Origin of the sequence: Chryseobacterium sp. JV558 (genome assembly GCF_033712365.1) — a bacterium.
GTDB lineage: Bacteria > Bacteroidota > Bacteroidia > Flavobacteriales > Weeksellaceae > Chryseobacterium.
In genome coordinates this window covers 115343-161743 of sequence record NZ_WJHU01000008.1, presented here as the reverse complement: position 1 = coordinate 161743, position 46401 = coordinate 115343, and the positions used below count along the sequence as shown (strand labels likewise).

Sequence of the window (46401 nt, the reverse complement as noted above, 5' to 3'; positions counted from 1 at the left end):
CCTATACCATACCCAACTGAAACCTAACTCCAAAGCAAGCACAAACATACAATCCCAAACATCAGTAATAAGCAATAAATAATAAGTAATCATTAATGAATAACTGTTCCTATTGCTACCAGTATCAAACGCTTTACATTGATCATTCATCACTCATCAATCATCATTGATCATTTATCATATCTCCTTCCTTGTCACTCGTAGGAGTCTAAACAAATACATTATTCTATTCTATCATCAAGTATATCTAAGATTATCAAATCACTTAAGTATTAAAAAACTTCTGTAGTATTCCTTAGAATCCTTTATACTCTGATCAATGTGGCTGGATTCCTACGAAATGACATAATTGGGATAGTAGATCTTAGAATGTAAATACTTACAACTCCTAGCCCCGCAACCCGGATCCCGAATCATTTATCATTCATAACTTATCATTTATTATTCGTCTCCCTCCTAGCCCCGATAGTAATGGTTACCCCGCAACTTAAGTAGGAGAGCCGATGGGTTTGAGCGAAGGAAAGCCAGGCGTGAGGAGTATGAATGGATAGCGGGAGAAAGCTCCTGAAATACCAGCTGTTATTCACTAAACTATTTCCTTATATAAACCTGTTTTACTCGAATAAATTCAATAAGTTTGTATCAGTTTTCCAAAAATAATTATAATGTCAGGAAACATTCTGATCATCGATGATGAGATCAAACTCCTTAAGTTACTGGGAATAATCCTCTCCCAAGAAAATTTTAATGTAAAAGAAGCTTCTACGGCACGTTCAGCAATGACAATGCTGGAGCAATATGATTTTGATGTTGTTTTAAGCGATGTCCGTCTCCCTGATGCTTTTGGAGTAGAATTGATAAAGTCTATTAAAAGCAAATATCCTCAGTTGGAAATTATTCTGATGACCGCATTTGGAAATATTACGGATGCAGTACAGGCGATGAAGAATGGTGCTTATGATTATCTTGTAAAAGGCGATGACAACGAGAAAATCATCCCGTTGGTATATAAAGCGCTCGATAAGGTAAAAGATAATAAATCAAGAGTTGTTCAACAAGTTGTGATCAAAGGATTTGACCAGATTATTGGTAAATCACCTTTAATTCTGCAGGCTAAGAAGCTAGCTGAAAAAGTAGCTTTAACGGATGCTGCTGTTCTTCTTACAGGGGAAACAGGCACAGGTAAAGAAGTTTTTGCCAGTGCCATTCATGAAGGGAGTGACAGAAAGAAAAACAGCTTTGTGGCAATCAACTGTTCAGCATTTAGTAAAGAGATTCTGGAAAGTGAGCTTTTCGGCCACAAGCAAGGGGCTTTTACAGGGGCGATAAAGGATAAAAAAGGGTTGATTGAAGAAGCCAATGGAGGAACTTTGTTCTTGGATGAAATTGGTGAGATGCCCATAGAACTTCAGGCTAAGCTGCTCAGGGTTTTAGAAACCAGAGAATTTATCAAAATGGGAGAAACGAAAGTTTCAAAATCTGATTTTAGATTAATTGCAGCGACCAACAGAGATCTGGAAGTCGAAATAAAACAGGGAAACTTTAGAGAAGACCTCTATTTCAGACTGAATGTATTTGAAATTAACCTCCCTTCTTTGCGCAATAGAAAAGAAGATTTGAAGGTACTTGCGAAGAACTTTATTGATCTTTTTTCTCACAAACTTCACCTGTCATCTGTTCAGGTGAGTCCGGACTATTATAAAGCGCTGGAAGTGAATGACTGGAAAGGAAACATTCGGGAATTGAGAAATGCCGTGGAGAGGAGTTTGATTTTAATGGATAATAATATCCTTGATGCTGGCAGCCTTCCACATTATTCTGAAAAAGTGGTTCCGGAAAGTGATTCTTTAAGTATGCGTACGCTGGAAAAAATACATATACAGAAAGTTTTACAATATACAAAAGGGAATAAAGCAGAAGCAGCCCGTTTACTGGAGATCGGTATTGCTACGCTGTACAGAAAACTTGAAGAATACGGATTGAAATAAATCTTTTATCATTTTAATAAAGAGCCTATCATTTTGATAGGCTTTTCTGTTTTTATATAGTTTGGTTTTATGTTGTAAAATACTGTTATTCAGTTTGTTGAATGCTTGTTTTTCAAAATGGACTTTCTTTTGGCATATAGTCTCTGAATAAAATATTTAAAAATGACAATTTCAAGAAAAACGTTTAAAAAACGGGAGCATTCTACTTTTAGTCAGCTGATTGTATCGTACGTATTACTGACTCTTTTAACCCTAATGATTAAGATATGATGCTTATAAGTTTAATGCTGCTTTTTGCAGTATTGTTTTGGCTTTTATATAAATCAGTTGAATTTTTTGATAGAATATAAATTATGTGGAGTTTATTTTTCCTCTCAATACTTGCCTTTGTGTATATCTGTTATGTTTTAATTAAACCTGAAAAATTTTAATTGGTCATGAGTACAGAAATTTTAGGCATTATAGCAATGTTTGCTATCACATTAGTTATCGGAATTTTTTTAGGAAAATACATTGCTAATGTTTATGGATATAAAAAGACTTTTCTTGATCCGGTTTTCGAACCAATTGAAAAGCTTATTTATAAATTATCGGGAATTAATCCTGCCCGTCAGATGAATTGGAAACAGAATATGTACGCCATGCTGACGATCAACCTTGTATGGTTCATTATTGGATTTCTTCTTTTACTGAATCAGGCCTGGCTTCCTTTAAATCCTGATGGAAACCCGAATATGTCACCCGATCTGGCCTTTAATACAACCATTTCGTTCTTAGTCAACTGTAATTTACAGCACTATTCGGGAGAAACGGGAGTGAGCTATCTGAGTCAGCTTTATCTGATGTTTTTACAGTTTGTAACGGCAGCAACAGGGATGGCGGCAATGGCTGTTCTTTTCAAGGCTTTTAAAGAAAAAACGAGCACAGAATTAGGTAATTTCTATGATTTTTTCACAAAATCAATGATCAGAATCCTGGTTCCGATCAGTGTAATTGTTGCTTTAATCCTTTCTATGAACGGAAGTCCAATGACCTTCGAAGGAAAAGATCATATCATCACATTAGAAGGCCAGAAGGCGGATGTTTCCAGAGGGCCTGTATCTGCATTTGTAGCAATCAAGCACTTAGGAACCAATGGAGGTGGATTTTTTGGAGCAAATTCGGCTCATCCCCTTGAAAATCCTAATTATATTACCAATATAACTGAGATGGTTACTCAGATGATCATTCCGTTTGCATTGGTATTTGCCCTGGGCTTTTACCTGAAAAAAAGAAAACTTTCATGGGTGATTTTTACCGTAATGACAGTCGGTTTTCTAGCGCTTACCATTCCGAATGTTGTGAATGAAACAGGCGGAAACCCTCTGATTACACAAATGGGAACAGACAGCAGTCTGGGAGCAATGGAAGGTAAAGAAATACGCTTTGGAAGTGCTTCATCCGGCTATTGGAGTATCGCAACTACAGTTATTTCCACAGGATCTGTGAACTCTATGCATGACAGTACAATGCCTCTTTCGGGGATGAACGAGCTGCTTGCTATGATGATCAACTGTTTCTATGGAGGCTGCGGGGTTGGAATCCTGAACTATTTCATCTTTATCATTCTGGCTGTGTTTATCAGTGGTCTGATGGTAGGACGAACCCCAGAATTTATGGGGAAAAAGATTGAGGCCAAAGAGATGAAGATTGCTATGATTGTGGCTTTATTCCATCCTTTCTTAATTCTTGCGGGAACAGCTTTAACGGCTTACTTACCGGAGTTCGGAGCAAAAACATTGAATAATCCCGGCTTCCATGGTTTCAGTGAAATGCTGTACGAATTTACTTCTTCTGCAGCGAATAATGGATCCGGATTTGAGGGACTGGGAGATAATACACCATGGTGGAATATTTCAACGGGAATTGTACTGCTGCTATCAAGATTCATCCCGATTATAGGCCCTATCGCTATTGCAGGACTATTAGCACAGAAAAAATATATCCCGGAAAGTTCAGGAACACTGAAAACAGATACAGCAACTTTCGGTTTTATGACCCTGGCGGTGATTTTACTGATTGCAGCGCTGTCTTTCTTCCCTGCATTGACATTAGGTCCTATTGCAGAGCAGATTCAGTATTTCTCAAAATAAAAATGTGAACATTAAAAATTAAAATCAATATTCAACCATTAAGGAAGCCGAAAAGTTAGAGACAGCTAGTCTGACACTTACTGAAACGTTCACCTAATATTATCCATATCTATTCTCAGCATTTGGCAGACCTTGATGGTTACTATTGATTTATAATGATATAAACTCTTTCAAAAAAATGAAAAATCAGTCACAAACATTGTTTCAAAGAGATTTGGTAAACGAAGCTATAAAACAGTCCTTCGTAAAGCTGAATCCGAAAATTATGTTTAAAAATCCAGTCATGTTCCTGGTGGAGATCGGAACCGTTGTCATGTTTATCGTAAGCATGTTCAGCCTGACTGGTGATAAAACCCAGGGAAGCTTTTCCTATAACTTTTTAGTATTTATTATCTTATTTTTCACGGTACTTTTTGCCAATTTTGCAGAAGCTATTGCAGAAGCAAGAGGAAAAGCACAGGCTGATACCCTTAGAAAAACAAGGGAAGAAACACCAGCTAAATTGGTGATTGATAACAAACCCGGATTTCAGGTAGAAACAGTGCTGAAAATGTCTGCTGAAATGACATTAGGCGATATTTTCCTGTGTGAAGCGGGAGATCAGATTCCGATGGATGGTGAGATTATTGAAGGTCTTGCAACCATTGATGAATCAGCAATTACCGGAGAAAGTGCACCTGTAATCCGTGAATCTGGAGGAGATAAAAGTTCTGTAACAGGAGGTACAAAAGTTCTTTCAGACAGAATTAAAGTAAAAGTAACAACAAAACCGGGAGAATCCTTCCTTGATAAAATGATTGCTCTTGTAGAAGGAGCATCAAGACAGAAAACACCTAACGAAATCGCATTAACTATACTTCTGGCAGGATTTACCCTTACATTTATCATTGTTACCCTCACTTTAAAGCCATTTGCTGACTATGCGCAGACACCAATTACTATTGCGGCATTTATATCTCTTTTCGTTTGTCTTATTCCGACAACAATTGGTGGTCTGCTTTCTGCAATCGGAATTGCAGGGATGGACAGAGCGTTGAGAGCGAATGTTATTACCAAAAGTGGAAAAGCTGTAGAAACGGCAGGAGATATTGATGTCCTACTGCTAGATAAAACAGGAACAATCACAATTGGAAACCGTAAAGCAACCCATTTCCATCCTTCTAACGGAATCCAGCTTGACGAATTCATTAAAGCTTCAGCATTAAGTTCTGTAGCCGATGAAACACCGGAAGGGAAATCAATCATTGAATTAAGTGCTTTGAAATCCGAAGATTTGTTGGTTGCAAATCCTACCTATATCGATTTTACAGCTGAAACCAGAACTTCGGGGATTGATTTTGATGAGACAAGAATCCGTAAAGGAGCTTATGATACAATAAAAAAACTGACTGAAAAAGCCGGGAATATCTTCCCACAGGAAACCCAGGAAGCGGTGACCAAAATTTCTGAAAACGGAGGAACTCCTCTGGTAGTTTCTGTGAATGAAAAAGTATGGGGCGTTATTGAGCTTCAGGATATCATCAAAACCGGAATTCAGGAACGTTTCCAGAGACTGAGAAAAATGGGAGTGAAAACGGTCATGGTAACCGGAGATAACCCTTTAACCGCCAAGTTTATTGCTGAAAAGGCTGGGGTAGATGACTTTATTGCCGAAGCCAAGCCTGAAGATAAGATGAATTACATCAAAAAGGAACAACAGGAAGGTAAGCTCGTAGCCATGATGGGAGACGGTACAAACGATGCTCCGGCGCTGGCTCAGGCAGATGTAGGTGTAGCAATGAACAGCGGAACACAAGCAGCGAAAGAAGCCGGAAACATGGTAGATCTTGATAACGATCCAACAAAACTGATCGAAATTGTGGAAATCGGGAAGCAGCTGCTGATGACAAGAGGGACTTTGACAACTTTCAGTATTGCAAATGACGTGGCGAAGTATTTTGCCATTATTCCTGCACTCTTTATCACTTTTATTCCTTCCCTTCAGAAGCTAAATATTATGAATCTTCACAGCCCTGAAACAGCTATATTATCAGCGGTTATTTTCAATGCGGTTATTATTCCGTTTCTGATTCCGCTGGCGTTGAAAGGAGTGGCTTATAAGCCGATCGGTGCAAGTGCATTATTGAGAAGAAACCTTTTGATCTACGGTCTGGGCGGGGTAATCGTTCCATTCATTGGAATCAAAATCATTGATCTGGTAATCAGTTTATTCTATTAAAATTTTAAAAATGAAAAATCATATTGTTTCAGCATTCAGATTAACTCTTGTAATGCTGGTGGTTACGGGAATTTATCTGGGCGTTGTATATGGAGGTTCTAAAATACTTCCCAACAAAGGAAACGGAGAAATTGTGTACAATAAAGGACAGAAGTTCTATGCCAATATCGGACAGGAATTCAAATCTGAAAAATACTTCCACGGCCGTCCTTCTTCAGTCAATTATAATGCAGCAGGAAGTGGTGGGAGCAACAAAGGTCCAAGTAATGAAGAATATCTGGAAACAGTTCAGAAAAGAATAGATACTTTAAAAATGAAAAACCCTGAAATGGGAAATGCGAAAGTTCCCGTAGAATTGGTTACGGCAAGTGGAAGCGGGCTGGATCCGGATATCTCTCAGGAAGGAGCTTTGTATCAGGCAAAGAGAATTGCACAGGCAAGAAACCTTTCAGAAGAGCAGATCAAAAGCTTAATTAATCATCAAACTGAAAAACCGTTTTTAGGACTTTTCGGACCATCAAAACTCAATGTACTGAAGCTTAATATTGCTTTAGACCAATTAAAATAATAAATTTAATAATCAATCATGTCAAGGTTTTAAACCTTGACATGATGAATACACCTTAAAACTAACGTGAAAAAATATCTAGCTATATGTGCACTATCAGGGCTGTTTTTAGCCAAAGCACAATCATCAGACTCATTGAAAACAGGTAATAAAGTTACTTTTTCCGCTTATGCAGAACTTTTTTATACCTATGATTTTAATGAGCCGGGCAATCATATGCGTCAAAACTTTTTATACTCATATAACAGACATAATGAAATGAATCTTAATCTGGGATTGGTTAAAGCCAACTATCAGAGTGAAAATCTACGTGCCAATGTTGCTTTAATGGCGGGAACGTATGCTCAGGATAATATGGCTGCTGAACAAAATGCACTGCGCTATGTAAACGAAGCCAATATAGGAATCAAAATTTCCAAAAACAAGAATTTGTGGATTGATGCAGGGATCATGCCTTCGCATATCGGTTGGGAAAGTGCTATAGGAAAGGATAATGTCAATCTGACAAGAAGTATAGCCGCTGAAAACTCTCCCTATTTTGAAACCGGAGCAAAAATTTCCTACACCTCAGATAACGGAAAATGGTTTGTAAGCGGATTGGTCTTGAACGGATGGCAGCGTATTGCCAAGCCGGAAGGAAACCAGAGTATTTCTTTTGGACATCAGGTGACTTATAAACCTAATGATAAAATTACCCTGAACAGCAGTTCATTCATAGGAAATGATAAAGCAAAAGAAGACAAAAGGATGCGCTATTTTCATGATTTGTATGGAAACTTTCAGCTGACAGATCAGTTTTCTGCGGTATTGGGATTTGATATCGGTGCAGAGCAGAAATCAAAAGGAAGTGAGCAGTATAATATGTGGTACAGCCCGAATGTTCAGATGAAATATCAATTGGATAACAAATGGGCGCTGGCAGGAAGATTAGAATATTACAATGATAAAAACGGAGTAATTATCAATACCGGAACTTCAAATGGATTTCAGACCTTTGGATATTCTCTCAATGTAGATTATGCTATCTTTAAAAATATTGTTTTCCGTACGGAGGCAAGAGGTTTTACTGCTAAAGATGCCATTTTTGCGAAAAATGATGAATTTAAAAAAGGTAATTTCTTCATTACAACAAGTCTCGCAGCATGGTTTTAGGAATCAGCTTAACCACAGTTGAACGTGTTTAAAGTAAAATTAAAAAGAATAAAATCAATGTCATCAGCAAAAGATTTTTTAGAACTGATTCAAAAGTCCCGTAAAGGAAAATTCAAAATTTATATCGGGATGAGTGCAGGTGTAGGGAAGAGCTTCCGTATGCTTCAGGAAGCGCATTCTCTTTTGCGAAATGGCATTGATGTAAAGATTGGCTATATTGAAACTCACGGCAGAGAAGAAACGGTAGCTCTTGCTGAAGGTCTCCCTGAAATTGAAAGGAAATCGGTTTTTTATAAAGGAAAGAACCTTGAAGAAATGGATCTTCAGGCCATTATTAATGAACATCCTGAAGTAGTTTTAGTAGATGAGCTGGCTCATACCAATGTAGAAGGCTCCAAAAATAAAAAAAGATGGCAGGATGTACTGGAAATCCTTGATAACGGAATCAACGTCATCAGTGCCATGAACATTCAGCACATTGAAAGTTTAAATGAAGAAGTAAAGAAAATCACCGGAGTGGAAGTGACAGAGCGGGTTCCGGATAAAATACTGGCACTCGCAGATGAAGTGGTGAATATAGACCTTACCGCAGATGAACTGCTGACCCGCTTGAAAGAAGGAAAGATCTATAAAAAAGAAAAAATTCAGACAGCGCTGAGCAATTTTTTCCAAAGCGGACATATTCTGCAGCTTCGTGAGCTGGCTTTGAAAGAAGTAGCCACCCACGTAGAGAGAAAGGTAGAAACAGAGATTAAAACAGAAAACTTTAAACCGATAAAATTCTTAGCCTGTATCAGCAGTAATGAGAAAATTGCCAAAACAATTATCCGGAAAACGGCAAGATTAGCCAGCTATTATAACAGTCCATGGACTGTTATATACATTCAGAAACCATCCGAAAATCCTGAAAAAATAGCGCTTGATAAACAGCGGTATTTGATTAATAATTTTAATTTAGCACAGGAATTAGGCGCCAAAGTAGTCCGGGTCAAAGAAAATAGTGTTCACAACGGAATTCTGGAATATGTGATAGCCCATAATATCACAACGGTCTGCATTGGAAAGCCTCATGCCAGTTTCTGGCAGCGGCTGTTGGGATACAGCTGGATTTATACCCTTATGAACAGGCTGAATGAAAGACAGATAGATATTATTATTTTATCTTAAAAAGTAATGAAACTTAAAACGAAACTTACCTTAGGCGTTGGCCTTTTATTTCTGCTGATTGTTCTGCTTTCAGTGATAGGTTCTGTATACATCAATAAATTAAAATCTGATACTGAAAAAATTCTTACTGCCAATTACAACAGTCTTGAGTTTTCTAAAAATATGCTTCTGGCCCTGGATCATATCAGTACAGACAGTACCGTTGCAGTAGCAGATTTCCAGAAAAATAACAAGCTGCAGGAAAAAAACCTTACGGAATTTGGTGAAAAAGAAGCCACCCAGAACCTGAATCTTCATTTTAACAGTTATCTGAAAGCTCCCGATATCAATAAAGAAAAACTGATCCGTGAAGATCTTGCGAAAATCATGTCTCTGAATATGAAAGGCATAGAACGGAAAAGTGATATCGCCATCATTACAGCAGAAAATGCCACTTTCTGGATCGTAAGTTTAGGAACCGTATGTTTTCTGATAGCTTTTATATTGCTTTTCAATTTACCACAAACGATTGCCGAGCCTATCAATCAATTGACATTCAGTATCAAACAGATTGCTGATAAAAATTATAATGAAAGGGTTCATTTTAAAGGAAGTGAAGAGTTTAGCAGTCTGGCAGACTCCTTCAACAGCATGGCAGAGAAACTTCAGGAGTACGAAAGCAGCACACTCTCTAAGCAATTGATGGATAAAAAACGGATCGAAACATTGGTCAATAATATGCATGATGCGGTGATTGGTCTGGATGAAAATCATTTTATCTACATGATCAATGATGAAGCTCTGAAGATCACCAACCTCCATAAAGAAGAAATTATTGGAAAAACGGCTCATGAAGTTGCTATTAACAACGATTTGATGCGTGAACTGCTGAAAAATATAGATCATCCTGTAAAAGATCCTATCAAGATTGTTCGGGATAACAAGGAAAATTATTTCGAGCAGGATATTATTCCCATCAATATTGTAAAAACAGGAGAAAAGGAAAAGAAATATATCGGAAAGGTAATTTTATTAAGAAATATTACTCCTTTTAAAGAACTTGATTTTGCCAAAACCAACTTCATTGCAACAATTTCCCATGAACTGAAAACACCTATTTCAGCAATCAAAATGGGGGTACAGCTTCTTGGAAATCAGAAATTCGGAGAACTGAACGAACAGCAGCAGGAATTGTTGAAAAGCATTAATGAAGATGGACAGCGTTTATTGGATATCACGGGTGAATTGCTTAACCTTTCTCAGGTAGAATCTGGAAATATCAGACTGACCGTAGAGAAATGCTCTCCTAAAGAAATTGTACAGACTGCTGTGAAAAATGTTGAAAAACTTGCCGAGCAGAAAAATATCTCGATTAGTACAGAATATCATTTGGAAGAAAGCGACGCTGTAACTGCAGATTTTGATAAAACAGTTTGGGTAATGAATAACTTCCTTACCAATGCTGTGAAGCATTCTTTTCAGGATGAAAATATTCAGATTATAGTAGAAAAACAGAACTCGTTCATTCAGTTCAGTATTATTGATACCGGAAGCGGAATTGACGAAAAATACCACCGTCAGATCTTTGACCGTTATTTCCAGGTTCCCGGAGAACATCAGAATGGAACAGGGCTTGGATTAGCAATTTCAAAGAATTTTATTGAAAAACAACACGGAGAAATAGGAGTGAAAAGTTCCCTGAACAATGGAAGTACGTTTTATTTCAGACTGCCGGTTTCATAAGGATTATTGTTATATCTTTGAATAAGAAAAATAACTGATTTTCTTAATTAAAACTTGTAATTTTATTCTTTTAAATTCATGGATCCTTTTTTCTATTTGCCATTGGCAGGTATAACATTTTTTATCATTTCAAGTGTTTTCTTTTTTATACGGAACAAAAAAATTATCGAAAAGTATAAACAGCCGGATGCAGTTGGGTTAAAAAATATCCGCGGGACTATTACTACAGTAACTAAGGGCAGTCTTAAAAATAGTACGAGGTTTCAATGGTGTAGTTTTGAAATTTTTATGAATCAGAATTCTATGTTTTTGTTTCCAAAAGATTTTTATATCATTCCCAGAAATTGTGTTAATCTCAGATTTGGATCAGATCGCAGAAATACAAGAAAACCGGAAGTTCTGAGAGAATTTCATATTCACGACAATTATGTTGAACTGATTCTTTATCCTGACTGGATGCCCAATACAAAACGGACAATCTCATTAAATGGATTGAAACAAGAAGAAATTTTACTGTTCAGGAAAGCTTTGCTTAAAGAAGCATAAACCTATATTCTTATATTTACGCTAAAATAAAAAATGAGAAAAACGTTAGGGCTCTTATTATTTTCAGTTTTACTAAGCATCCAGATCTCTGCTCAGACATTCACATTAGAACAGCTTAAAGGTTTCAACAAACTTACTATGGATGGGTTTAAAAAGGAAATGAAACAGTTGAAGTTCAAATTTTATGACAGAACTGAAGGCTTAAGCTTCGTTGTCATTGAATATGATTCCCCAGACTACACCTCGAAAATAGGGAAGTTTGAGTATACTGAAGAAAAATCAGAAGACAGGATTGAATTTGAATTTAAAGATAAAAAAGAATATAATCAGTATCTGAAACTGATATTGGCAGATCAATATAAGGAAACAGAAAAAGGAAAGATTATTACCAAAGAACCATACGTGGATTACTACAGGAATAAAGAGCATATCAGACTGATTCTGCCAAAGACCGGAGAAAGTTCTCCATATACTATTATTGTTTTCAAGTAAATTTAATAAGTATGGCAGAGGTTCATTTTTATTCCAATAAGATAAAAAGTCTTATAATGTTTATTATTTCATCTCTTTTCATTTTTATTTTTTTTAATAAAGATTTGGAAAATGAGGGATTAGGAATAATAATCATTTTTTATCTGGGGTTTTTACTTTTCTCATTTGGATTTGTTTATTCAATACTGCTGTTATTTGGGACAAAGCCATTATTAACAATTACTGATAAGCAGATTATCATTTATAGCTTATTGAGAAAGCCCACAACGATCAATTTTGAAGCTATTTTGTCATTTTATATTTCAAATACAACATTTCGGGGAATAAAAACAAGTGAGTCTATTTGTATTACCATAAAAGATGATCCTTTTGATAGAAAAGGAAATATTATAAATACAGACCTGTTGAATGTGAAAACAAATGCTTTGTTGGAAGAATTGAATTGTAGAAGAGCTATTATTTGTAAGAGCTAAGAAATTGATAACAAAAAAGGCTGTGAAATTTATCACAGCCTTTTTTTATTTAATAATCAAATAATTGTCCTTTATTGCTTTTCAATCAAATCCAAAAACTGCTGCTCATCCAGAATCGTAATTGTTCCGATATCCTGAGCTTTTTTCAGCTTACTTCCTGCTTTTTCACCTACCACAAGATAGTTGAGGTTTTTTGAAACGGCAGAAATATTTTTTCCACCATGCTTTTCTACCATTTCCTCAGCAGATTCTCTGGTGAATAATGATAATTTTCCGGTGAAAAGGAAAGTTTTTCCTTCCAGAACATTGGATAAAACTTCATTGGTACTTTCTCCTTTTACAAGCTGTACTCCGTAAGATTTTAAACGTTCGATCATCAACACGTTTTCAGAATTCTGGAAGAAATCAACGATGCTTATAGCAATCTTAACTCCAATATCTTCTACCTGGCAAAGCTCCTCAACAGTAGCATTCTTTAATTCTTCAATGGTTGGGAAGTTTTTGACCAGTTTCTTGGCAACCGTCTCTCCCACATGCTTGATTCCGATTCCATACAATACTTTCTCAAAAGCAATTTCTTTGGATTTCTCAATTCCTGAGATGATATTCTGAGCAGATTTCTCAGCCATTCTTTCCAGCGGAAGAAGCTGTTCTTTTGTCAAAACATAAAAATCAGCAGGATTTTCAACCAGTTTTTCTCTGTACAGCTGCTCAATCGTTTCACTTCCCAGATTATCAATATTCAATGCTTTTCTGGAAACATAATGAATCATTCTTCCCACTACCTGTGGCGGGCAGTGAAGTTCGTTCGGACAGAAATGAATGGCCTGATCTTCAACTTTTACAAGCTCGGTGCCACATTCTGGACAGTGTTTGATATATTCAATTTCCGTGCTCTCTTCCGTTCTTTTATCTGTGTTTACGCCTACAATTTTTGGAATAATTTCACCCCCTTTTTCTACATACACAAAATCATGCTCATGAAGATCCAGTTTCTTAATGATATCTTCATTATGGAGAGATGCTCTTTTAACGATAGTTCCGGCCAGTAAAACAGGTTTAAGATTAGCAACCGGAGTAATGGCACCCGTTCTTCCCACCTGATAAGACACACTCTGAAGTTCTGTCTCTACCTTTTCTGCTTTAAATTTATAAGCCATTGCCCAACGCGGAGATTTAGCTGTATAGCCAAGCTGTCTCTGCTGCTGTAATGAATTCACTTTTAAAACGATACCATCAATTTCAAAAGGAAGATTATGACGCTCCGTATCCCAGAAAGTGATAAATTCCTGTACCTCAGCCATGGTTTTACATAATTTTGCCTGCTGAGAAGTCTTAAAGCCCCAGCTCTGCGCTTTCTGAAGCAGTTCCCAATGGGTTTCTGCAGGAATATCTTCAGAAATAAACTGGTATAACACAGAAGAAAGCCCGCGTTTTCTTACCTCAGCACTGTCCTGCATTTTCAAACTTCCGCTGGCTGTATTTCTTGGATTCATGAAGGGATCCAGCCCCTCTTCCTCACGTAGTACATTGAGCTTATCAAAGTTTTTTCTGGTCAGATAAATTTCTCCACGCATAAAAAACGGTGTTGGAAAATCACCTTTTAACGTCAGAGGAATATCTGAAATGGTACGTACATTCGGAGTGATTTCATCCCCCTGAAAACCGTCACCACGGGTAACAGCCTGTGACAGCTTTCCATTTTCATAAAGAATAGAAATGGAAGCACCGTCATACTTCAGTTCAGCAACAAATTCTACCGGATCTTCAATGGTTTTGATGATTCTCTTTTCCCAGTCTTCCAGGTCGTCAAAATCATAGGAATTATCCAGTGAGTACATTCTGAATTTATGCTGAATGGTAGGAAAAACCTTAGTAACACCACCACCTACACGTACCGTAGGCGAGTTCTCATCATAAAATTCCGGGTACTTTGCCTCCAGATCCTGAAGTTCCTGCAGAAGCATGTCGAATTCAAAATCCGTAATGGTAGGAGTATCCAGTTGGTAATAGTTGTCGTTATGCTGGTGAAGCTCTTTGCGGAGCTGTTCTATCTTTTGTTGAATGTTTTCAGACATTGGGTTTCTATCTTTTGAGCAAAAATAACTAAAGTAATTGCATTTAAAAAATAACAGAATTAAATAGTACAGGAAAATTAAAAATACGTAATATGTCTTAACAGACTGGTTTTGTATGGAATAAAGTATTTGTTTAAAGTAATTTAACATAACGTTCTGATTTAATTAAAAAAATGTTAAAACTTTCTTAAACACCCCGCTCTTAAAGTCAAAATACCTTTGCACATCTGATTGAAAGAAACCTCAACATGATCTATTAACATGAAAATCAAAGAGGTTTCCTGGCGAACATCAAAAAATTAATCATAAAGATCTTCGGAAGAAATGAAAAAAGTAAAGATTGTATTGGGATTATTGTTTTTAGGGCTTGGGACAATGGCGTATGCACAAACCACGCAGGCTTCTATTGTAGGGAAAGTTATCGGACCGGGAAATGCGGCTCAGGAAAAAGTGAAAGTAACGATCGTGAACGAGTCTACAGGATTCAAAACGGAAACGGAAACAAACTCAAAAGGGGAGTATATTTTTAAGGAAATACCTCTTGGAGGGCCTTATACAGTGATTGTAAACGAGGATAAAAAAGAAGGTTACAATGTGAACTTCGGAGATCAGGTTACTGTAAATATGGATCTGGGGAATGAAAAGACTATTGAGGAAGTAAAAATTACCGGAAACCTTAAAAACAAGATCGGAAACCTTGGAGCAGCTACAGCAATTTCTGCTAAAAACATCAGTATGCTGCCTGTGAACGGCCGAAACTTTACCAACCTCGCTGAACTTTCACCATTAAGTGGAAAAGGAGGAAACCTTTCAGGTCAGTTAGGATCTTCCACCAATTTTACGATTGACGGGATGACTGCAAAAAATCCAACTTCTGCAGGATCTACTACCAGCCGAAGCGGTGCCCCTTTCTCAATTTCTATTGAAGCAGTACGTGAATTCAAAATCACAACCAACCAATACGATGTGACTTTGGGAAGAAGTGGAGGTGGAACCGTAAGTGCTGTTACCAAATCAGGAACCAATAAATTTTCTGGAAGTGCATGGGAATATTTAAGAACAAACTGGCTTTCCAGCCCCTATGACATCAGAGGAAACAAAAGAGATAATGATTTCTCTACTTCTCAGTTCGGTTTTTCATTGGGAGGACCCATTATTAAAAACAAATTACATTTCTTCGTAGCATGGGACCACCAGCTTGATTCAAGACCTTTGGTGATTGCAGATATCAAATCTCCGGATGATGAGAAGAGATTCAATACTACGACGCAGACTCTTAATCAGTTTCTGGATATTGCAAGAGCAAAATACGGGGTAGGAAATACACCACAATTCGGAACTTTTGATAAAGTGAGAAACTCTGATGCTGCCTTCTTACGTCTTGACTGGCAGATCAATGAAAAGAACTTATTAACGCTTAGAAATAACTTTACTTACGACCTTAATAAAAACGGTCTTGGGGATAATACCAATATCAATTTCTTTGAATCTTACGGAAATGATAAAAACCTTGACAACAGTTTGTTATTAACTCTAAGATCGAATTTGCAGCCTAATTTAACCAATGAATTAAAGGCTCAGTATCTTTATACTTTCCAGGACAGTTATCAAAATAATCAATTAGGAAAACCTGTTCCGAGAGCTATTGTTGAAGGAGTAGCTTCCAGTGCAGGATCTACGAATATTCAGTTCGGAGGGCACCGTTTTGCCCAGGAAGGTTTTACAAATAATGTGTTTCAAATTGTAGATAACCTATATTACAACACAGATAAGGTAAAATATACATTTGGAGCTGACCTTATGTATACATCAGCAAAATCTGTGTACGGAAGTGAGGTGAACGGAAGATTCCATTTCCAGGGAATGAGTAATTTTGATGCAATGACTCCTTACCGATTCTACAGAGAAGTTCCTTTGATGGAAGATCCGTCTGTAAGATCAAATATCTGGAACATTGGTATCTATGGACAATTCCAGACCAAAGTGGCTAAAGGTCTTGATTTAATGGCTGGTTTAAGATTAGATTACGGAGGTTATCCGAAAGCAGAATTCAATCAGAAGCTGTTTGATGAAATGGGAATCAGAACTGATAATCAGATCAAATCATTTGTGATCCAGCCAAGATTCCAGTTTGATTGGAATATCAATGAAGGAAATAAAGACTTCCTGAAATTCGGAGCCGGAATTTTCTCTTCAGATATCAACAACTATATGATCATTAACAACCTTGTATTCGATGGAAAGCATCTGGCTACAGTGGATGTAACGGGTAAAGATGTTCCGTTCCCGGACTTCAACAGTTACCGAAATGATTATAACTCTGCTCCTTCTCTTTCCCAGTATCAGATTCCAACCATTAACTATACGGGTAAAGATGCAAAAATTCCAATCGTTTATAAAGCGAATATCTCTTATACCCATTTCTTCAATGAAAGATTCAGAGCGGGAATCGCAGGATATATGGCTTTAGGTAGAAATAATTATTATTACTATGACAGAAACATGGTGGCCAATCCGTTCTTTACATTGGCTAATGAAGGGGGAAGAGGAGTATTTATCCCTACAGGTGCTATTACCAATAATGCCAATAATAGTGTAAGCTTCGACTGGAAACAGGGAAGAATCAACAAAAACTTTGGAAGAGTACTGGAATTGGTGAGTGACGGTAAAGTAAACCAGTTCTCATTCGTTATCGATACAAGTTACCGTTACTGGAAAGATGGGGAAATCACTGCAAGTTATACATGGTCTGATATTAAAGACAATACCTCTTACAACGGAAACGTAGCAAACTCTGCAACATTATCTACCATGATTCAGAGCGATCCGAGAGATTTGAGAATGACTTATTCTGACAACCAGTTCCGTAATAAAGTGGTAATCTATGGTAACTCTCCAACCGTTGCCGGATTTACTTTAGGGATCAGATATTCAGGAATTGGAGGAACACGTTTCTCAGCAACAACAGGAGGAAATATCAATGGAGACTTCGTAGATTCCAATGACCTTGCCTTTATCTTCCCGAATCTTACCCAATCCGTTTTAGATGATCCACAGGTGGGACAGGCTCTGAAAGATTATATCAACGAATACAACGGAAAAATCGCAGAACGTAATGGTGGTAAAAACGGATTCTACGGAGTTTGGGATGTCCGTGTTGCCAAAAAAATTAAATTCGATAAAGTAGGTGCTTTCGAACTTTCTGTAGATATCTTCAATGTGGCGAACCTGCTTAATAAAGAATGGGGTGTAAACAACTCATATGGAAATACCTCTCTGTATAAAGTAACCAGATTTAATAAGGATACCATGCAGTATGAATATACCAAAAACGTAAGTGGAGGAGGTCTGGTTCCAATGACAGGAAATCCATACCAGATCCAGATTGGTGCAAAGTATTCCTTCTAATAATTATCTTTTTAATCACTGAAGACATAAAAGAAATGTAAAGAACTACGATTAATATCAGTTTAAAATCTTTTATGTCTTTGTGGTTTCCATATTTTAATAACTACCTTTATCAGAAAGTTTCAGGACTTTTTTTAATTATCTAAATTATATTATGAAAAATTTTATCTTAGGGTTAGCAGTTTTAAGTACAGTTATGATGAAAGCACAAACCCAGATTATTGCCCATAGAGGATACTTCCAGGCTCAGCCTCCTACAACGGAGAACTCGATTCAATCATTGGAAAATGCCCAGAAATTAAAAATATATGGGTCTGAATTTGATGTAAGAATGACAAAAGATGGTGTATTGGTGATCAATCACGATGAACATCATGGTAAAATGGAAATTTCTGAAGCTACATTCAAAGAATTGGAAGCATTGAAATTATCCAATGGAGAAAAATTCCCGATCTTAAAAGATTATTTAAAACAGGGAAAAAAAGATAAATCTTTAAAACTGATCGTTGAGATCAAGCCTGCCAAGACTCCGGAAATTGAAAATGAAATTACTGAGAAAACAATCAAAATGATCAAGGATATGAAGCTGGAATCTCAGAGCGAATTTATTTCTTTCAGCCTTAATATCTGTAAAGAGATCAAAAAGCAAGCTCCTTCCTTTAAAGTGCAGTATCTGAACGGAGAACTTTCTCCTGAGCAGATTAAAAAAGAGGGATTGGACGGTATGGATTACCATTACAGCGTTTTCCAGAAAAACCCTACCTGGATTGCTGAAGCTAAAGCATTAGGATTAATTACCAACTCATGGACCGTAAATGACGTTGCCGTCTACGATGAATTGAAAAAGCAGGGAATTGGGTTTGTAACAACCAATATTCCTGACCAGTTGAAGAATAAATAACAGTTGAAAATTTCTCTCAAAGAGTACAACTGAAAACGAAATACTCCCCTCCTCCAGCGGGGTGGCGAAAATTCAAAGAATTTTTGACGAGGTGGTTTACAACACTTCTCAACCAAGCCAACAATTTACACAGTCTGCCTTTTATAAAGGGGCAGACTGTTTCTTTGTAAGGGGTTAGGCCCTTATTTTAAGTGATCACAAGAAAATAGTATAATTGGAATTAGTTTATGGTGTTGTAAATCAATAATTTGTATATTTCATGTGGTATTATCTCAAGTAAAGACAATAAAGATACATAAATACAGCTGTAGACTGGTATTAAAAATACTTAATTGCTTAATTGTTTGTTGTTTAAGTATTTATGTAATGTTATTAAGGCTGGATTAATATATGGTTTAATAAATTTTTAAGAAACGTTAAAACTGTGTTAAGATCATCCTTGTAATGTCGTTCTAATTTTGCGCAAACAAAAAGTAAATGCGTAAAGAGACACAAAAACTGTTGGTTTTGTCACTGTTAGGATTCGTCAGCGTTAATCTGGCGGCCCAGCAGAAAGCTAAAAAAGACACGGTTAAAGGACTTGACGAAGTAGTAGTAACCGCTTTGGGGATCAAGAGACATGACAGGGGCTTAGGATATGTTGCAGAAAAAGTAGAAGCCAAAACATTTGAAGAAACCCAGAACAACAACTGGGCACAATCAATGGAAGGGAAAGTGGCAGGGCTTAAAGTTCAGACGGCTGGAGCAGGACCGCTTGGAACCTCCAGAATTACGTTGAGAGGAGAAAAATCCATTATGATGGATCATAACTATGCTCTTATTGTAGTGGATGGCGTTCCATTGGGAAATTCTACCACAGGTTCCGGTACGGCAGCCTATGGAGCAGGTTCTGGAGGTGATGTTCCGATCGACCTTGGAAACGGATTAAACAGCATCAATCCGGACGATATTGAATCTGTAACCGTATTGAAAGGAGCTTCTGCAGCCGCATTATACGGATCGCGTGCCGCTAACGGAGCACTAATGATCACTACAAAATCCGGAAAAACGAAAAACGGAAAACTGAGAGTAGCCTTTAATTCTTCTTCAAGCTTTGATTCTGTATTGAAATGGCCGGACTACCAGTATGAATACGGACAGGGAACATTGGCAACAAATGCTGGAAACTTCTACTACTCGTATGGCCTTTCTGCAGATGGGCCAAGTACAGGAGGTACAAGTAGTGCTTTCGGTCCTAAATTCGCCGGACAGTATTACTTCCAATATGACCCCAATGTAATGGGACAAAGCAAGGAAAGACAACTGTGGAGACCTTATGAAAATAACATCAAAAGTTTCTGGCAGACAGGTTCTACCTACTCCAACAGTATTTCCGTAGAAAGTTCCAACGAGAAAACAAGTTTCAGATCTTCACTTACGTACCTTAATAATGAGTGGATGATGCCGAATACAGGCTTTGACAGGTTCAATTTTGCCTTATCTTTTGCCCATCAGCTTACCCAAAAATTAAAAATCTCAACAAAATTTGCTTATAACACTACTACCAGTGACAACCTTCCTGCGACAGGATACAACAACCAGTCGATCTCTTATTTCATGATCTTCCAAAATCCCAATGTGGATCTGGAATGGTATAAGCCGATCTGGAAGCCGGGTCAGGAACAGGTTGACCAAATCCATCCTTTCAGCTCCTTTATTGACAATCCTTATATGATCGCTTACGAAATGGTGAATGGGGTCAGAAAAAAGACCATTACAGGAAACATTACGGCAGATTATCAGTTTAATAAAAATTTCAGTCTGATGCTGAGGTCGGGTATTGAAATTCTGAATGAAAAAAGAACCACCAAAAGACCATGGAGCTCTGCAAACTATCTGAAAGGTTTCTACAGAGAACAGTTTATCAAAAATCAGGAATATAATAATGACCTTTTATTCTCTTACAAAGCAGATTGGAATAAATTCAGTGTTTCCGCCTCTGCAGGGGGAAGTATCCGTTATAATGAATACCTGATGACTGATTATCAGGCTATCGGATTGAAAACAGCAGGGGAATACAGCCTTACCAACGCTCTCAATATTCCGGTTAAATATCCTGCACCAAGAGACAAGCATGTAGACAGTGTTTATGGATTGCTTACATTGGGATATGACAATAAAATATTTGTAGACGTTACCGGAAGAAATGATTGGAGTTCTACACTTCCGAAGCAAAACAGATCTTTCTTCTATCCTTCAGTAAGTACCAGCTTCATTCTATCAGATATTTTTAACCTGAAAAGCAATAATCTGAACTTATGGAAACTGAGAGCTTCATGGGCGAAAGTAGGGATAGACAGTGATCCTTATCTTCTGGATAATTATTATACAGGAAGTAATATTACAGGAAGCGTAATAGCGCCTACAACTTTTAATAATCCTTCTCTTAAACCTGAAAAAAATACCAATATTGAAGCTGGTATGGATTTCAGTTTTTTCAAAAATAGGTTGAATCTAAATCTTACCGCTTATCAGAACGTCAGTGAAAACCAGATTATTCCTGTTTCACTGCCTCCCGAAAGCGGATATTCCAAAAGGATAATCAATGCCGGGAAAATCAGAAACAGAGGGCTTGAACTTTCAGCCGATATTTTAGCTGTAAAAGGAAAAGACTTCTCATGGAAAGTAGGAGGGAACTGGTCTACCAACGAAAACAGGGTGATGACTTTGCCCGAAGGATTTGACGGAATCGTTTCCAATGTAGGAGATGTGGTATTCTATAAAATGGAAGTGGGAGGTTCTCTTGGAGACATGTATGGATTTAAATTATTAAGAACCCCGGACGGAAAAGTAATTTACGGGGATAACGGACTTCCGGGAAGACCGGCCGATATTGAAAAAGTAGGCAATGCATTTCCGAAATGGCGAGCAGGTCTTCAGAATGACTTCAAGATCAAAAACTTTACAATAAGCTTCTCATTTGACGGTCAGTATGGTGGTATTGCTTATTCACAGTCACATCATAAAATGTCTGAACAGGGAAAACTGAAATCTACTCTTCCCGGAAGAGATAATCCTGGCGGAATGATTGTAGGAGATGGTGTTGTACAGAACCCAGACGGATCTTTCACCCCGAATACAAAAGGCGTACTGGTATCTTCCTATTACGGAGATTATTATAGAAGAGCCAATGTGGAAACCAACAGCTTCAGCACAGATTTTATTAAGCTGAGAGATGCCAGAATTGCTTATTCTTTCCCGAAAGAAACCATAAAATCAATTGGTCTGGATGATCTTACGATTGCCATTTTCGGAAAGAACCTGTGGATGTGGACGAAATTCCCATTGTTTGATCCTGAAGTCGCTACGCTGGACAATGCAACCATTACTCCAGGAGTAGAGATGGGACAGCTTCCAACGGCAAGAACAGTTGGTTTTCAGTTAAATCTTAAATTCTAAAATCTTAAAAATGAAAAAAATAATCATAAATCTGACATTAGCCGCTTCTGTTTTCATGCTTCAGTCCTGTGACAGAACATTTGAAGAAATCAATACAGATACCAGCAAAATAAAAGACCCTTCTGTGGGAAGTCTTCTTGCTCCTATTCAATATGAAATGGGAAGTTATGGCTATAACAGAGCTGATGATTTCACTTTTGATATCATGCAGATCGCTTTAGACTTTCCGAATGAAGGAAATTCCTACAGCAGATATTATATGGACGAAAAAAGTGGCAACGGTTACTGGAATACTTCCTACCGATGGCTTAAGCAGGTAAGTGATCTTAGAAAATACGCAGTCAAAGAACAGAATAATAATTATCTGGCTATATCAATGGTTCTGAATGCCTGGATTGCTTCCAATCTTACCGATGCTTTCGGAGATGTGCCTTTATCTGAAGCAGTGAAGATTGAAGAAAATATTTTAAAGCCAAAATATGACAAGCAGAAAGACATCTACATACAGCTGTTAAATGACCTGAAGACGGCTAATTCACTATTCAATGCAAACCAGACATTAGCAGAAACAGATTTGTTTTATAATGCCAATAACAACAGCCAGACCGGTATTTTAGGATGGAAGAAATTCTGTAACTCTCTTTCATTAAGACTATTAACAAGGATTTTAAGCAGAAATGGTGAAGTAAACGTGCATGAAAGAATTCAGGAAATCATCAACAATCCTTCACAATATCCTGTTTTTCAAAATAATACAGACAGTGCAGTGCTTCCGCTTTCAGGAGTGTCTCCATACTTACCGCCGATTGCCCGTCCTCAGGATTTTACGGCATACAGATCAGCAGGCGAGTTTTTTGTAAATGCTATGAAAGATAATAATGATCCAAGGATGAGTCTGTTTTTTACGAAAGCTAAAGCAGCTTCAGGAGAAGATCTTGGATATAAAGGAGCTCCTTCCGGATATGCTTTGGGAACAGCCTTCAATTATCAGCCTTCTAACCTTAACCAAAACCTGGCAAAAGCACCACTGAAGATTTTAATCATGACCTATTCTGAGGTTCAGTTTATCCTGGCAGAATTGGTCAACAAAGGAATTATCGCAGGAAACCAGCAAAGCTACTACGAAACGGGAGTGAAATCTATTATTGAACAATGGGGAGCAACAGTTCCTGCCAATTATTTCACTAATAATAATGTGGCCTATGACGGTTCTTTGCAAAAACTGATGCTTCAGAAATACATTTCCCTGTTTTTTGTAGACCATCAACAATGGTATGAGTACAGACGTACAAAACTGCCTGTATTACCCAATAACGGAGGACTTCAGAACGGAGGGCAGATGCCTGTAAGGTTCATGTATCCTACAGCCACAAAAGTGATGAATACCGATAATTATAATGCAGCCGTACAATCGATGGGAGGAGACAATATCAATGTAAAAATGTGGTGGAATAAATAATAAACTGAATTTAAAAATTGAAAATAATTTAAAGAGTAAAATATGATGAGTATCAATATAAAATTTTTAGTGCCATGCCTGTTGGTTTCAACAATGGCATTCTCGCAAACTTCTGTTTCAGGATATGTATACGAAGACAGCAGCAAAAATCAAAAGAAAGAAAACCGCGAAAAAGGAATTGAAGGCGTAGCCGTTTCTAATGGCGTTCAGGTAGTTCTTACCGATAAAAACGGACGATACAGTCTTCCGGTTCAGGAAGATCAGACTATTTTTGTCATCAAACCTTCAGGATATCAAACTGCTTTAAACGCAAACAACCTTCCACAGTTCTATTACCATCATAAACCAAAAGGATCTCCGGCAGATTTCAAATACAAAGGAGTTGCTGCTACAGGAGATCTTCCAAAAGAGCTGAACTTCCCGCTTTATAAGCAAAACGAAAATAAAAACTTTGACATTCTTGTTTTCGGTGATCCACAGCCTTACACAGAAAAAGAACTGGATTACTTCAAAAGAGGAATCGTAAATGAAGTGAAGAATACGAAGAAAAATGCAGTATTGGGAATCAGTCTGGGAGATTTGGTAGGCGATAATCTAAGTCTTCAGAAACCTTATGCAGACGTAATGAAAGAAGTGGGGCTGCCTTGGTATAATGTGATGGGAAATCATGACATGAACTATGATGCTAAAGAAGATCATCTTTCCGATGAAACATTTGAATCAAATTTTGGTCCTGCCAATTACTCTTTCAACTATGGTAACGTACATTTCATTATTCTGGATGATATTCTTTATCCGGATCCGAGAGATGGCAAAGGATATTGGGGTGGATTCCGTGAAGATCAGCTTCAGTTTATCGAAAACGATCTGAAATTGGTTGATAAGAATAAACTGATTGTGATATCTTTCCATATTCCGTTAGAGCATAACAATGAAGACAGCTTCAGAAATGCGGACCGTCAGAAATTATTTGATTTCTTAAATCCTTTCCAGAATGTATTGCTTCTATCAGCACACACCCATATTCAACAGCAGATTTTCTATGGAAAAAAAGCAGGCTGGAACGGAATAAAAGAACTCCACGAATATAACGTTGGAACGACTTGTGGCGACTGGTACTCAGGAACACCGGATGATGCCGGACTTCCTACTTCTACCATGAGAGATGGAACAGCAAAAGGATATTCATTTATCAGCTTTGCTGACAATCAGTATAAAGTGAAATACAAAACAGCCGGAAAACCGGAGGATTATCAGATCAAATTATATATTCCGAAAGTGATTCCTTCTTCAAGAACCTCTGCAAAAGTACTGGCTAATTTCTTCATGGGAAGCAAAAAAGACAAAGTAGAATACAGAATAGATGGAGGAAAATGGGAAGAAATGGAATACGATGAAACCATAGACCCGAATTTTGCCCTTTCAGTTTTCAAATGGGATGCTACAGAGAAGATTTTCCCGGGAAGAAGACCTTCCAATCCTGAAATGTCAAAGCACATCTGGGAAGCCGATTTTCCTAAAAAATTAGCATTAGGAAAGCATAAAGTGGAGGTGAAAGCTGTTGACATGTACGGAAATGAATTTATAGCTTCAGAAGAGTTTGAAGTACAGAATTCAATTCAGATTCCTTAAGATTTTATTTTTTTTACTATACCTTTTTTAGATTTTGAAGTCGGTCTTTTGGACCGGCTTCTATTTTTGTTGAGGTTCTTGGAAGTCACAAATATTATTAATGGTTAGAATATTTTAAGGTGTAATGATTTTGCATACAAGTTTATATAAAATTAAAATCGTAGATTTTTAAAACTTAAATGTACTTCTCATACTTAAAGCTTATAGCTTAAAAGACTTAAGTGTTTAAAAACTTTTGTGACTTTTGTGGTTTAAGAAAATATAAGTTTCAATTGCTCACCCCAACCATTAAAAAACTATTAAATCCACGATTTCACCGCTTCGTAAAAATGTTCTTTTGTAACTTTGTAGTAAGAAAAGTATCATTACTATGAATATAAACGGAAAAAATGCCATCGTAACAGGTGGTGGAAGAGGATTAGGGAAAGCTGTAGCATTAGCTTTAGCCAATGAAGGAGTAAACGTTGCCATTACAGGAAGAAACGAGGAAAACCTGAAAATGACGGTTGAAGAAATCAAAAAACTGGGAGTAAATTCCGCATACGCAGTTTTTTCTGTAGACAATGAAATTCAGGTAAAAGCTGGAATAGAATCTTTAGCAGAACAATTGGGAGGTATCGATATTCTGATCAACAATGCCGGGATCGGAGACTTTGGAACAATTGAAGAAATGCCTTCTGAAACATGGGAACAAGTCATTAAAACCAATCTTTTTGGAGTGTACTATGCTTCTAAAGCTGCGCATCCATTTATGAAAGCTAAAGGAGAAGGAGATATCGTCAACGTAGCGTCTACAGCTGGTTTGAAAGGAGGTCCAAATATGTCTGCATACGCCGCTTCAAAAGCAGCGGTTGTATCTCTATCACAATCGATGATGGCAGAGTGGAGAAAACAAAATATCCGTGTAATCACTTTAACTCCAAGTACTATTGCTTCAGATATGAGCATTCAGGGCGGACTTACAGATGGAAATCCTGATAAAGTATTACAGCCGGAAGACTTTGCAGAATGGGTAAGAGACATCCTGAAAATGAACAGAAGAGCGTTGATTGCAAACGGTTCTATTTTCTCTACAAATCCATAAGAGTTTTAAAATTTAAAGTTCAGGGTTTAAGGTTGTCAGCAAAGAACTGTTAATCTGTCCTGAACAATAAGATTCAATATGAGCGGGCTTTAGCCCGCTTTATCTTTTTACACTTTCTGTATGGCTCTAGCCGAAACTTAAAATCTTCCGCACTAAAAAATCTGTGTCATCTGTGAAATCCGTGGGATAAAAAATGTTACAAATAAACTTTCCTGCCACATTCATTCAAAAAAAACACAAAAATCCCTGGTTTCAGCCAAAACTTGCTCCATCATTTTTTTAACAATAATAACATTAGTATTTTTGCAGCAAATTAATCACATGCAAAATTATTTAGAATTCAATTTCAAAATTTCTCCATTGCAGCCTTGGAATGAGATTTTAATGGCAGAGCTTATAGAAATAGGTTTTGACAGCTTTACAGAAGAAATTGACGGAATTTTAGGATATATCCAGACTGAATTGTTTCATGAAGAGCAGTTGAAAGCACTTCCGCTTTTTGAAAACGAAAATGTAAAAATCGAATACACTTTCGAAGAAATGCCGAATATCAACTGGAATGAAGAATGGGAAAAGAATTTCTCTCCAATCAATATTGATGATAAAGTATTGATCCGAGCTGAGTTCCATGAATCCGTACCTGGAATGCATGAAATTATTATTCAGCCTAAAATGTCTTTCGGAACAGGACATCACCCTACCACCCACCTGATGATTCAGCAAATGATGGACATCGACTTCAATGGTAAAAAGGTATTGGATATGGGATGCGGAACTTCCGTATTGGCAATCTATGCAAAACAGCAGGGAGCAGGAGATACAAAAGCCATCGATATTGACGAATGGTCAGTAGAAAACTCAAAAGAAAATGCAGTAAGAAACAGTGTAGAATTGGATATTGAACAGGGAACTGCTGAAAACTTAGGAAAAGAGAGTTTTGATGTTATTTTAGCCAATATCAACAGAAATATTTTGATTTCAGATATTCCGACTTATGTTTCGGTATTGAATGACGGTGGGAAATTGTTGCTTTCAGGACTGTGTTTCTTTGACGTAGATGATATTCTTGAAGTATGTAAAGAAAGCGGTCTTGAACTGAAAAAGCAGTTACAGCGTGAAGAATGGGTAAGTCTTCTGCTTGAAAAATAACACACCAAAAACAAAATACGAATATGAAAACTTTATGGACGGCTTTATTAATACTGATGCTGCAATTTTTTTCAGCACAGGAAAATGAAGTGTATGCAGATGGTATCTTTGGTTTTGAAGAAAATAAAACACAGAAGATTTTTACAGATTGGACTCGTGTAAGACTGGATCCCGGAGTGAATACTCAGATTGTAGACTCATTGCAGGCCAATCAGCAGGTGATTATTCTTAAAAAAGAAGAAACTGTCCTGAAGTTGGGCGAAAGAGCTGCCAATTGGTACAAAATCTCTTATCAGAAAGGAGAAAATACACTGGAAGGATATGTCTGGGGTGGTAATCTTTGTGTAGGATACCGTAACAAAAACGGGTATGATTTCCTTTTCGGGCTTTCTAAAACAATTGACAGGAAGAATAAAGAATACAATGAGATTGAAAAGAAGAACATTGCCGGAATAAAAGTAATGGAAGGAGCTATCCTCATTGATGAGGTATATTTTGATACAGGAAAAGGGGAAGAGCTAAATTCTGCGTCCTTCAATATAGAAAGCAACCACAAACTGCAGAATGTTGAGTTAACCCTGAAAGCAATGGTTTCCGGTGATGCCTGTGGAATAGCAAGCTATGATCAATATGTTCTTTTTAAGGATAAAAAATTGATTGTCCTTCCACAGCTGATGAACGTAGGTGACGCAGGAGCTTTTTATCACAGTGAATCATTTGTTTTTCCCAATGATAAAGGAGGGATTTCCAATACATTTATCCTTAAAGTAGAAGATATGGAAGTGGATGAAAAAGACAGAGAGAAGAAAAAGCATTCTTCTAAGACCTATCTTTGGAATGGAAGTTCTTATAAGTTAAAATAATATTCTTAAAATAAATTAAACCGTTGTAACCACAGCGGTTTTTTTATTGTATAAATGCCAAAAAATAGGATTGAAACAAACCAATCCTACCAAACATGATTAAGTGTATAATTGAGCCATAAAGGCTACAGAGAATTAAAGTGCACAAAAAGATTTTTATTGATCCTTAATCAATGTTTCCTTAATGCTAATTAAGCTAACTAAGTGCCTCTCGCTAAGTTTAGGGTGTAAAATTAGGATGTAATTGTTCCTCTCTGAGCAAAATTTAAACTGATGCTGCAAAATAAGTAAGTGAAACGGTATTTTAATGTTATGAAACGAATGCAAGAAAATCTGTTTTATATTTTCTCTGTTGATGGCAGCCAATCATTGGCTATAATAACATCAGCCTGTCTTGGGAAAACTTTATTCATGAGGAGGTTATGTACCTCTTCATCCCCGTCTTTACAGCAGTCTTCAATCACAGTGAGTCTGTAATCTTTATCCGAAGCTTCCCTTAAAGTCGATAAAACAACTCCGCTGGTAGATACTCCGGTCAGTACCAGATGCTGAATATCCAGTCCTCGTAAGACAACCTCAAGATCACTTCCGGTAAAAGCGCTGATCCTTTTTTTTGTAATTATGATATCTTTTTCATCGGGACTAAGGTCAGGATGAATAGTTGCCCATTCTTTCATATTGACATCTCCCATATGTTGCTTTAATCCTGAAAATATTTTATTGCTGGCGCTTATTTCCGGCATTCCCTGTCTGAACCCTACTGTAATATAGATAACCGGAATTTGATGCTTTCTTGCATTTTTGATAGTCTCTTTGACATTAGATACCAATTCTTGTGTGTCCGATAAATTACTTAGTATTGATGATTGCATATCCATCACCAGTAATGCTGTTTTTTTGTTTTCCATTTTTAGTTATACTTTATTTATAAATTGTTCTTCTGATTCTTCTAAAAGTTGGCTGTTGACAGCTTTGGTCTTATTCTTTTTGAACAATAAATGTCTGAAGACAACGGCAATTAAAACACCTGCAATTCCTTCTATCAACAAAGTTTTTGGGGCTCCTATTTTCTCCGAAACAAATCCGATAAGTACACTTCCCACAGGCAGCATCCCGAATATGGCAGTCAACAAAATACTGATTGCTCTTGACCGCATTTCGGGAATCACTTCAGACTGCACAATAATGTTACAGGTGGTAAACTGTGCAACACCTCCCAATCCGGTTAGCGCTGCAAAAAACATAGACCAGTAGAAATTGGTGGCGTACGAAAAACAGATCAATCCAATACTCAGGATAGCTGTACTCAAGATAAGAATGTTCCTCATAGAGGCTCCTTTCTTCATTGAAGCCAGAAATACAGTTCCAAGAACAGCTCCAATCCCAATGAAACTAGATATATAACCGAATGTTTTAGCATCACCTTTAAAAATTTCTTTTGCATATACAGGAATTAAAGTATCATAGGGCAAGATCAATAAACCTGTAATACTCAGCATAATAATGACCAGACTGATGGAAGGTTCTTTTCTCAGATACCTGAAACCTTCAGCTAATTCTGTAAAAGTTCCCTTTTTCGTTAATTTTTTAGGAATAATTTTTATTTTCATCATGGAAATTGAGCCCATTACTGCTGCAAAGCTTGCTGCATTAATCAGAAAACAGGTTCCCGCTCCGAATTTTTGCAGAATGATTCCTGAAAGGGCAGGACCTGCTAATTTGGCGATGCTTGCCATGGCTGCACTCAGTGAAAGAGCGCTTGGAAGATCTTCGTCATCTGTTACCACTTCATTAATCATGGCCTGCCTTGCCGGAATATCATAAGCATTGATAATACCAAGAAAAATACTGAGTATAATGAAACTCCAGATGTTTTGATGCCCTGTCATTACAAGGAAAGCCAGTAAAGATGCCTGTATTAAAGATAAAATCTGAGTGATCTGTATAATTTTATACCTGTTATACCGGTCTGCAGCAACCCCGCCGAATGCTGAAAATAAAAACGAAGGGAACTGCTCGGCAAAAATAGTTAGCCCCAGCATAAATGCAGACTGGGTCATACTGTATACCACCCATACCACTGCGGTACGCTGCATCCATGTCCCGAATTGAGAGACAGAGCGCCCAAAAAAATACAATGTATAATTGGTGCTTCTGAAAGCCCGGAATGTACTGATATTACTTAATTTGTTCATTTGTTTTAAATAGACTTTTTGACAAATAATGTAAAATTGTCAAAATTTGAATAAAAAATTTTTAACCGATATGCTTAATAACCATAGAGGTCAGTGTCTTTGCTGTACTGTTTAAATTTTCGAAATTATTTTTTAGACCCATCTCACGCCTTATTCCCCTGATACTACTCTGTAGAATAAAGATGATGGTTTCCTGCTCTTCAATGGCAACTTTAGAAATTGAACCATTGTTAATATTCGCCGAAAATAAATTAAGCAAAAGATTTCTTTCTGCTTCCATCATTCGGTTATGGGCATCGGTAATATGTTTAGATTTTTCTTCATTATCCATTCCGGATTCTATCGCTCTGAAAAATGAAGATCTTTCTTCCGATGTCTTTACTTTGGAAAGACAAAATTCGTGGATCTTTCCTTCGAAAGTACGTTTCTTCCTCATCTTGGAATCAATCTCAGAAATAACTTCTTTGATCAGGTTGTCTAAAACCGCCTGGAAAACCTCCTCCCGGTTTTTATAATAGTAATAGATGGAAGTTCTGCTTTTACCAACTGCTTTTGAAATATCATCCATTGTCACTTTCTTTAAACCATACTTCAGATACAACCCTGAAGCGGTTTCCAGGATTTGTTGTGAAAGCTGATCTTGTTCTGTGTGAGATGACATTGTCTGAAATATGAATGCAAAAATATAACATTTTCGACAAAAAAACAAATTTTGTCAAATTGTTTAAAAAGCAATCTCGATAGATGAGTTTTGGAGAAAAAAAACTTTTAAGGATTGGTTTTTACAGCATCATACATCATTGAATCTTTCTGCTGTTCTGTGTAATCATATTTATAATGATAAAATGAGGACTCCCAATCTCCGTATCCAACGTTTGGAATAATGATGAATTTTTTACCAAATTCATCTGCTGTGTTTTTTACTGCTGCAGATCGTTCGTTTTCTGATTTACTATCAAACAGGCTGGAAAAATCAGCAAGGTTGTCACCTAATAATAAAACAATATTATGATTTTTTGCAATATCTTTTCTTCGATTTTCCTTACTGCTTTCCTTGGATCGCAGGATAAGATTGGATTCACTTTGAAGAGGAAAATTATATTTTTTCAAATTGTTAAGTGTTCCTGCACGTTCTTGTTCCTTTCGGTTGGTTACATAAAAGACTTGAATGCCTTTGCTTGCTGCATACTGATAGAACTGCTGAGAACCGGTAAGGGGTGTTGCTGCTCCTTTTGCTGTCCATTCTTCCCAGGTTGCCTGATCATAGCCTTTTCCCATTTTTGAACGCTCAACGGCATAATAGGAGTTGTCTAAAAAAGTCTCATCAATATCTGAAACAATCGCCAATGGTTTGTCTGATTGCTTTGAAAGGGCTTCATCTAAACGAAGTTTTGCAATATTATATGCCTGAAGACATAATGCCTCATATTCTGCTGCTCGCTGCTGATAAAATGCACCGTATATCTTTCCGTGAAGTCCAAGATTTCGATAAGGAGTATCCTGAATAGCAGTTTTTGATACACGTGTTGCTGTCTGGCATGATGTAGTCAGAACAAAAAGACAGCTTGCGATAATGAAGGTGAAATTTTTCATTGAATTTAGAATAGAGTCAAGCAAAATTATGACAATTTGATTTTTATGACAAATATTTTCAGTATGAATGATTTTGAAAGTAAAATAAAAAACAAAAAAGACTTACTAGAAATAGTAAGTCTTTAAGTGAGCGCGAAAGGATTCGAACCTTTGACCGTCTGCTTAGAAGGCAGATGCTCTATCCAGCTGAGCTACGCACCCATTAAGTAGTTTTGAGAAAACTGCTAAAACAGTCGGGGCGGCAGGATTCGAACCTGCGACCTCCTGGTCCCAAACCAGGCGCGATGACCGGACTACGCTACGCCCCGATTAATGATCATCTATAACGAATTGCTTCGTTTTTGCGATTTCAAAAGCATCATACTTTTGATTTGAAATAAAAAGACCCACAGGGTATTGTGAGCCATTTTGTGAGCGCGAAAGGATTCGAACCTTTGACCGTCTGCTTAGAAGGCAGATGCTCTATCCAGCTGAGCTACGCACCCATTAAGTAGTTTTGAGAAAACTACTAAAACAGTCGGGGCGGCAGGATTCGAACCTGCGACCTCCTGGTCCCAAACCAGGCGCGATGACCGGACTACGCTACGCCCCGATTGATGGTCACCTATAAACGATTTTTCTTCGTTTTTGCGGTTGCAAAGGTACAATACTTTTTTAAATAAAAAAATAAATTATAAGGTAATTTTTGATTAATTTTTCATCAATACTTTTTGTTACCTTTACAGAACTAATAACCATAGACTTAACTTATTTCCAAAATGCTGATTTTTTTACCATTTTTTACTCGTGTTTTTCATTTTGAAATTTGAAACTTTATGTTCATCATACTGTGTTTTTAAAATAATAGAAAATGAAAAAAGAAGAATTTTATAAAATTTACATTCCCGCACTGGAAAAAGCATTTCAGAATGATTCCATTAACTTGGGGTTTTACGTTAAATCTCCAGAGGATTATATTGATGATGAAGTATTATGTCAAATTGATCAATATCTGGAAGAAAATGAAGATATATTTCTTGAAAACATTGCTTATTATTTTGATGCAAAATCTCACAACTTTTCTTCTGTTCAAGGAATTAAAATTGATTTATATAAAACTGTACTGATAGATGAAATGGTTAAGATTAAAAAGAGTTTTTAATTCATTGAAACAGAATCTTATTATCATGAAATATAAAAATTTGCAGGTGAAAGTTGAATATAATTTTTTGCTGTTAGTTTGTCTTTTGGTCATATTATCTTCCTGCTGTAAAAATCAGAAGTTTATTAAGCATGAAATTGATAATGTGTTAATTAGTTTGCCTGAATCATTTGTCATTAAGAAAGAACCGGCCGAAGATTCACAAGTGTTTAGTATAAATGTCGGAGATAAGTGTCTAGGTTATATTTGTTATGGTGATTATAAAGCTTTTGAAGAGAATTCTTTTTTCATTACTGATGATAAAGATTTATATGAAAAATATAAAAGCAGAGAATTAAAAGCTTATTTCTCAAAAAATCCTGAAACAGATAGTAAAAATGGTATTTTTAATGATAATTATTATTACTATGATACAATCAATAAACACAGAGCACAGATTATGTTGCCGAAAAAAGCGAATAAAGGATCTATCGGTATTCATTTCGACAGTGTAGATATCCACAAAAATAAAATGGCAATTATTGTTACTGATCTGAGTGAAGAGAATAAAGAGTTGTTCTTAAAAGTCTTTAAAACCATTAAAATTAATCCATAAGCATTAAAATCTATGAAATTGAAGTTATCGTTTCTAAGCTTTATCATCATTCTTTACAAAGTTGAAAATAAATATGAAGTGTTATGGAAGATCTATTAGAAGTGATAGTAAGAATTGATAATAAAGAGTTTTTGAAATGTAATTATATTCAACTGGTTTCTAATTCCAGGACTTCTTTACGAACAGTAATTTTTAAAAATATAAAATTAATTAATAAAGATGTCAATTTACTAAGTGGAGAGTATGACTTTTGTGTAGCATATAAAAATCAAAAACTAGAACGAAAGGAGGTTCACTGGTTTGATATGTACATGATTTTTTCTGACATGTTTACAAGAGATATTAATGATGGCGATGATATTGAGATTAAATCAATAATGACACATGATAAACATATTTTTTATCAACAAGATGTCATTGATATCTATAATTTGTGGCAACATAATAAAGAAGTAAATTGGAATGAAATAGACACAGATTTTAAATACTCATACGTATCAGCATGTTTTTATTGGTCAAAAACTCCCTCCAAATTTATTAATTATGAAATAGTAATTGACTGTCTAATGATAAAAGAACAAATTGATTTATTTTATTATTTAGGGAGAGAAATGTTTGGAGAAAGGGCATATTGTGGTTCAGGTTTCTATCAGTTTGAAGACTGCATTTCAATGTTACGTGCCAAAGGACTACAGAAGTTGACTCTTGTTATTTTTAGAAATTTTAATCAGCTTGAATCTGAAAGCATTATTAATGATATAAACCATTTGATAACTTTCTTTAAGTCTATAAAAATTGAAGTTCAGTTCTAATAAAAAGATGTTTAAAATTATTACCAAAGGGAAAGCAATGCTGGGAAGTTATGATCCGGAAGATCAGGATACCAGCGAAGCAATATATACTATTTATAAAGCAGATTATGATTTTATGATTTTCATCTGTTGGAATGGTTTTCATATTCCTATGGATGGGAGTTATCTGTCTCAAATTTATAATGATGTAGTAGACATGCTGGAGTTTCTTAAAATAGGTGAGCATGACTTTTGGATTAGCTTTTTAGACAGTTGTTTTACAGCAGTCTGGTATTTTTCAATAAAAAATGAAGAGATAGAAATTAAAGCTGAATGGACTGATATTGCTCCTTATCATTATGAGAACAGAAGGGTCGAGAACCTGAGAGAAGTTTCAGATGTTGTTATTATCAACAAAAATAATTTTATCAATGAATGGGATAACATTCTCAGAATGGTCAAAAATGATCTTTTGAGTGTAGGATATGACAGTCGTTTAGAAGGGTTTGATTATTTAAATGATTTAGATTGAAAAACTATTGTTCCACATCACATAGTTATAAGTTTTACGAAAATAGCCTGATAGAAAATAATTTATAAAATGAAATAGAAATGACAATTACTAAATTATATATAGTGGATTGGTATGATGATATTATAACCTCAATTATTTCATTTGAAAATGATGAATTGTATCTGTTTAATTGTATTCAAAGACAGTTTATCAACGGAAAGAAAACGTATTATTGCGTAAAAATAGATGAAATATCATCTCAACAGATTCAAGATATAATAGCGAAAAAGAAATTGATTAAAAGTGATTGGAACATTATCAATCTAATCTTTGAAAAGAATAATAAAAATGATCATGTTTTTTTATTAGATACAGAATCATTATTCATTGGCTCAGATATTATTTTTAGGAAAACAAGAAATTCGGACCTCAGATCTATTAAGTTTCCTTTTGATATTTCAACTTTATATACTATTTAAAATAATAATGAAGGATGTATTTGAGTTTACAATTGTAGTTCAAAATCTGTCAGAGCGTATCGCAGACAGTTTTATTGATTTTATAGAAAAAAAATCAGTGTTTTGGGGAGGCGGTTGTTCTGAAAATCAGATAAATGGTGGGTTATATGCTGATGAGAGTGTTGACATTAATATCAATGATTTTATAAAAGAATTTCTCACATTTTTTTTACATCAGGAAATTAAGATTGATAAAATTGAGATCAATATTGAAGATTTTTACTTTCACTCTTTTGAATATGATGATTTTATGAAGACCCATTCATCAATGTCCATACATATTGGTTATTGGGAAGTATAATTATTGCTGTCAAAAGGGTTTGCCGAAAAATTCCATTAAATTTTTATGAAGAAATATAGAGATACCACTGCTTATTACCTGTCAAGTTTTTTTGAACATAGTGAATTGAAGTACGAAAGTTTCTGGTTGTTTTATAATCGCGAAGATGAAATTCAAATGGGGAATTTTTTTCCTGATCAAAAAGTTTATTCGTTTTTGTGGGAGTATGCAGATAAAGATATTTTAGTAAAAATTGATGAGTGGAAAAGAGCGTTCAGGAGAAATGATATTGAGATCTTACAGGAAGCTAAGCTGCATACCCGAAATTACCTGTCAGGAGAGCGAAAAGTATATCTGGATTGCCTGGAATCAGATTTTATAACTGCTGATAAAAAGTTTGAAAACTTTACAGTATATAATGTTGGTCAGCGATTTGTTCAGATTGTGACAGAAGAAAATATATCTTTTGCGGATATTGATTTAAGCTTTCTGGAATTATCAGATAAAGTAGATCAATATAAAGCATTTGTCAGGATTTTAGATACTGATGGTATTCAGGCATTGATCTTAAATGGCTATCATCATCGTGGAGAATTACTGAAAGTCTGTATTGTGAAGAGTGGAGAAGCCTGCTTAAAAATAACCGAAGTTTTGCCCTTAAATATTTTTGAAAATACATACGTTGCGATGCCATTTAACTGGTGATGGTGTTGAAATATAACCTGTTAGAAATTGTTTCTGTAAGGATGTAAAATTGATTTTTTAAATGAGTAGAAATAAAAATTTATTAATGATTTTAATCGTTGCTGCATTAGTCTTTTTATATAAATTTATATTTTCGTCAAAAAGCAAAGGCAGTTTTTTAGATGAAATTAGAGATAAGAATATAAAATCAATAGTTAGCAAAAAGTATATTAATCCTGATAATCACAATATATCATTCTTGGTGTATGGCAATAAAGATAGTATAGTGGTTTATAGAGATTGGTGGGATAAGATTTCTGTTGGAGATTCAATACTAAAACCAAAAGGTTCTTTAGAGATAGTTATTAAAAATTCTGATAAAATTGAAAAATTTAATTTTGGAGATAAATAAAATGAAAAAAGAGATCATATTTTCTTTGATGTTCTTTGTATTATTTTTTTCATGCAGATCTGCTAAAGCACCCATGATAACAAAAAATGAATGCGGATCAAATGAGATCATTTTACATTACAATACTAAAGAAGAATATGATCATCAGGAATATAAATTTTTATTTAGATCAGGTATTAAAGATACTGTTAAGGTAGAGTTTAATAATGAAATAATAAAAAAATATATAGATACAGAAGAAAATTATGAACATAATTTTAATTTATTTTCTATTAAAGGGGAAAAAGATTCTATAGTTAGGTTATCAATAGGAACTGAGAATTATTGTTTTATAGTAAATAAAAGATACTATTATTATGATTTTATTAGAAGAGATAATAAGTTATATCTATATTTAGATAAGTTAAGAAATAGGTCTTTCGAATGATTTAGATGTATTTATTCCTTGTATCACTTCTATACAAAGTAATTAAAACCTTGCATCTTGCGAGGTTTTTTCATTAAAAAGACCCACTAATCCCTATATTTACCCCATGAAACGATTAATGCTTCTGTACATACTTTCCCCCGTATTCCTATTCTCACGGACTACCGGAAAAGTGATCAAAATTTCAGACGGAGATACCTACTTTGTTAAAAGGCAATCAGCAAAAAAAGATAACGCTGGCCAAAGTCAGAACAGATAATTATACCATAATACGGTTGATTAGACGTCTCAGTTTTTCTTAAATTTACCATTCGGAGAGACGATGCTGGAACAGAGAACAGGTGTATATGATAACCCATATAAGTTCAATGCCAAAGAGCTTGACAGAGAAACAGGGCTGTATTATTATGGTGCGAGATATTATAATCCGAGAGCAAGTATTTGGTATGGTGTAGATCTGCTAGCGGAGAAGTATCCAAGTTGGTCGCCGTATGCATATTGTGGAAACAACTCTATTAATTATATTGATCCTGATGGAAATTTTAGATTACCAGCAAATGCTACGAGAGAGCAAAGAAGATTATATAATGAGGCAATAAAAACTATAAAAGCGGTGTTTCGAGATTCAGGATTTCGAGGAGCGTTTAAAGAGAGATTTGGTGTAGATGATAAAATGATACAGACAATGCTCAGAGATGGAGATGGGCCCACTGTTATAATGAATGAAAGTTTACTTGATTTGGCGCATTTTGATCGAGATGATCCCAATGTTATTACAATAGATTCTGGCGTTGTAAACACGGTTTCAAAAAATAAAGGAAATAAAAAGTATATTGATAATTTAGCAGAAATAATAATTCATGAAGGTGGTCATTGGGCAGACTATGCAATTGACCATGTTTCCATGGAAAAGGACCCATTTTTTAAGAAGAGTCTTAAATCAAAAGGTGTTAAAGGTGATGCGGGAGATAATTGGGAAATTACTTATTTTGGAACAGATACTCAATTTTCTGCTTCAGATCGTGATATAATTACTGAAAAGTTTGATGGATTTAGGATGAATAATTTTAGAAAAAATTTTAGGCAACAAATTGAAATCAGGGACTTGAAATCACAAAAAATGCCATCTATTTTAGATAATTATAAAAAACCAAAAGATAATTTGCGAGTAAGACCATGTTATTAACCCAAAATCCCTAAACAATATGAATTTTAAAACTAAAATAGTTATAATTTTATTATCCTCTTCATTACTTACGAATTGTAAGGAGGAAATGAAAAAATGTGTAAGTCAATCTACCGATACTAATGTAAAACTATATAATGATTTAACAGATCAGTTGATACCTTATTTTTTTCGAGAAGATTATTTAGGTGAAAAAAGATATTTTGATAGTTTAAGAGTTCATAATGAGGATTTATATATCGAAGAGAAGACAAAAGCGCACAACGAAATTTTTAATCATCCTGAAAAATTTTGCAATTTGTATATAGATTCTACTAAAAGTAAAAATACATATTTTGCTACAAGTAGTAAAAACTTTATTACAGGTCATCCCGAAGCTCATATAAATGACATAAAAAGTAGGAAGGAGCTTTTAAAAGAATTTTCCAGTAATACAGATATTATTAAAAAATTAAGTACACGAAGTTCTATAAAAGCAAATCAATTTAATTTGTGTACGGCAAAAGTCCTAGATCTGGCAGAGTATGATAAACATACAAATGAATGTGAGATAGGAGTAGTATATTTTTCAGAGATTGTATTTGATCCTTCTAAAAAAAGAGCATTAGTTTTTGTTGACCATCGTATAAAAAAAGATTATTACGGGAGAAATGCTGTATTTAAACTAAGATTGCATGATAATTATTGGGAAATAGAAGATTTTACGTTAGTGTCAACTTCCTAATTTCCGGCTCTTTACCCGATAGCGCGAATTTGTAATCCGTGCCTGTAAAAACAACAAAAACTTTGCAATCTGCAAAGTTTTTGTTCTTGTAAAGTAGTAATTATATATCTTCGTATGTAAGTAATATTGAGGAAGAGTAAATCTATGGGTTTCATCCCCGCTCCGCAAAGTCTCCCGACTTTGAGGTGAAAAAAATCAAATAACTTAATTCAATATTAAAAAACCTCGCAAAATGCGAGGTTTTTTTAATTAAACAAGACCCACTAATCCCTATATTTGCCCCATGAAACGATTAATGCTGCTGTACTTACTTTTCCCTGTATTCTTATTCTCACAGACTACCGGAAAAGTGATTAAAATTTCAGACGGAGATACCATTACTTTGCTGTTAAAAGGCAATCAGCAGAAAAAAATCAGGCTGGCCGAAGTCGATTGTCCGGAAAATGGACAAGCGTTTGGGAAAAATGCTAAACAGTTCACTTCTGCCCAGGTATTTGGGAAAACAGTAAGCTTTGTAGAAACTAAGACCGACCGCTATGGGAGATCTATTGCAAGAGTTTATTATGATGACGGGAAATACCTTTCCAAAGAGCTTATAAAAGCAGGAATGGGATGGTGGTATTTTTCTTACTCCAAAGATGCTTCTTTAGGGAAGATTCAGGAAAATGCACAATATAGAAAAGTAGGTCTCTGGCAGGATGTGAATGCGGTTGCTCCCTGGGATTACCGGAAAATGAAGCGTGAGCTTAGAAATAATAAAAAAATTGAGGCCGCTAAAAATGAGGCAAAAACAAAGAGTGTAGTATAAACTTCTGTTGGAAAGCATGAAGCATGAAGTTAGTTAATATGTATTCACTAAGATGCCCAACAATAGCTTCCATCTTCAAACTCCTCGCTTCCAGCAATTTTTCTATCCCCCTTTCTTCCTTACAAAAAGATAAAAACTCGTAGCCATGAAGATAAATAGGGCAGCGATATTACAGTAATCCATTCTTTCAAATGCAGTGTTTTCGTTCATGAAGTTTTCCATTGATCTGTAACCTCCGGTATAAATCAAAAAATCAGAAAATGTTTTCTGATGGATAATCGTTGTGAAAAGCAGCATGAATACCCCAAAACCGATAGGATAAATGAAGTTTTTAAAAAGAAGACTCAATGTCAGCTGTACCATGGCAATAGCAGAAAGAGTAATGAAAAACTTCAAAAAGACATAAAATATCACTTCCCTGAAATCATAATTCTGGAAACCCAATTGTGGAAAAGCAATACTTAGCAAATATCCGCTTAACAGTAAGGTCAGATAAGAGAAAAGCACAGAGAAAAAAACAGTGATCTGGATAAACAGAGCTTTCGAGAAAAAGATCTTGGTCTTGGAAACGGGAAGGGTGAACAGAATTTTATAATTATTATTCCGGTATTCCACATCACAGCATGCATGTACAAAAAGAGAAACGAGTATAGGAAACAACAGATAGAAAAACATAAATACAGTTCTCCCTAATGAAGCTTTCCACGGATTTACGGTCCCTTCTGATGCTTCCATTCCGGAACGGAGCACATCATAAACCATATACAGATCAACCGCGAAAATAATCAAAACAGGAACCAGCAGAATTCCGAAAATCTCTTTGTTTTTCGATAGTTTATATTGCTCGGATGAAAAAGCTTTTAAGAAAGTATTGGTATTAGTCATGGCTTTTAGAAATTAAATTAATGAAGATCTGCTCAAGATTGGTACTTTGAGACTCTATGTCATAGACGTCAATTCCGTTTTGGATCAGTGTGGTGAGAAGTTTATTGAATTCATTGTCATCATTGATTTTTACTGAAATTTTGTTCGTATTGTTCAGTGTTGCAGAAAAAGTGTCTTGCAATAGAGATAATGCTTTTTCAACAGGATTAATTTTTAAAACGACTTCTTTTTCTACTTTGCTTAAAAGTTCATTCTTTGTTCCTTGAAAAATCATCTGTCCGCCTTCTATAATGCCGATGTGGGTCGCCGTTTTCTCAAGCTCGCTCAAAATATGGCTCGAAAGGAAAATGGTTTTACCCTGTTCATTCAGATGCTGGAAGAGTTTTCTCATTTCAAAGATTCCCTGAGGATCAAGCCCGTTGAGAGGTTCATCCAGAATCAAAAGTTTCGGATCATGAAAAATAGCCATCGCAATTCCCAGACGCTGCTTCATTCCCATTGATAGAGCTGTTGCCTTTTTTTTCTTCTCGTTATGCAGATCTACCAGTTCCAGCACCTCATCAATCCTTTTGTTCCCTTTGCCATAGATGATATCAAGGTATTTAAGGTTTTCAAAAACAGTGAGTTTGGTATAAAAGCAAGGCGATTCTATCAGATTTCCTGTGCTGGCAAGAATCTCTGTCCGGTTATGCTGTAAGCTTTTATTTTGAATGAAAATATTGTCAGCTGATGATTCCAAAAGTCCCAGAAGAAGTTTGATCGTAGTTGATTTTCCCGCGCCGTTTCTTCCCAGATAGCCATAGATGCTGCCTTCAGGAATATTGAGGTTGATATTGTTCAGAATGGTTTTAGAACCTATGCTATAACTGAGGTCTTTTGTAGTAATGTTTTCCATTATTCGTGAGAGGTTAAAAAAGTATTGGTGTCTATATAAAATATTCCGTCAAAAAACTGGCTCCAGACCTTTTTCTGATCCGTTCCCTGATTGATAGTGGATACAAACTCTTTCTTCAACACAGAACTTTCCGGGATACTTCTAAGATTGATAAAAAAGTAAGGTGTTTTCGTTGCATGAAATGTATTTTCGATGGCAAGTTTTCCGGGCTTATCCATAAGTTTTCCGGTTTTATTGTATTTGGCATAGGATGAAAAATCAACCATATAAGAAGTCTTTCCGTATTTACTTTTGATATAAGCCCCTAGAGGCAGATAATCTTTGTTGTACCGGCTCGCAAAAGTATGAAGGTTCGAACACCATACAATAATCTTTTGCCCCTGGTAAACAGAATCAATCTGATAAATAAGGTTTTTAGCCATCAGAGAGTCCCGGAACTGCATACTCTGCGTAGATCCGGCATCATACTTCCATGTTTTATTGAAATAATTTCTCATATCATGTAAATACCGGGTATAAATTCTGTTTTCAGAGGTCTTTTCAAGCTTTGAAACCATTTGTTCCAATCGGGTGATCTCATTGAGAAAGTCTTTTTTCTGATTTCCGGTTAAAATTTTGCTGGCAAAGCCTTTGTACATAAAGTTAGAGATCTGATTAAGGTTTTTGTTTAAAAGAGGAAATGGTTTAAGATCAATCGAATTTTTGCTTAAAAAATCCTTCAAAAACTTACTGCGTTTGTCGTACAGTTCTATTCCGGAAAATTGAATATCAAACCCTCCCAGTTCTATCGGATGAGCCGAAGTTTTTGTTTTCTGATAATAGCTGATCAGAGGCTGGTTTTCCCTGTTATCCCACCAGAAATCAAAAAGTCCCAGTCCTGCTATAGAAGCAGAAGGAACTTTAAGGCTGTGGTTTTTCATTTCTTCATTCATTATCCAGGTATCATATTGCCCGGCCTCATATAAAACAACATTATACCCCAGATTCTCGTGGAGATATTTGATGAGTCTGCTTTTGGCCTGCATTGTAGCTCCATCGTAATGGATGTTTTCCCCTAGCATTACGATCCTGTTGTCTTTAAGCACAGAGTCCAGAACCTTTAGGTCGCTGTTATCCGGGTATTCCATAGAAATACTTTTTATAGGGTGTTTATACCGCTGGATATCGCTCAGGAGTTCCTCTGTTTCTTTTTCAGGGATATTTTTAAAAACAATTTTATTCAGGATTAAAACTGCTATTACAGAAACTATAAAAGTGTAAAGTATTTTTTTCATCCATTCAAAATTATACAGTTGCTAAATGCCTGTTCACTTTCTTATTTGGTTTTAAATGTAATAAAAAATAAGATCCTTTTGTGTAAAATATTTATCATTCAGTCGAAAATAGTGCCAGGAGAAGAATAATGTCAATCCGTCTTGTTTTTCCTTGTGCCGGGAAATATATAGCTCGGATGGATATAAAAAAATAAAAACTGTCTCAAAAAAATGAGACAGTTTCATTAAACAAAAAGTATTAAAATCCGGATGAGGAAGTTATATTGTATTTAATTTCTGTTTTTTACCAGGATCCATCCTGTGTAGGAAACCAGTTTCTGGGTATCGGGATCCATCCACTTTATTTCATACCAGTAAGTGCCGCTGTTCACGGGAGTGCCTCCAATAGTTCCATCCCATCTGAAATTATTGTTTTTTTCAGAAGAATGAATGAGCTGCCCATATCGGTTGAAGATCCCAAACTTCAGATCCTTTAGAAATGCCAGTTCAGAATAATCCAGAGTGTCATTGATACCGTCACTGTTGGGGGTGATAGCGTTGATAAGATTCGGAACCAGAATCTGTACCTCTACAGGGCGGCAGTTGTTAGAATCTTTCACATAGAAAATATTTTTACCTCGCGGAAGACCAGTGAAGACATTAGAATCCTGCCAGATCATTCCATCTCTTGAATACTGATAGGGAGGTGTACCGCCTTCTACCGTAAGGGTTACCGTATTGCCTGTAGTTTCTATCTTCTTGACTTTTGGAACAGGAACGGACAGTACTTTTACAAATTGTTTTGTTTCACAGCCATTAGAAGTCAGGATGACCCAATAATTACCTATAGAAGCGGTAATAGAAGGAGAGGTCGCTCCTGTGCTCCATAGATAAGATGTGTAACCAGGTCCGGCATTCAGGGTAATACGTGCATCAGGGCAAATATACTGATCCACCAAAAGAGGAGAGGGTTTAGGAGGAATCACGGTTAAAGTAATTTTAGCAAAATCAAAACATCCGTTAGCGGTGATTACTTTCACGAATACTATGGTATTGGAAGAAGTATAAGCAGTTGGAGTTGTTATTTCATTTGTTCCGTTCGTCGCATCAGTCAGTGTCGGATAGTATTTTTTGGTCACAGGATTGGTAGTTGTGACAATTGCTGTCGTTAGATTAAAGGTTCCGGTATTGGGATTGGTTGGGATAAAACACCCTGTAAGTGTAGTATCCTGTACATTAGGCTTGGGATAAAACTGGAGCGTTATTTTTGCATTAGCTGTACAGCCTTCTACTGTTGTTACCTTTACATACACCGTAGCATTAGCTGCAGACGGATAAGCATTGGCGGGAATAATTTCGTTGGTTCCTGCATTTAAATCTGCTAAAGTAGGATAATATTTTCTGATGGCAGTAGCTGGCCCTCCTACAGTAGCTGTAGTAAGATCAAAAATACCAGTACCATTAATTTCACAGCTTTTTACAGTAGTATCTGTTAAAATCAGAGGCTGTACGGTGATATTTACTTTTACCTGCTCACAATCCGTAAAATCAGGATCATTTCCACAGAATTTATAAGTGAAAGTATCAGTAGTTGTTCCCGTATTGGCCGTATAAGTAAGGATTCCTGTTGTAGGATTGACCGTTAATGTTCCGCCGGCCGGAGGACTAATAATCTGTACAGTACCCGGTACCGGAGTCTGTGTAGAATTGGTAAAGGCAGGAGTGATAGCGGTAGGAGTACCCGCACTGCAGACATTCATGGGTTTTACAGAATTCGCCAGACAGGTGTAGACTTTGTAAGGATAAGTTGTAAGAGGAGTACAGGTACTTTTAGTGATAGATACCGTATAATTTCCTGCCTGAGTAGGAGTGTAGGTATTGTTGTTAGCCCCAGGAATAGGATTCCCGTTAAGATTCCATTGATAGTGGTCAAAACCGCTTTCCACCTGCAGAACAATTCCCGGAATACATTCTCCGGAAGATTTGCTGATCACCGGAATAGAATTGAAGCCTGCAAAATATCCTCCATAGCCCAGATTTCCACTGCCGCCAATAATACCAGCGGTGACCGCTTTGGTAGAAGTTACCGTAACATTTCCGGAAATATCAGGAATAGAGTAAGAAACCCAGTTTGGAGTTCCGGTTACAGGAAAAGGTCCCTGTGCTGCAGTAGGAGCTACTCCGTTTACTGTTACTCCGGCTCCTGTCTGAGTCAGAATATTAAGCTTTACAAAAAGCGGTGGGTTGAATGTTGTATAATAAGGCATTTCCCCAATTTTCCCTATTTCATCAATAACAGTGGGAAGAAAACAGTTTAAAGGCGGAATATAATTGAATCCTTCTGTAGCATCATTATCTTCAATGCCGGAAAGAAGCTGGTAAACATATACATTTTTTGAGGTCTTCACATACATATTGAGATGAGCAGGACCATTGACTACATAGTTCATGGCACTTACACGATAGTATTGTCCTTCGTTCAGGGTTGCTACAGGAGTAGGGTTGTTGTTAAGCCTGATCTCCGTATTGTTTTCAGTCGCAACAATAATCGCTCCTTCAATTTCAGGAAGAAGGTTGCCTTTTCCTTTGATCATAACAAATTCCTGTCCCAGACGTTCAACCGGAACAGACTGGTCCATAATAATATCCTCGCCGTTGTAAGGAGGTGCCAGCCCGAACTGGCCATGATAATTTCCGTTGGTTACAGATACAGGTTTCGTTGCTTCTATTTTAGCACCGATGAAACCGTCTTTGTTTCCTGGTTTGTTGGCGAGTCCTGCAAATATATAAGACTGCCCTTTGTTCAGTGTAATCGTAATACTGGGATGAGTAAGCCCATTGAAATTATTATAAAACCAGGTAGTCATGGCATACCCGGAAACCTTAATCTGAGTATTATCCTCAGTAGCCAGAATACCACAGGTGAAATTCTGACTTATCTGATTGTTCATCAATGGAGCATACACCGCATAAAACTTGGTACCAATTCCTGCTTTTCCCTTTGATGTTAAAATTTCACCATGGTTGATT

38 protein-coding genes, 4 tRNA genes and 1 pseudogene (1 of these 43 running past the window's edge) are annotated in these 46401 nt (G+C 36.1%); 30 read left to right on the top strand and 13 right to left on the bottom strand.

What is annotated here, in order from left to right:
- The first annotated feature begins 665 nt into the window (after positions 1 to 665).
- From GFU89_RS20870 to GFU89_RS20825, 11 genes are all read left to right on the top strand, one after another.
- Positions 666 to 1988, top strand: coding sequence for a sigma-54 dependent transcriptional regulator (locus tag GFU89_RS20870; protein ID WP_318848956.1), 1323 nt, complete (start codon positions 666 to 668; stop codon positions 1986 to 1988).
- Positions 1989 to 2341: 353 nt separating this feature from the next.
- Positions 2342 to 2419: a potassium-transporting ATPase subunit F gene (locus GFU89_RS23370; RefSeq protein WP_077415921.1), complete on the top strand. Its 78-nt coding sequence runs from the start codon at positions 2342 to 2344 to the stop codon at positions 2417 to 2419.
- Positions 2420 to 2425: 6 nt separating this feature from the next.
- Entirely contained in the window at positions 2426 to 4120 is a 1695-nt protein-coding gene (gene kdpA / locus GFU89_RS20865; RefSeq protein ID WP_318848955.1) for a potassium-transporting ATPase subunit KdpA, read from the top strand.
- Between the two features lie 178 nt (positions 4121 to 4298).
- Complete coding sequence (gene kdpB / locus GFU89_RS20860) at positions 4299 to 6338, top strand: potassium-transporting ATPase subunit KdpB (RefSeq protein WP_318848954.1); 2040 nt, start codon at positions 4299 to 4301, stop codon at positions 6336 to 6338.
- Positions 6339 to 6348: 10 nt separating this feature from the next.
- Positions 6349 to 6906 carry a potassium-transporting ATPase subunit KdpC gene (kdpC, locus tag GFU89_RS20855; protein WP_318848953.1) on the top strand — a complete coding sequence of 186 codons (558 nt, stop codon included), beginning with the start codon at positions 6349 to 6351 and terminating at the stop codon, positions 6904 to 6906.
- A 66-nt stretch (positions 6907 to 6972) separates the two neighbouring features.
- Positions 6973 to 8058, top strand: coding sequence for a porin (locus tag GFU89_RS20850; protein ID WP_318848952.1), 1086 nt, complete (start codon positions 6973 to 6975; stop codon positions 8056 to 8058).
- Positions 8059 to 8115: 57 nt separating this feature from the next.
- Positions 8116 to 9225, top strand: a complete 1110-nt coding sequence (locus tag GFU89_RS20845; RefSeq protein WP_318848951.1) for a sensor protein KdpD — start codon at positions 8116 to 8118, stop codon at positions 9223 to 9225.
- A gap of 6 nt (positions 9226 to 9231) precedes the next feature.
- Complete coding sequence (locus tag GFU89_RS20840) at positions 9232 to 10947, top strand: ATP-binding protein (protein ID WP_318848950.1); 1716 nt, start codon at positions 9232 to 9234, stop codon at positions 10945 to 10947.
- Between the two features lie 288 nt (positions 10948 to 11235).
- Positions 11236 to 11493: a hypothetical protein gene (locus GFU89_RS20835; protein ID WP_318848949.1), complete on the top strand. Its 258-nt coding sequence runs from the start codon at positions 11236 to 11238 to the stop codon at positions 11491 to 11493.
- A 33-nt stretch (positions 11494 to 11526) separates the two neighbouring features.
- Positions 11527 to 11985, top strand: a complete 459-nt coding sequence (locus GFU89_RS20830) for a hypothetical protein (RefSeq protein ID WP_318848948.1) — start codon at positions 11527 to 11529, stop codon at positions 11983 to 11985.
- Between the two features lie 11 nt (positions 11986 to 11996).
- Complete coding sequence (locus GFU89_RS20825; protein ID WP_318848947.1) at positions 11997 to 12458, top strand: STM3941 family protein; 462 nt, start codon at positions 11997 to 11999, stop codon at positions 12456 to 12458.
- Between the two features lie 71 nt (positions 12459 to 12529).
- Here GFU89_RS20825 and ligA read toward each other — a convergent pair whose 3' ends face one another.
- Complete coding sequence (gene ligA, locus GFU89_RS20820) at positions 12530 to 14536, bottom strand: NAD-dependent DNA ligase LigA (RefSeq protein ID WP_318848946.1); 2007 nt, start codon at positions 14534 to 14536, stop codon at positions 12530 to 12532.
- Positions 14537 to 14860: 324 nt separating this feature from the next.
- Here ligA and GFU89_RS20815 point away from each other — a divergent pair, with 324 nt between their 5' ends.
- The 8 genes from GFU89_RS20815 (at position 14861) to GFU89_RS20780 (ending at position 28470) form a co-directional block, all read left to right on the top strand.
- Complete coding sequence (locus tag GFU89_RS20815; RefSeq protein WP_318848945.1) at positions 14861 to 17944, top strand: TonB-dependent receptor; 3084 nt, start codon at positions 14861 to 14863, stop codon at positions 17942 to 17944.
- Positions 17945 to 18098: 154 nt separating this feature from the next.
- Positions 18099 to 18845, top strand: a complete 747-nt coding sequence (locus GFU89_RS20810; protein ID WP_318848944.1) for a glycerophosphodiester phosphodiesterase family protein — start codon at positions 18099 to 18101, stop codon at positions 18843 to 18845.
- 477 nt (positions 18846 to 19322) lie between these two features.
- Positions 19323 to 22283 (top strand): SusC/RagA family TonB-linked outer membrane protein, encoded by a 2961-nt coding sequence (locus GFU89_RS20805; protein ID WP_318848943.1) that lies wholly within the window; start codon positions 19323 to 19325, stop codon positions 22281 to 22283.
- 10 nt (positions 22284 to 22293) lie between these two features.
- Positions 22294 to 23742, top strand: a complete 1449-nt coding sequence (locus GFU89_RS20800) for a SusD/RagB family nutrient-binding outer membrane lipoprotein (RefSeq protein WP_318848942.1) — start codon at positions 22294 to 22296, stop codon at positions 23740 to 23742.
- A gap of 42 nt (positions 23743 to 23784) precedes the next feature.
- Positions 23785 to 25374, top strand: a complete 1590-nt coding sequence (locus GFU89_RS20795) for a calcineurin-like phosphoesterase C-terminal domain-containing protein (protein ID WP_318848941.1) — start codon at positions 23785 to 23787, stop codon at positions 25372 to 25374.
- A 370-nt stretch (positions 25375 to 25744) separates the two neighbouring features.
- Positions 25745 to 26458, top strand: coding sequence for a 3-ketoacyl-ACP reductase (locus tag GFU89_RS20790; protein ID WP_318848940.1), 714 nt, complete (start codon positions 25745 to 25747; stop codon positions 26456 to 26458).
- Between the two features lie 321 nt (positions 26459 to 26779).
- The gene (gene prmA, locus GFU89_RS20785; protein ID WP_318848939.1) at positions 26780 to 27607 is read left to right on the top strand and encodes a 50S ribosomal protein L11 methyltransferase; all 828 of its coding nucleotides are present in this window, start codon (positions 26780 to 26782) and stop codon (positions 27605 to 27607) included.
- Between the two features lie 23 nt (positions 27608 to 27630).
- Positions 27631 to 28470, top strand: a complete 840-nt coding sequence (locus tag GFU89_RS20780; protein WP_318848938.1) for an SH3 domain-containing protein — start codon at positions 27631 to 27633, stop codon at positions 28468 to 28470.
- A gap of 338 nt (positions 28471 to 28808) precedes the next feature.
- On the opposite strand, the gene GFU89_RS20775 is transcribed toward GFU89_RS20780, so the two are convergent.
- The 8 genes from GFU89_RS20775 to GFU89_RS20740 all read right to left on the bottom strand — a co-directional run bounded on the left by GFU89_RS20775 (position 28809) and on the right by GFU89_RS20740 (position 32850).
- Positions 28809 to 29378: an isochorismatase family cysteine hydrolase gene (locus GFU89_RS20775; protein WP_318848937.1), complete on the bottom strand. Its 570-nt coding sequence runs from the start codon at positions 29376 to 29378 to the stop codon at positions 28809 to 28811.
- Between the two features lie 6 nt (positions 29379 to 29384).
- Positions 29385 to 30665: an MFS transporter gene (locus tag GFU89_RS20770; RefSeq protein WP_318848936.1), complete on the bottom strand. Its 1281-nt coding sequence runs from the start codon at positions 30663 to 30665 to the stop codon at positions 29385 to 29387.
- Positions 30666 to 30726: 61 nt separating this feature from the next.
- On the bottom strand, positions 30727 to 31326 hold the full coding sequence (locus tag GFU89_RS20765; RefSeq protein ID WP_318848935.1) for a TetR/AcrR family transcriptional regulator: 600 nt from the start codon (positions 31324 to 31326) through the stop codon (positions 30727 to 30729).
- A 107-nt stretch (positions 31327 to 31433) separates the two neighbouring features.
- The gene (locus GFU89_RS20760) at positions 31434 to 32258 is read right to left on the bottom strand and encodes a 5'-nucleotidase, lipoprotein e(P4) family (RefSeq protein WP_318848934.1); all 825 of its coding nucleotides are present in this window, start codon (positions 32256 to 32258) and stop codon (positions 31434 to 31436) included.
- A gap of 127 nt (positions 32259 to 32385) precedes the next feature.
- Positions 32386 to 32459: transfer RNA gene (locus GFU89_RS20755), tRNA-Arg, on the bottom strand.
- A gap of 32 nt (positions 32460 to 32491) precedes the next feature.
- Positions 32492 to 32566, bottom strand: a tRNA-Pro gene (locus GFU89_RS20750).
- 103 nt (positions 32567 to 32669) lie between these two features.
- Positions 32670 to 32743, bottom strand: a tRNA-Arg gene (locus tag GFU89_RS20745).
- Positions 32744 to 32775: 32 nt separating this feature from the next.
- Positions 32776 to 32850, bottom strand: a tRNA-Pro gene (locus GFU89_RS20740).
- 258 nt (positions 32851 to 33108) lie between these two features.
- Here GFU89_RS20740 and GFU89_RS20735 point away from each other — a divergent pair.
- The 11 genes and pseudogenes from GFU89_RS20735 to GFU89_RS20685 all read left to right on the top strand — a co-directional run bounded on the left by GFU89_RS20735 (position 33109) and on the right by GFU89_RS20685 (position 40338).
- Positions 33109 to 33399, top strand: a complete 291-nt coding sequence (locus GFU89_RS20735) for a hypothetical protein (RefSeq protein WP_318848933.1) — start codon at positions 33109 to 33111, stop codon at positions 33397 to 33399.
- A 25-nt stretch (positions 33400 to 33424) separates the two neighbouring features.
- Complete coding sequence (locus tag GFU89_RS20730; protein WP_318848932.1) at positions 33425 to 33994, top strand: hypothetical protein; 570 nt, start codon at positions 33425 to 33427, stop codon at positions 33992 to 33994.
- Between the two features lie 83 nt (positions 33995 to 34077).
- Complete coding sequence (locus GFU89_RS20725; protein ID WP_318848931.1) at positions 34078 to 34806, top strand: hypothetical protein; 729 nt, start codon at positions 34078 to 34080, stop codon at positions 34804 to 34806.
- A 7-nt stretch (positions 34807 to 34813) separates the two neighbouring features.
- Positions 34814 to 35317 carry a hypothetical protein gene (locus tag GFU89_RS20720; RefSeq protein WP_318848930.1) on the top strand — a complete coding sequence of 168 codons (504 nt, stop codon included), beginning with the start codon at positions 34814 to 34816 and terminating at the stop codon, positions 35315 to 35317.
- A 369-nt stretch (positions 35318 to 35686) separates the two neighbouring features.
- Positions 35687 to 36118: a hypothetical protein gene (locus GFU89_RS20715; protein WP_318848929.1), complete on the top strand. Its 432-nt coding sequence runs from the start codon at positions 35687 to 35689 to the stop codon at positions 36116 to 36118.
- 45 nt (positions 36119 to 36163) lie between these two features.
- On the top strand, positions 36164 to 36802 hold the full coding sequence (locus GFU89_RS20710) for a hypothetical protein (protein ID WP_318848928.1): 639 nt from the start codon (positions 36164 to 36166) through the stop codon (positions 36800 to 36802).
- A 61-nt stretch (positions 36803 to 36863) separates the two neighbouring features.
- Positions 36864 to 37193, top strand: coding sequence for a hypothetical protein (locus GFU89_RS20705; RefSeq protein ID WP_318848927.1), 330 nt, complete (start codon positions 36864 to 36866; stop codon positions 37191 to 37193).
- Positions 37165 to 37620 carry a hypothetical protein gene (locus tag GFU89_RS20700; RefSeq protein WP_318848926.1) on the top strand — a complete coding sequence of 152 codons (456 nt, stop codon included), beginning with the start codon at positions 37165 to 37167 and terminating at the stop codon, positions 37618 to 37620. The genes GFU89_RS20705 and GFU89_RS20700 overlap by 29 nt, the downstream gene beginning before the upstream one ends.
- A gap of 319 nt (positions 37621 to 37939) precedes the next feature.
- Positions 37940 to 38806: pseudogene (locus GFU89_RS20695) on the top strand (RHS repeat-associated core domain-containing protein); the annotation flags it as partial.
- 19 nt (positions 38807 to 38825) lie between these two features.
- Positions 38826 to 39530: a hypothetical protein gene (locus GFU89_RS20690; protein WP_318848925.1), complete on the top strand. Its 705-nt coding sequence runs from the start codon at positions 38826 to 38828 to the stop codon at positions 39528 to 39530.
- Between the two features lie 283 nt (positions 39531 to 39813).
- Positions 39814 to 40338 carry a thermonuclease family protein gene (locus GFU89_RS20685; RefSeq protein WP_318848924.1) on the top strand — a complete coding sequence of 175 codons (525 nt, stop codon included), beginning with the start codon at positions 39814 to 39816 and terminating at the stop codon, positions 40336 to 40338.
- A 102-nt stretch (positions 40339 to 40440) separates the two neighbouring features.
- Here GFU89_RS20685 and GFU89_RS20680 read toward each other — a convergent pair whose 3' ends face one another.
- From GFU89_RS20680 to GFU89_RS20665, 4 genes are all read right to left on the bottom strand, one after another.
- Positions 40441 to 41223: an ABC transporter permease gene (locus tag GFU89_RS20680; protein ID WP_318848923.1), complete on the bottom strand. Its 783-nt coding sequence runs from the start codon at positions 41221 to 41223 to the stop codon at positions 40441 to 40443.
- Positions 41216 to 42118 carry an ABC transporter ATP-binding protein gene (locus GFU89_RS20675; protein WP_318848922.1) on the bottom strand — a complete coding sequence of 301 codons (903 nt, stop codon included), beginning with the start codon at positions 42116 to 42118 and terminating at the stop codon, positions 41216 to 41218. Before GFU89_RS20675 ends, GFU89_RS20680 begins: the two co-directional genes overlap by 8 nt.
- Positions 42118 to 43392, bottom strand: a complete 1275-nt coding sequence (locus GFU89_RS20670) for an erythromycin esterase family protein (RefSeq protein ID WP_318848921.1) — start codon at positions 43390 to 43392, stop codon at positions 42118 to 42120. The genes GFU89_RS20675 and GFU89_RS20670 overlap by 1 nt, the downstream gene beginning before the upstream one ends.
- A 269-nt stretch (positions 43393 to 43661) precedes the next feature.
- Positions 43662 to 46401, bottom strand: the 3' portion of a protein-coding gene (locus GFU89_RS20665) for a T9SS type B sorting domain-containing protein (RefSeq protein WP_318848920.1). Its footprint extends 347 nt past the window's final position; only the last 2740 of its 3087 coding nucleotides appear in the window; its start codon lies off the right edge, out of view; it ends in the stop codon at positions 43662 to 43664.

Excerpts from the sequence above, each read along its gene's own strand:
- GFU89_RS20870 (WP_318848956.1), top strand. The coding sequence starts at position 666 with ATGTCAGGAAACATTCTGATCATCGATGATGAGATCAAACTCCTTAAG.
- GFU89_RS23370 (WP_077415921.1), top strand. The coding sequence starts at position 2,342 with ATGTGGAGTTTATTTTTCCTCTCAATACTTGCCTTTGTGTATATCTGT.
- kdpA (WP_318848955.1), top strand. The coding sequence starts at position 2,426 with ATGAGTACAGAAATTTTAGGCATTATAGCAATGTTTGCTATCACATTA.
- kdpB (WP_318848954.1), top strand. The coding sequence starts at position 4,299 with ATGAAAAATCAGTCACAAACATTGTTTCAAAGAGATTTGGTAAACGAA.
- kdpC (WP_318848953.1), top strand. The coding sequence starts at position 6,349 with ATGAAAAATCATATTGTTTCAGCATTCAGATTAACTCTTGTAATGCTG.
- GFU89_RS20845 (WP_318848951.1), top strand. The coding sequence starts at position 8,116 with ATGTCATCAGCAAAAGATTTTTTAGAACTGATTCAAAAGTCCCGTAAA.
- GFU89_RS20840 (WP_318848950.1), top strand. The coding sequence starts at position 9,232 with ATGAAACTTAAAACGAAACTTACCTTAGGCGTTGGCCTTTTATTTCTG.
- GFU89_RS20835 (WP_318848949.1), top strand. The coding sequence starts at position 11,236 with ATGAATCAGAATTCTATGTTTTTGTTTCCAAAAGATTTTTATATCATT.
- GFU89_RS20830 (WP_318848948.1), top strand. The coding sequence starts at position 11,527 with ATGAGAAAAACGTTAGGGCTCTTATTATTTTCAGTTTTACTAAGCATC.
- GFU89_RS20825 (WP_318848947.1), top strand. The coding sequence starts at position 11,997 with ATGGCAGAGGTTCATTTTTATTCCAATAAGATAAAAAGTCTTATAATG.
- ligA (WP_318848946.1), bottom strand. The coding sequence starts at position 14,536 with ATGTCTGAAAACATTCAACAAAAGATAGAACAGCTCCGCAAAGAGCTT.
- GFU89_RS20815 (WP_318848945.1), top strand. The coding sequence starts at position 14,861 with ATGAAAAAAGTAAAGATTGTATTGGGATTATTGTTTTTAGGGCTTGGG.
- GFU89_RS20810 (WP_318848944.1), top strand. The coding sequence starts at position 18,099 with ATGAAAAATTTTATCTTAGGGTTAGCAGTTTTAAGTACAGTTATGATG.
- GFU89_RS20805 (WP_318848943.1), top strand. The coding sequence starts at position 19,323 with ATGCGTAAAGAGACACAAAAACTGTTGGTTTTGTCACTGTTAGGATTC.
- GFU89_RS20800 (WP_318848942.1), top strand. The coding sequence starts at position 22,294 with ATGAAAAAAATAATCATAAATCTGACATTAGCCGCTTCTGTTTTCATG.
- GFU89_RS20795 (WP_318848941.1), top strand. The coding sequence starts at position 23,785 with ATGATGAGTATCAATATAAAATTTTTAGTGCCATGCCTGTTGGTTTCA.
- GFU89_RS20790 (WP_318848940.1), top strand. The coding sequence starts at position 25,745 with ATGAATATAAACGGAAAAAATGCCATCGTAACAGGTGGTGGAAGAGGA.
- prmA (WP_318848939.1), top strand. The coding sequence starts at position 26,780 with ATGCAAAATTATTTAGAATTCAATTTCAAAATTTCTCCATTGCAGCCT.
- GFU89_RS20780 (WP_318848938.1), top strand. The coding sequence starts at position 27,631 with ATGAAAACTTTATGGACGGCTTTATTAATACTGATGCTGCAATTTTTT.
- GFU89_RS20775 (WP_318848937.1), bottom strand. The coding sequence starts at position 29,378 with ATGGAAAACAAAAAAACAGCATTACTGGTGATGGATATGCAATCATCA.
- GFU89_RS20770 (WP_318848936.1), bottom strand. The coding sequence starts at position 30,665 with ATGAACAAATTAAGTAATATCAGTACATTCCGGGCTTTCAGAAGCACC.
- GFU89_RS20765 (WP_318848935.1), bottom strand. The coding sequence starts at position 31,326 with ATGTCATCTCACACAGAACAAGATCAGCTTTCACAACAAATCCTGGAA.
- GFU89_RS20760 (WP_318848934.1), bottom strand. The coding sequence starts at position 32,258 with ATGAAAAATTTCACCTTCATTATCGCAAGCTGTCTTTTTGTTCTGACT.
- GFU89_RS20735 (WP_318848933.1), top strand. The coding sequence starts at position 33,109 with ATGAAAAAAGAAGAATTTTATAAAATTTACATTCCCGCACTGGAAAAA.
- GFU89_RS20730 (WP_318848932.1), top strand. The coding sequence starts at position 33,425 with ATGAAATATAAAAATTTGCAGGTGAAAGTTGAATATAATTTTTTGCTG.
- GFU89_RS20725 (WP_318848931.1), top strand. The coding sequence starts at position 34,078 with ATGGAAGATCTATTAGAAGTGATAGTAAGAATTGATAATAAAGAGTTT.
- GFU89_RS20720 (WP_318848930.1), top strand. The coding sequence starts at position 34,814 with ATGTTTAAAATTATTACCAAAGGGAAAGCAATGCTGGGAAGTTATGAT.
- GFU89_RS20710 (WP_318848928.1), top strand. The coding sequence starts at position 36,164 with ATGAAGAAATATAGAGATACCACTGCTTATTACCTGTCAAGTTTTTTT.
- GFU89_RS20705 (WP_318848927.1), top strand. The coding sequence starts at position 36,864 with ATGAGTAGAAATAAAAATTTATTAATGATTTTAATCGTTGCTGCATTA.
- GFU89_RS20690 (WP_318848925.1), top strand. The coding sequence starts at position 38,826 with ATGAATTTTAAAACTAAAATAGTTATAATTTTATTATCCTCTTCATTA.
- GFU89_RS20685 (WP_318848924.1), top strand. The coding sequence starts at position 39,814 with ATGAAACGATTAATGCTGCTGTACTTACTTTTCCCTGTATTCTTATTC.
- GFU89_RS20680 (WP_318848923.1), bottom strand. The coding sequence starts at position 41,223 with ATGACTAATACCAATACTTTCTTAAAAGCTTTTTCATCCGAGCAATAT.
- GFU89_RS20675 (WP_318848922.1), bottom strand. The coding sequence starts at position 42,118 with ATGGAAAACATTACTACAAAAGACCTCAGTTATAGCATAGGTTCTAAA.
- GFU89_RS20670 (WP_318848921.1), bottom strand. The coding sequence starts at position 43,392 with ATGAAAAAAATACTTTACACTTTTATAGTTTCTGTAATAGCAGTTTTA.